This is a genomic window from Bizionia gelidisalsuginis, assembly GCF_008086185.1.
Taxonomy (GTDB): Bacteria; Bacteroidota; Bacteroidia; order Flavobacteriales; family Flavobacteriaceae; genus Bizionia; species Bizionia saleffrena.
Window position 1 is genome coordinate 288357 of the sequence record NZ_VSKN01000001.1, and the last position, 57671, is coordinate 346027.

Here is a 57671-nt window from a genome sequence, read left to right on the forward strand (position 1 = left end):
AGACTAGTAATCCAACTTTTAATGGTAATGGTTACGCTATAGCGCAAGGTAGTTTTAGTCCTAGCGACTTACCTTTAGGAGAGTCTAAACACCATGCGATTACTCGCAATTATACGCAAGGAGCTTTTAATACTGAATTATTAACAGTGAGTTTAGTAGATGGATTAGGAAAAGCTATTCAGCTTAAAAAAGCACTATACACCAATCCTAATAATGGAGCAGGTCAATTAAAATGGCTGATTAGTGGTAAGGAGCAAAAAGATGCTTTTGGTCGTACAACAGCAGCCTATTTGCCTACCGTACAATCATCATTATATCCTAACAACCCAGAAGATTACATTGATGACTTCTACAATTCTATTGGCCCAATCACTATGGATTACGATATTAAAGATCGTATTACAACCACAACTCAACCAGGAGGAATGACTTCCACAATGGATTATAGTATTACAGATGGAATGCTAATAACATTAAACACGAACTACAACGGCCAAAGTACCCAGACCTTTGAAAACCATACCGACGTGCTGGGCAGACAGCGTAAAACAGTGCAAAATGGAGATTTAACTACTAAGTTTTACTTTAATACGGTTGGAGAAAAGATAAAAGTTAAAAATCACCAAGGTTATGAAACGTTTTATAAATATGATTTAGCTGGACGACGTTTAGAAGAACGTCACCCAGATAGAGGGGTTACAACTTTTAAATATGATGTATTAAGTAATCTTGTAGAACGCTCAACCTCTAATATTTTAGCCAATGGGGGGCAGCAAGCTATATCCTATCAATACAATTTTAATAGGCTTACTGCTATAAACTACCCTTTTAACGAAGAAAACAATGTAACCTATACGTATGGAGCTTATGGAGATCAAGACGCACAGGCATTAAATACGGTAGGTAGGCTATATATGCAAAAGGACGCGTCTGGTGTACAAGGTTTTGGTTATGATAATTTAGGCAATCTAAATAACCACCTTAGAGGGGTTGCTGTAGCAGGAAGGCATACGTTTTGGTTTTATACACAATGGGTGTACGATAGCAATAACCGCATAAAACAAATTACTTATCCCGACAATGAGACTCTAAGGTATAACTATAACTCCGGCGGGAGTTTGCAAAATGTTGAACGATCTATTCCTGGTGTACCTAATGCGTCCTCCCATATTATATCAGAAATTAAGTACAACGACTTAGGCGAGCGTACCCAAATTACCTATGGTAATGGCACTAAGACTTTTTATGAATACGATAATAGGAGAAGATTAGAAGACCTTAAACATCAATTTAATGGGGTGGAACTAAACAACCAATATACTTACGATGGACTTAGTAATATTACTGGAATTTCTACTGAAAATAGCACGTTAAATCCAGGGCAATTGGGAGGTCCTGTTAGCCATACCTATAAGTACGATAAGTATAATAGACTTGTAACAGCAAGTGGTCGTTATACTGGGCCAAACGATTTATCACCTTCTTTTCTAGCCCAAGAGTACACTCTAGAAATGAAATACGATTTAGCTCATAATATTACACAAAAAAAGCAAACACATATTCAAGGAGTGGTAACAGGTTATGGTGAGCCTATTAATAATCCTGAAACTATGGTTAAAACCAATTATCATTTAGAATATGAAGAATATGCTACAGGTGTAAATATAACACCGACACAAGATGGCGAGTTTGGGTATGTACAACCGCATGCTCCACGAAGTATAATTGAAACCCCTTCGGAAAACGGAATCCCTGCCACAGACCCTAGCTATAAGAAAAAAATTATAGAATACGATGCAAACGGTAATCAGGAACTTATAAAACAGGTTGTTGTAGAAAACACGGGGCAAATCCCCGCTTATGAAGGTGTTGTGGAACAGATAGAAACCATATTAAGAAAAAATGTATGGGATGAAGAGAATAGACTACGCGCTGTAGATTTAAATCCAGAAGATAAGAGCGCCCATCCATTATCTGTTTATACTTACGATGCTAGCGGGCAAAGAGTAGTGCGCTATGTTCCTAGCCGCGCAGATGTGCGAAGCAATGCGAACAATGTTTCTAAAAACGAAATCGACGAGGTAATGTTGTATCCTAGTGCATTAGTAACAGCAAAAGCACTAAGTAAACCCGGGGTTGTTCCTAATCGAGGCGATTTGGTTAGTAATTACACAAAACACTATTATGTAGGTTCACAGCGAATAAGTAGTACATTAGGTACAATGAAAGATTTAGGCCTATACCCTATAATGCGTTCTTCTTGGTTTCAATCAATTAGAGATAGTGCTAATGCAAGTGTTTTAAGTGCATATTCAGGATTATACGATTCATATACTCAATTAGAACAAGGCGGTAATTTTAACACTCCAAATTCAGGAGGGCAAGAGGGGGATTTAGCGAAGCCTTATGTTCACATACCAGAAAAATACGATGCCTATTGGTACCATAGTGACCATTTAGGAAGTTCTTCGTATATTACAAACACAAACGGAGTAGTAAGCCAACACATAGAGTATATGCCATTTGGAGAAACCTTAGTAGACGAGCACCAAAATAGTTATAACAGCCCATTTAAATTTAACGGTAAAGAGTTAGATGAAGAAACAGGGAATTATTATTATGGTGCACGATATTACGATCCAAAATGGAGTGTGTGGTTGAGTGTGGATCCCTTGGCGGAGAGTATGCCAAGTTGGTCGCCTTACAATTATACTTTTAACAATCCTGTTCGTTTTACTGACCCAACTGGGATGGCACCTGAAATGCCATTGGATGATTATGGTATAGATAAAAACGGAAAAATTACTTTTTTAAGAGCTACAAATGATACTACTGATAAATTAATATCCTTAGATTCCAATGGAGCTGAAACTGATACATCAATTGAAGTTGACAAAGGGGTTTTAAATAAGAAATATTCACAAAATGGGAAAGATTCAGATGGGAATTGGTTTTCTTATGATATATTAAAAGTAAGAGGAGATTCCAAAGCAAGTAGCTTATTTGAGTTTGCAGCTGACAATACAGATGTAGAATGGAGTCAAACACAACTTGGAGAAGCTGGCAAAAAGGGTTTAAATTACTTAACTACTTCTCACGATAAGGCAACCGAAAAAGGGGTGGCACAGATGATTAATACGCAGTTTCATAATGGTTATACGATAAGAGGGCATATACATAATCATCCTGGAAATACACCATACCCATCAGGTTTAAATGATGGAACTGGTGATACTGGCTTTGCTACATCAGTAACAAACTGGTATAATAATAAATATCCAGGAAGAACAACGCCAAATTATAAAATTTACACATCTGGAAATGGTAGTTATATTAACTATAATAAGAATTCAACTATGACTGATTTTATAACAATCCAACTTCCAGAGGTAATTATTAAAAACTAAGTGATTATGAAATTAAAAAAATATTTAAGTATATACTTGTTTTTATTGTTTAGTCTTATAAATGTGACCGTTTTGTTGTCACAAACAATGATTGAAAAAGAAATGATAGAGCTTGAACCAAAACAAAATCTAGTTCTTGAGCTACAAGAATTAATCAATAAAGTAAATAATTGCGATTATTATAAAAGCTCTTTAATTTGGAATATTGGTATTACTCAGGCAGAAGATGGTTGTATTTTGAATATTACAATGCAAGATAATATTAACGTGGATTATGATTATGTTGGTTTTTTTTGTTTAAGTAAAACTCAAATAGTTGTTTCTGGAATTTTTGACGATAGCTTATTTACAATATTGAAAAGTGAGAAAGTCAAATTTAAAATAAAAGTCAAATCTAAAAATCAAATTTTACAGACACCTTCTGGTGACTATTCTAGCTGGATATATTTTTCAACAGAAAATAATTTAAAAAAAATGCAAGAATATTTAATACCTTGTAATTAGCACAAACCAATTTTTACATTATTGACTGCAATTTAGTTTGCTTCAAAAAAGCATCAAGGAGAGCGAAAACGTGTTGTTTTTCGTTCTCTTTTAGTTTTTGGATATCAAGAACACGATTAACAATACTTCTTTCTAAAAGTGTATCTGTAGAACCTACAAGATAATCCAAAGATACTTCCAGAGCTTCGGCTAACTGTGTAGTCATCTCAATAAATGGTTTTACCTCGTCTCTTTCATAACGACCAATTACAGCACCGTTAAAAACGCCTGACTACGATAGGTTATAATCTTGATTTAATATCAAATGAGCCGATTAAAACCCTTAATCGGCTCATTATTTTTATTATATTTGAGCCAATTAAAACCACTAATCGGCTCATGGAATATAATTGGCAACAGAAAGATTGGAGAAAATTCAGCTTTAAGCAAGAAGATGTAGAGGACTTATTGTTCCTTTTTACAGAAAACACAGGAGTCGTAAAAGGACTTTTAAAAACGCTATCGAATGAGAATCGTAATGAATCACTCGTAGATATTCTAGTGTCTGAAGCTATTAAAACTTCAGAAATAGAAGGCGAATTTTTAAGTCGAAAGGATGTAATGTCTTCAATAAAAAACAATTTAGGGTTAACTAAAAATTCCGAAATTGTAAAAGATATTCAGGCAAAAGGAATGGCATCTTTGGTATCTCAAATCCATACGACTTATAATGCCCCATTAACAGAAGCGATGCTGCTTGATTGGCATAAGGTGATTTTCCCTGGAGTAAATAAAATTGCGGTGGGTGAATGGAGATCTCATTTAGCGCCTATGCAAGTGGTATCTGGAAGTTATGGAAAGGAAAAAGTACATTTTGAAGCTCCAGCTTCAAAACAAGTTCCTAAAGAAATGATAGCTTTTGTAGAGTGGTTTAATAACACAGCTCCAAACGGATCTAAAGAAATTAAGCACGCTCCAATTCGTTCAGCTATTGCGCACTTGTATTTTGAAACCATACACCCATTTGAAGATGGTAATGGAAGGATAGGAAGAGCAATTGCTGAAAAAGCATTATTACAAACCTTAGATTTTCCATTATTAATAAGTCTTTCCTCTGCTATAGAAATTAATAGGAATCAATATTATGAAGCATTAAAAAGTGGTCAGCGGTCTAATGAAATAACACCGTGGCTAATCTATTTTATCGGAATCATTATTACTGCGCAACAGCAGTCTGAAGCACTAATTAATTTCACATTGCAAAAAACTAAGCTATTCGACACGTATAGAGATCAGTTAAATAGCCGACAAATAAAAGTAATAAAACGGATGCTTCAAGAAGGTGAAAAAGGTTTTGAGGGTGGTATGACTGCAAAAAAATATATGCGAATTACTCAAACATCAAAACCTACTGCCACACGAGATATGCAGAAATTAAAGGAGATAAACATCTTTGAATCTTTTGGCGAGGGAAGGAGTACGGCGTATAAATTAAACCTAAACTTTTAAGATATTTAGCTCCTAAACAAGAAAATCATTATTTTAGCTAAATAAAGGCACTTCTAATTTCTGTACTACTTTCCGAGACCAATTGTACCTCATTTCTGCTTAAGCCCTATATAATAAGGATTTCTAATTTCTGTATTGGAAAGTAATAACAAGTCGTATTTAATAATCAATTAAACAAGTCGTATAATTATTTCATAATAATATTAACTTATCTTGCGGTCTTTTATTTGTAGTCAATACAAATCATATAAAAAGTTATAATCATGGAGAATACTCGTAATAGCGAAGGTAAAGTCGCTGAAATAAATAAGGTAATAGAAAATTACTTTAATACGCATACTAATAAGAACTGGATTCCTGCAAAAGACATTATGCTCGATTTAATAGCAGCAGGCGTTTTTACAAAAGATCAAAAAAAAGGATTACCATTAAGAAAAGTCTTACGCGCTTTAGATAAAGAGAATGCTTTAGATACCATACCTTCTGTACATACCGAGCGTACAGAAACCGCTGTGTATTGGTATTTGGTTAGAAAAGGTGCTACGTTCTCACCAAATGAAGCTATAAACGCAGTCTCAAAAAAAGAAAAAACGAAAGCAAATAGAGAAAATAGCGATGAATTCTACATCTTAGATCTTTGCGACGAATTGCTAAAAGAAAAAGCATCACGTAAGCATACTTTTACTTTTTTGTTAGGTGATATGCATAAAAAAGGAAAAACAAGAACAAAATTACCTTTAGCAGGTTTTTATGAATCGGCTAATTTAGTAATTGAATTTGTAGAAAAGAAAAATAAAACAGAACAGCATTTGGACAAACTAGAGGTTATGACCGTTAGTGGTATTACTCGAAGTGAACAAATAGAAAAGTACAACAAAAGACGACGAGATGTGTTGCAAAAAAAGAATATCAATTTAATTGAAATCGATTATGCTTTATTTGAATGTGATGCTAAAAAGAACTTAAGTCGTAATAAGGATAAAGATATTACCCTCCTTAAAAAGATACTAAAACAGTATATAAAATAGCGTACCAACGGGTATAATAATAGCGGGTTTTATTAAGCATTAGCGCCGTTTGTTTACCATCATTTTAAAATCTTAAAAAAACAAAAGTAGTTGTGGCGTTACTCGGTATTGGGGGCGCTATAGACGATTTGTATGCGCTAATTTAAAAGGATTTACAGCGTCTCTTGGTCGCTATGTCCATACATTTGTTTCTTTAGCGTTGCTTTGCGTGGGGCTTTATCGTAAACAAAGGGTTGACCTATTTAAATAACTATATATTATAATAGACAGAAGTGGTAGGCGTCAGCTCACTATTTATTGGCATAAATGATTTAGATTCTTATACTGTTACTTACTAATAATGTCTTTCTGCGATGGATATTAGTTTTTTGCGATTGTAAAATTAAATGACGTACTGATGCCTTCTTCAGATTCAAAACTTATTTCTCCGTCTTGATTATTGATGAGTTTTTTTACTGCGGCTAAACCAATCCCTGATCCGATGTTGCCGTACCTGTCTTTTTCTCCAACGACTTCAAAAAGATCAAAAATTGTAGGAATAAATTTTGCAGGGATGCCGTTGCCATTGTCCTTAACGATAAAATGGTAATAATCCTTAGTGTCTTTACAAAATATTTCGATTTTCACTTCTGGTTTTTCGTTATACTTAATAGCATTGGTAACTAAATTCACTAAAACTTGAAGTAAAATTGATTTATTAGCAGTAATATATTCGGTTTCTGTGTCGTAATTATAGGTAATATTGTCCTTTTTATTATCAGATATTTTCTTGATAATATTAATTAAATCACTAAATAAAATAACTTCCTTTTTTCGATTCAGCAGTTCATCATTTTCGTAAAAGGTGTACAACCCATCTATATAATCTTTTAATGCGTAGCTAGAAGTTTTTAGGTAATCAATATATTCTAAGGACGATTTATTTAGTATTCCTCTGTTTTCTTCAGCTAATAAATCGGTTAAAGAAATAATATTTGCTAGCGGCGATTTTAAGTCGTGAGACACAATATCTGTATACTTTTTTAAATCAGTATTTCGTTTTTCTAATTTATCTTGCAATTGTAATAACTGCATATTTTGCAAATGTTTTTCAAAAAGAATAACAACTTGCTTTGCCAATGTTTTTAATGCCTTTATTTGCGCGTCATCGAGTTGCCTTGGTATGTGGTCGAACACACAGAGGGTTCCTAACTTATAGCCTTGAGGATTAACCAATGGTACGCCTGCATAAAAAACGGCATCGTGCTCTGTAACAAAGGGGTTGTCTGCAAATCGTTCGTCTTCTCTCGCGTCTTCAACAATTGTTATATCAGACTCTGAAAGTATAGCGTGTGCGCAAAAGGATATTTTTCTTGGCCATTCGTTTAATTCGGTTCCCTTATGAGATTTGAAAAAATTACGATCATAATCGAGTAACGTAATTAAACTAATAGGAGCATCTAAAATATACGACGTTATAGAAGTGATGTTGTCATAAGTTTCTTCAGGAAGCGTGTTTAGTAATTTATAGGTATCAACAGCCTTCTGACGGTGATCCTCATTGTCTGGAAATTTAGCGACTGTCATTTATTTTTGTTTTTCTATTCGCAGATAAATATATACTAAATAGGATTTAGTATGCTGAAATTCAATATTTTATTTTATTTTTTATGCGCTCATTTTATTTATAGAATGGGGTAGTAAACCAAATCCCATAAAGTGTTATATCTTTATGATGAAACTGTTTTAGAACACCATTGTGTTTTTTACGATATTGAAATTAATTTCATTAAAATGATTAATAACGCGGTCTGCTTGCGAATAATCTTGATTTTTAGAATTTAAACTATCGTAGCCCACGCAGTAAATTCCTGCCGATTTTGCTGCTTTTATACCGTTAGTAGAATCCTCAATAACAAAGCATTCATTTTTGTTTATCCCTGCAGTATCTGCCGCTTTTTCAAAAATTTCAGGATGTGGTTTAGACGCTTTTAAGTCGGCACCACTTAATTTCGCTTTAAAATAATAGTCTAATTCAAAACGTGTAAAGACATTATTAATAGTAAACATAGAGGCCGATGAAGCCAAAATTAAAGTTAAACCATTGTTGTGATAGTCTTTAATAAGGTCTAAAATACCTGGTAATAATTGTAAACTAGGATCGTTATGAAAAAGGGACGTAAAGCTTGCTCTTTTGTGTTGTACTAAATCTTCGGGGTTGCAGTCTAAACCAAACGTATCGCACAGTGCTTTACAGACATTTAAAGTCGATTGCCCAGTAAACGATTCGTATAATTTCCGCGACACCTCCATATTATAGTGTTCAAACATCATATAATATGCTTTAGTATGTAACGGTTCTGTGTCTACAATAACACCATCCATATCAAAAAGAACTGCTTTAATCATATTATAAAGAATTTTAAAAGCGCTAATATAACTACTATTTTACTGCTCTTGTTAATCTTATTATAAAGAATATTTATAACTTGAATATATTATTTAAATTTCAGTTTTAGCTCTATATTTTTATGATTTACATTATACTTTTTATTATTTTAGTTGGTTTTGGTATTTTTGCCTTTTCTAAATTGAAACGCAAAGATGTCGCTCCTTTTCCTAAACATTGGGGTCCTGTTTTAGAGGCTGAAGTCGCGTATTATAACACCTTGTCATCTTCCGAAAAACAGCGCTTTAGAAAACGAATGATGGCTTTTTTAAGCGAAGTTACTATTGAAGGTGTAAAGTTAGAACTAGAAGATTTAGATCGTATTCTAATAGCTGCAAGTGCCGTAATTCCGGTGTTTGGCTTTAAGGAATGGTATTATAATAATTTAAGTGGTATTATTTTGTATCCCGATACTTTTAATAGTGATTTGCAATTCGCAGACCAAAATAAAGACAGACGCATTTTAGGGATGGTCGGTAACGGGCGTTTCGAAAACCAAATGTTATTGTCGCGTCGTGCGTTACGTCAAGCTTTTAAAAACGACACCGATAAATTAAACACGCCAGTGCACGAGTTTGTGCATTTAATAGATAAAATGGATGGCATAACAGATGGTATTCCTGAGCAATTATTAGGACGCGATTATATAAAACCGTGGTTAGAATTAATGCATCATGAAATGCAAGCCATTAATAATGATACTTCAGATATAAGAAAATATGCTAGTTTTAATGAAGCTGAATTTTTCGCCGTCGTTTCAGAATATTTTTTCGAGAGACCACAACTTTTTAAAAAAAAGCATCCAGAGTTGTTTAAAATGTTAGTTTTATGCTTTCAACAGCAACCCGCTAAAAAACGTAAAAATTAATGTTAGACGATTTAAAACACCATTACGGCTATCTTTTTGAAGATGAGCTACTCAACGAAATTACAGCGGTAGGTGTGTTAAAAACGGTCCGTGCCGACGAGATTCTTATGGATATCGGCGAAACAGTAACGATGATTCCGTTGGTATTAGCTGGAGCAATAAAAATTTTTAGAGAAGATACTAACGGTGACGATTTACTGCTTTATTTTATAGAGCAGGGCGATACCTGTGCGATGACACTGACGTGTTGCTTAGGCGTTAAAAAGAGCGAAATTCGTGCTATTGCCGAAACAGATACCACTTTGTTAATGATTCCAGTGGCGTATATGAGTTTGTGGATGTCGCGCTATACTTCTTGGCAAAACTTTATTTTACAGAGCTATCACGAAAGATTAACGGAGCTTTTAGAGGCTTTGGATGCCGTTGCTTTTTTAAAACTCGACGAACGGTTATTAAAATATTTACGCGATAAGGCCATGATTAATCATAATGACACTATACACGTTACACACCAAATTATTGCTCAAGATATGCATACGTCGCGTGTGGTTATTTCTAGGTTATTAAAAACGTTAGAAAATGACAAAAAAATTGAGTTAAACAGAAATCAAATTAAAATCTTAGACTTGTAACATTTATCACTTAAAAATCTTATTATCTAAAGTATATTTGCACCAATACTCAAAACTATGGATTTCTTACACATTCTAGGCTATTTTGGAGCTTTAATTATTGGTTTGGTTATGGGGCTCATTGGTGGTGGTGGTTCTATTTTGAGCGTGCCTATTTTTGTGTACCTTTTTGCATTCAATCCTATAATTGCGACGTCTTATTCTTTATTTATGGTCGGTGTTTCTTCTAGTTTTGGTGCCTTTAAAAATTACAAAAAAAATAATATCAATTTTAAAATGGCTTTTCTATTCGCTATTCCAGCGTTTATAGTCATTTATTTAACACGTCGTTATTTTTTACCAGAAGTGCCAGATCAGTTGTTTTCAATTGGTACTTTCAACGTCACTAAAGGCTCAGCTATAATGCTATTATTTGCCGTTGTTATGTTGTATTCCGCTACAGTAATGCTGAAAAGGAGTACAGAGATTGTAGTAAACAATAATAGTGCGTCTTATAATATTCCTAAAATTGTGTTTCAAGCCGCCGTAATTGGTTTCTTTACGGGGTTAATTGGGGCGGGCGGAGGTTTTGTTATCGTACCTGCACTAATACTTTTAGGAAATCTAACAATGAAGCAAGCCGTAGGCACTTCATTATTTATCATTTCCATTAACTCTTTAATAGGGTTTACTGGCGATTTTGGACATTTAAATATTGATTGGCTGTTTTTACTTAGTTTTACAGCAATAGCGGTGGTTGGTATTTTAATAGGAACCTCACTGGCTAATAAGGTGGAAGGTGCTAAGTTAAAAAAAGGCTTTGGGTGGTTCGTTTTAGTAATGGCGATCTTTATTTTAGTTAAAGAACTCGTATTCTAGTGCAACATAAGTCCCCTTTTAAATTAATTGTAAATGCTATTTTTGTAATAGCTAAAAATAAAATAAAATGAAAATAGAACAAATTTATACAGGATGCCTATCACAAGGCGCATATTATATTGAAAGTAAAGGAGAAGTCGCTATTATAGATCCATTACGTGAGGTCGATAATTACATAGAGATTGCAAAGAAAAATAATGCCGCTATAAAATATATTTTTGAAACACATTTCCATGCCGATTTTGTTAGCGGGCATTTAACGCTTTCGGAAAAAACAGGCGCTCCAATTGTATATGGGCCAACGGCGGACCCAAAGTTTGAGGCTATAATAGCAACAGACGGACAAGTTTTTAAGTTGGGTAATATTACTATTACAGCGTTACATACTCCGGGTCATACTATGGAGAGTACAACGTATTTAGTAAAAGACGAAAACGGAAAAGACCACGCTATTTTTAGTGGGGATACCTTATTTTTGGGTGATGTTGGACGACCAGACTTAGCGCAAAAAGCGGCTAGTATGACAATGGAAGATTTAGCAGGATTATCTTTCGATAGTTTACGTGAAAAAATTATGCCCTTAGCCGATGATGTTACGGTATACCCCGGCCACGGTGCAGGTTCTGCTTGTGGTAAAAATATGATGAAGGAAACCGTCGATACTTTGGGTAACCAAAAGCAAATGAATTACGCGTTACGTGCCGATATGACCAGAGACGAATTTATTGCTGAAGTAATTGATGGCTTATTGCCTCCACCATCGTATTTCCCCTTAAACGTTAAGCTTAATAAAGAAGGCTACGAGCATATTGATAAAATTATAGAAAAAGGAACAAATGCACTTACCCCTGATGCTTTCGAAGAAGCAGCAAATACATCTGAAGCTTTAGTTTTAGACGTACGTCATCAGTCCGATTTTATAATAGGTCATATCCCGAGATCTATATTTATCGGCTTAAAAGGAGGTTTTGCGCCGTGGGTTGGAGCTCTAATTCAAGACGTAAAACAACCCTTATTATTGGTGGTTGATAACGGTCAAGAAAAGGAAGCCATTACGCGTTTATCTCGTGTAGGTTTCGATAATACTATTGGGTACTTAGACGGTGGAATAGCAGCGTGGAAAGCATCAGGTAAAGCCATGGATTCTATGGAATCTATTTCGGCCATCGAATTCAAATCACGTTTAGAATCTCAAGACATTCCTGTATTCGACGTTAGAAAAGAAGGCGAATTTGAAGCTGGACATATTGATATAGCGAAATCAACTCCTTTAGATTTTTTAAACGAGCATTTAAGCGAATTACCTGAAAAGGAACCGTTTTATGTGCATTGTGCAGGAGGATATCGCTCGGTGATTGCGTCTTCAATTTTAAAAAGTAGAGGTATACATAATCTAATAGAGGTTGCAGGCGGTATGGGTGCCATCAAAGAAGCCGGTATTCCTATAACAGATTTCGTTTGCCCCTCAACTTTAAAATAATTATACAATTTCTTAGATAAATGGAGTATTTATACAGCGCATGGCCTTGGTATGTATCAGGGCCTTTAATTGCAGGTGCTATGGTCTTACTTATTTTAATGGGTAAGAAATTTGGTATGTCTTCCAACTTAAGAACGTTATGTTCTATTGGCGGTGCAGGAAGGCTGGTCGAGTTTTTTAGATTCGATTGGAAAAAGGACCAATGGAATCTCTGGGTTGTGGTTGGTGTTATTGCCGGTGGTTTTGTAGCGCTTCAGTTAAGCCCAAATGCGCCGCAAATAAACGAAGATATTGTTATACAACTTCAAGAATTAGGTATTAACAGTACCAATAGCAGTTTTTTGCCTACCGAGTTATTTAGTTTAGACGCTTTATTAACGATTAAAGGCTTTTTAATTTTACTTATTGCAGGGTTTTTAGTGGGGTTTGGGGCCCGTTATGCTGGCGGATGTACTTCTGGCCACGCCATTTCAGGACTTAGCAATTTGCAAGTGCCCTCCTTAATAGCCGTAGTTGGTTTTTTTATTGGTGGTTTAGTAATGGTTCATTTACTATTTCCTTTAATTTTTTAATATGAAAAAAGTGTTATCATTTTTAGCAGTAGGGTTTTTGCTTGGCGTTCTTTTTATCAAATCTGAAGTTGCGTCTTGGTTTCGTATTTACGAAATGTTCCAATTTAAAAGTTTTCATATGTACGGCGTAATAGGCTCTGCAGTAGTCTTAGGAATTATCGCGGTACAGTATTTAAAATACAAAAAGGCCTTAGATTTTTCTGGCGAAACTATTACAATAGTACCCAAAGAGAGGAGTATAGCGCGTTATTTAATAGGTGGTATTATTTTCGGATTAGGATGGGCATTAGCCGGCGCTTGTCCCGGCCCTATGTTCGTGCTTATAGGAACAGGTTTTGTAAGTGTTTTAGTATTGATTTTTGGAGCGTTGTTAGGGACCTTTGCTTATGGTGCTATTCGTAATAAATTACCGCATTAATTAGATTTAGAATTGGTTAACGATTCTCTAGTTTTAATGAATTTAGAAGCGCAATATAATAATAGAGAACATTTTAGTGATAGACTATCAAGCGTGATTAAAATTTTAAGTGTTCCGTTATAAATTTAGTGTAAACTTACTGTCTTACTTTGTGTTTGTTCGCGAACGCACTATCTTTAGTTTGAGTTTAACCCGTTAAAAAAAAGTATTATGACATCATTTTCAGAAATTATAAATAAAGACACACCCGTATTAGTAGACTTTTTTGCAACGTGGTGTGGCCCGTGTCAAACGATGTCGCCCATTTTAAAAGCGGTTAAAGATACATTGGGTGATAACGTATCAATTTTAAAAATTGATGTGGATAAAAATAAAGCCTTAGCTTCAAAATTTCAGGTGCGCGGTGTACCCACTTTTATTCTTTTTAAGAACGGAAAACAGGTCTGGAAACAGTCCGGGCTAATTCAAAAAAAAGAGCTTATACAAATGATACAGTCAGCCTAATGGAATGGTCAAAAAGCTATTGGAACGACCGTTATAAAGCAGAAGAGATTGGTTGGGATTTGGGTCAAGTATCACCGCCTTTAAAGGCCTATTTCGATGGGTTGCCAGAAAGCGACAAAGCAATAACAATTTTAATTCCTGGTGGCGGTAACGCTTACGAAGCTGAATATCTACACCATCTCGGGTTTAAAAATGTGTTTGTTGTCGATGTTTCGGAACGTGCGCTGTTGAATTTTAAAACCCGCGTACCAAGTTTCCCGGAAGAACACCTTTTGTATCAAAATTTTTTTGAAGTAGAACTCACGTTTGATCTCATAATTGAGCAAACTTTTTTCTGTGCGTTAGATCCTAAATTACGACCAGATTATGCCCAAAAAATTCACGAATTACTCACAGTAAATGGTATGGTAACAGGGCTGCTATTTAATTTCCCCTTAGCGTCAACACAGCCGCCGTTTGGTGGAGAAACCTTAGAATACCTTACGTATTTCGAGCCGTATTTTAAAGTGACTGTAATGGAGCCGTGTTATAATTCTATTGAAAGTCGCGCAGGGAAAGAGTTGTTTTTTAGTTTAACAAAACAGAAGTAGGAGTCATAATAGGGTTGTAATGGTCTTTTAACGTCTTATCCATTAGTAAAACAAACACTCTTCATTTCCAGTGAAACTGTTTTCACAATTTTGTATCGAGAACAGTATTACGTGTATATTAAAGTCTAAACTTTATTTACAAAACTCCGCGACACCTTTTTATCCTATCGCGAAAACGACGCGAAGGGACGGAAAAAAGAAGCACTAAAACGGGGTTCGCCAATAGACTCAACATTTACCATTCTCTTTTTTACTATGCTGTATAGTGAACAACATAGAAACACTACAAAAAACAAAAAAAAACGCTAACTTTTTAAAGTGAGCGTTTTATGTGTACAGCTTTAGTGTAAAGTATAAACTGTTATCTTTAAGAGAGAACAATTAGCTATTAAGCATCACGGGCATAACAAGCATAGTTACGTGTTCGCCTTCGTCTAAACCATCAATGGGAGTTAAAATTCCCGCTCTATTAGGCATACTCATTTCTAATTGTACTTGGTCTGAGTTTAAGTTGTTTAACATTTCTGTTAAGAAACGAGAGTTAAACCCGATTTGCATATCATCACCTTGGTAGTCGCAAGTTAAACGCTCTTCGGCTTTATTACTATAATCAATATCTTCCGCAGAGATATTTAATTCGGCTCCAGCAATTTTTAAACGAATTTGGTGTGTTGTTTTATTCGAAAATATACTTACACGTTTTACCGAACTTAAAAATTGAGAACGGTCGATACTAAGTTTATTCGGGTTTTCTTTTGGTATTACCGCTTCGTAATTTGGATATTTTCCATCAATTAAACGACAAACTAATACCGTATTTTCAAAAGTGAATTTTGCATTAGATTCGTTGTACTCGATAGTTACATTTTCATCGCTAGCCGCTAAAATTCCTTTTAATAAAGTTAACGGTTTTTTCGGCATAATAAATTCTGCCTGTTGCGATGCGCTAACATCTTGACGTGTATATTTTACTAATTTATGGGCATCGGTGGCTACAAATGTTAAGTTATCTGTAGAAAACTGAAAGAATACACCACTCATTACTGGTCTTAAATCGTCGTTACCCGCAGCAAAAATAGTTTTGCTAATGGCAGTCGCTAAAATATCACCGGCAATGGTAGTTGAACTCGGCTCCTCTAAAGTAATAGCTTTCGGAAACTCCGCGCCATCGGCGTAAGCTAAAGCATATTTACCGTGATTAGAACTAATTTCAACGGTGTTGTTGTCTTCAATAACAAACGTTAAGGGTTGTTCTGGAAATGTTTTTAAAGTGTCTAAAAGTAAACGCGCAGGAATAGCAACGCTACCCTCACTGTCACTTTCTATATCTAAAACAGAAGACATTGTCGTTTCTAAATCACTAGACGACACCGTTAATTTTGAGTGGTCGATGTCAAATAAAAAGTTGTCTAATATAGGTAAGGTATTCGAACTGTTAATAACACCACCTAAAACTTGGAGTTGTTTTAGTAAATAGGTACTTGATACTATAAATTTCATGTGATTGCTTTATTTTTAAAGGGTAAATGTGCTGCTCTTTTTTTATAAGATACATTCCAGAAATATAATCTTTAGAGAACTACCATTCCATTTGTAAGTGGTCGTTTACTAAAGATAAATTACTATTACAAATATATTATTTAACATCCTAATACTGAAACAAACTTATTAACACTTACAAATGTTAAAAACGTATTATTAAGCACTAGTTTCTAAGCCGTTTTCGCATATTTGTTCCGTCTATAATAATAGAATAAAACACCGAAAACACCTAGGAATACTAATGGTAGAAGAATATTTATGACTTGCCATTTCGTTTTTTCGTCGGCAATTTTTTGCTGATCTAAAAAGGCAATTTTCACTTCTTTAGAACGAATGTTTATAAGTCCGTCGTCGTCTAATAGGTAATTTACGGCATTTAATAGAAATTCCTTATTACCATAGGTTTCCTTGGTCCATTTGTCGAAACCTAAACTCAACGGCCCACTTCTGTCAATGTCATTCTTAATCACATCGCCATCGGCAATAACAATCATTTTGGTGGGCACACTCGTGTTTTTCTCTTCGGAAAGCCTAAGGGGTTTTACACGGTTTTTATAGGCCGAAGTAAATTCGCCTTCTAGAAGCACCGCCAAATTTTGAGCTTTTTTATTGAAGAGTTTCGAATCGGGTTCTTGTAAAGCAAATGCTAAACTTATTTCCAATGGCGTACCTTCTAACCGTGCAGGAGCGTCAGACTTTAATAGAATCGTTTTAGAGATGTTATTTTTTAAGGTGTCTATTTGATTGGCGAAGTCGAACTTTACCAAATTTATATTATTAGAAATAGGATGATTGGTGTCGCTCATTCCCAAGGGGGAATACGGCCAATTGAATAATTGAATTTTTGAGCGTTCACTTTCACCACTTTCTAAAGCAATACGACCAATATTCTGGCTTTTTACACTGGTTAATAACGGATTGACACGTACACCATATTTAAAAAAGAAATCGGTTAAATTCAAGTCGCGAGGAATAGCCACATTTTTACCTTCAAGATTGAATAAACTATCCTTTTCCATAGTAATGGCATCAATTAGCCATAAACTTTTGCCGCCATGCATGGTGTATTGATCTAGTACAAATTTTTCGTGCTCGGTAAACGCTTCAGTAGGTTTTGCCGCAATAATTAAATCGTAATCATTTAAGGCTGATGCTGTTTTTTGCGGACTCACAGCGACGCTATCCAATGTAAAGGGTGCGATGAAATAATAGTCGCGTAAGGTGGTTACAAAGTCGGCAATGTATTGGTTTGGCATTTCTCCATTTCCTTTTAAAACCGCGATTTTACGTTTTTTAGGAGTGATTAGTTTCCCTAATCCATCGGCAATAGCATACTCTAAATGCTGTACAGAATTGGTTACCAGTTCTTGTTGGTCGGCGTTGACTTTATATTTTACCAATGCTATTTTTACGGTCTCACCATTATAGCTCGCTAGTGCCCAAGGGAAAATAATGGCCTGCGATTGCTTTCCATTTTCTTGTACATTTACTTGCATGGGCGTTAACCCACGCGCATTTAATTGTTCGATGTTACGCTCGCGTGTCGCCTCATCTTCAATCGGATTTAAAAAATTATATGAAATATTGTTATTGTAAGCCGAGAACTCTTCTAGCATCTGTCGTGTTTCTGACTGTAAGCGTCTAAATTCCGAAGGAAATCCTTCCCCTTCTAAAAACACATCGATAACAATAGGAGAATCAATTTCTTTTACACTATTTAAGGTCGCATCGCTAAGCGTGTAACGGTTATCTGAAGTTAAATCAAAACGACTATACACAGAACTACTTAAAAAGTTAAGAGCCACTAGCGCAACAGGTACTATAGCGATTATCGCCCATTGTATAGCTTTCGAAGCTTCACTATTCACCCGTTTTACGGTAAAGAATAAAAATAGCGCTGTCACACTTAAAAAGTAGATGATATCGCGGGTGTCTAAAACGCCACGGCTCATACTTTTATAATGCGAACTCATTCCCAACTGTTCTATAAAACGACTCGAAGTAACCTCGGCAATACCCTCAAAACCCACATAAAAAAAGAAGCATAAAAAAACAGCGCTAATAAAAGCGACGATCTGGTTATCGCTTAATGTCGAAGCAAAAACACCGATTGCGGTGTACGCCGCGATTAAAAATAACAACCCGAAATATGAGCCTAAAGTGCTTCCTATATCTAAATTTCCAATAGGGTTACCTAATTGATAAATGGTAACGACGTAGAGTAGTGTTGGTAGTAATGCTAATAGAATAAGTACGATTGCACCAAAGTATTTACCGAGTACAATGTGTAAATGACTAATGGGTTTGGTGAGTAAAAGCTCTAAAGTTCCTTGTTTTTTCTCATCGCTAAAACTGCGCATCGTTACAGCAGGAATTAGAAATACAAGAATCCAAGGTGCTAATAAAAAAAACGAATTCAGATCGGCAAAACCATATTTTAAAATATTAAACTCGCCTTTAAAAAGCCATAAAAACAGACCATTTAACAACAAGAAAATAGCAATGACTAAATACCCAATTGGCGATGCAAAAAAGGATTGTATTTCTTTTTTTAATATGGCAAACATAGTGAGTTTGTTTAAATTATTAACGCGTTGCTAATTATTGCAACGCCTACTTATGGACTTTAATGTTACTTTAAAGACGCTAATTTGTTTACGCTCCAAGCTTCTGGTTTGTCGCAAAACAAAGGCTTGGTTTCTGCCCAAACACTTTTAAAAAGTGCGGAGTGCCGGTAATTTTCTAAATCGGCTTCAGTAGACCAATAACTATACGTAAAAAAGATATTTGTATTGTTTTTATCGCGGTAAAGCTCTAAGAAATTACAGCCTTCAAAATTGCGAATGCGCTGTTTTACAAGTTCGAAATTAGATAAAAATAAAGGAATGTTTTCTTCGGCGAACGTTAATTTTACAATGCGTACTAAGTCGGTTGTTATCATTTGTTATTCAATAAAATTTACAGTTACGGTGTCTCTTAATTTTAAGCCCATTAAGGTACTTGCGCCACCTACGGTTACGGTGTTACTTTTATAAATGGCAATTTCTAAATAGCTGGACGAGTTAAAAACAACTAGTGCACGGCCTTCATCATTTCTTTCACTTTCTGGCGTATCAAAATTAATAATATCACTGTATTTAGAATGTATTGCTTTCAGTTTATGGTTTCTTGCCGAAATAATAAACGGGCGCCCTTTTTGTATCGCTTCAAAAAACGATTGTTTAATATTACTAATCACATTTCCGTAATTATCGATATAGATAATACTTCCAATAATTTGCGATTGCTCTTCGTTAACATGTGGCTTAATTTCGGTAATGGGTTTAATCTGTTCTATCCGTTTCCCTATCACGTCCAACGTGCCACCGCGAGCGATATGGCAGGCTACTTTTACAAAAACATCTAACACTGGAAAGCTCGATTCTATACGATCATGAATATTAATTTCTACAATTTGTTCGGGCGCTATTTCGGCACAAATCATACTCATAATTCCGTTATTAGCACAAATAAAATAATGGCCGTCTAGCTTGACGGCAATATGCTTATTTTCAATATTAAGCTCAGAATCAATACCAATAATATGTATGGTTCCTTTAGGAAAACTACTGTACGCACTTTGAATAATATAAGCGGCTTCCGGAATGCTAAATGGTGCCACAGAATGAGAGATATCAACAACCGTAACGTCACGTAATTCGCTATAAATAGCTCCCTTTACCGCGCCAGAAGAGTGATCTTTCTCTCCAAAGTCTGTTGTTAAAGTAATAATTGCCATGGATTAATTGTTGATATTTTTTTTATTATTAAACACAAAATTGTGTAAGTTTGTTAAGCTAGTTTTCGGAAACAAAACTAATAAAACTTAACAGATTAATTTAATTAAATCGTCTCGCTTTTGAATGAAATTATTATAGAACTTGAAGAAGTTACGCCAAGAGATTTTTTTGGAGATAGTAACGCCAATATAGAACTCTTAAAAAAGTACTTTCCTAAACTTAAGATAGTCGCTCGAGGTAATAAAATTAGGGCTTATGGCGACCAAGAGTTGTTAGAAGAATTCGATAAACGCATTACCATGCTTATTAAGCATTTCGGCAAATACAACAAACTAGACGAAAACGTTATAGAGCGAGTACTTACTAGCGAAACTAGCGACGATTATAAAACATCCGATAAAAGTGGCGAAGTGCTACTGCATGGCGTTGGCGGTAAACTTATAAAAGCACAAACGGCAAACCAGCGCAAACTGGTGGAGCTCGTGCGTAAAAACGATATGGTTTTTGCGATAGGTCCAGCCGGAACCGGAAAAACGTATACCGGTGTTGCTCTAGCCGTTCAAGCACTAAAAAATAAAGAAGTAAAACGAATTATTTTAACCCGTCCAGCCGTAGAAGCGGGCGAAAATCTTGGCTTTTTACCTGGCGATTTAAAAGAGAAACTAGATCCCTATATGCAACCCTTATACGATGCGCTGCGCGATATGATTCCTGCCGAAAAGCTAGAGAGTTATATAGAAAATGGTACCATACAAATCGCCCCATTAGCCTTTATGCGCGGTCGTACGCTAGATAATGCCTTCGTAATATTAGACGAAGGACAGAACACCACACACAACCAAATGAAAATGTTTTTAACCCGTATGGGTAAAAACGCGAAATTTTTGCTCACTGGCGATCCCGGACAAATCGATTTACCAAGACGTACCGTTTCCGGCCTTAAAGAGGCCCTTTTAATATTAAAAGATGTAGAAGGAATAGGAATGGTTTTCTTAGACGAAAAAGACGTCATTCGTCATAAATTGGTCAAGAGAATAATCGGTGCTTACAAGCAAATAGAAAATATAGATTAGTTTTTTAATTAGAAGCTATTTCCTGCTTTCGGCAGTCGCTTTTTTATATTTTTGAAAAATAAAAAAAGAGCTCCAACAAAGCCTCAATCAGGGCTAGGGGTAAAGTCCTTAGTATTAGAATAGGCCTTAGCGCTTTTATTACAACACAACAACAGCACAACAAAAACAATGTCAACTCAAACAATTACAGATTCCAATTTTAATTTCCCTGGTCAACACAGCGTTTACAAAGGAAAAGTAAGAGCCGTTTACAGCTTAGAAAACGATATTTTAGTAATGGTCGCTACCGATAGGTTAAGCGCTTTCGATGTCGTTATGCCAAAAGGTATTCCTTTTAAAGGGCAAATCCTTAATCAAATCGCTACTAAATTTATGGCACAAACCGAAGATTTAGTGCCAAATTGGTTAATTGCGACTCCCGATCCTAACGTAGCCGTTGGGCATTTATGCGACCCTTTTAAAGTCGAAATGGTTATTCGTGGGTATATGTCGGGTCACGCAGCTCGCGAATATAAAGCAGGAAAAAGAATACTTTGTGGTGTTGCTATGCCAGAAGGAATGAAAGAAAACGATAAGTTTCCTGAGCCTATTATTACACCAGCTACCAAAGCAGAAATGGGCGATCACGATGAGGATATCTCTCGCGAAGACATCATTAAAAAAGAAATTGTTAGCGAAGCGGATTATTTAGTCTTAGAAGATTATACCCGTAAATTATTTCAGCGTGGTACAGAAATCGCAGCCTCTCGGGGCTTGATTTTAGTCGATACGAAATACGAATTCGGTAAAACTAAAGGTGGTAAAATCGTTTTAATTGATGAAATCCATACGCCAGATTCTTCACGTTATTTTTATGCAGACGGGTATCAAGAGCGTCAGGATAAAGGAGAAACCCAAAAACAATTGTCTAAAGAGTTTGTACGCCAATGGTTAATCGCTAATGAGTTTCAAGGTCTAAAAGGACAATCTGTTCCAGAAATGAGTGACGCGTATATTACGACCGTTTCAGAACGATATATCGAGCTTTACGAAAACATAATGGGCGAACCGTTTGTAAAAGCAGATGTTTCTAATATTCAGGAACGTATTCAAAACAATGTAGAAGCGTTTTTAAAAACGTTATAAGGTAGTGAGTATTTATACCTCTTTAACACTTTCAACTAATAAAAAAAAAGACCTTGCCTTCGCAGGGTCTTTTTTTGTACTTTTTAAAAGAATCCTTTCGTTACTCATTTTCTTCTTCCAACTGCGATCGGATAAAAGGAATTCTTGGCGCTAGAAAATAGCCTGTTAAGCTGGCGAAAAGAATAGGGATAAAATAAGAAAATCCGGTTAGGGTTGCTAACAAAATCGTGGTGCTCATTGGCGTACGCGTCACACAAGCATTTATACCGGCCATACAGCTCACAATCGTTAAAGTTAGATTAGTGTTTGGAAACAGCTGATGAATAATCAGTCCTAAGGTCGTTCCTACAAAAAACAATGGGATAATAAATCCACCACGCCAGCCCGATGTAACGGTTACGGCAATCGCTATAATTTTAAAAACTAAAATAGCCACTAAGGTTGTTAGGGGTAAACTCTGACTAAGAAGCTCGTTAATTTCGTGGTGCCCAAAATAGCGTGTTAAAGGTAAATAGTAAGCAATTACTCCCAGAATAACACCACCAATAGTTGTTTTTACATAAATAGGAATCGTAAAGCGTTCAAACACTTTTTTAAAAAATTTGGTACAGTAAATAAATAGCCAGCCCATAAAGGTTCCGGCGAGAGCAAATAAAACGGCGTAAGCAAAATCGAAAACCCCGTCGTATTCGTAAGCAGATAACGTCCAAGTGGATCCCAAACCTATTTCGATAATAATGGCAAATACCACATAACTAAAACTACTGGCTACCAACGCTGGGATAATGGCTTTGTAATATTCAACAGCGTGTTTATGATGTAATATTTCTAATGAAAATAAACTCCCACCCAGTGGCGCACCAAATAGAGCGGTGAAGCCAGAAGCCATTCCAGCAATACTTAAGGAACGGAGTTCTTCACCTTTAAGTCGGAATAATTTCCCTAACCATGTTCCTGTAGATCCTGTCACTTGTATTAGAGGTGCTTCGGGGCCTAAACTGCCTCCAGAAGCAACACATAGTAAAGAAGATAATACCATAGACGGATTGTTTTTCGGGTCCAATTTACCGTTATTAAAACGGATGTTATTCACTATTAAATGAATCTCGCCCGGATCTCCAATCCAATGAATAATTAATCCTGCCAAAAGCCCACAAATAGTCATTGCAGGTATCACTTGCCATCCTTCAAAAAAAGCAATTGTATGCGTTAAATAGTCTAAAATTAGCCAATAAGAACTGGCAATCAATCCACCCATTACACCTAATAACGCCCATAATAAAAAGGTTCTATTAAATACAAACGGATTAAACCTAATGGGTTTATCTAATATATTTAGATAGGTAACGAGTTGTTTTTTGCGTTTTAGTTTCACTATAAATCCCTATTTTAAGACTACTAGTAACGTGTTAAAATTTAGTTTTCGTTATAAAAGTAAATCAGTTTTAATACATTTATGCAAACTTACTTTACTTAGACAATATATGCAATTAGTTAATGAGATTATAGAGCGCTTTGCGTCATTTGTTTGGGGTTTACCCTTATTAATTTTGTTGATTGGTGGCGGATTGTATCTGCTCATATTATCTCGGTTTTTACCATTCCGATATTTAGGACACGCCATTCAAGTAGTATTAGGGAAATATGATAATGCCAACGACCCGGGAGATATTACTCATTTTCAGGCCTTAACCACTGCGTTATCGTCTACCATTGGTATGGGGAATATCGCAGGGGTAGCCGTTGCCATTTCTATTGGTGGTCCCGGTGCTGTATTCTGGATGTGGATTAGTGCCGTTATCGGTATGTCGACAAAATTCTTTACTTCGAGTTTAGCAGTTATGTATCGCGGAAAAGATAGTAATGGCGATATTCAAGGTGGCCCGATGTATTTTATTACTGAAGGTTTAGGCAAACGGTGGAAACCTTTAGCTGTCTTTTTTAGTTTATGTGCGATGGTTGGTGCCTTACCCGTTTTTAATGTGAACCAATTAACCCAAGCCATTAATGGTATTTTATTGGTGCCTAATGGGGTGGAAGTATCGACTTACACTAATTTAATGATAGCGGGTGCTTTAGTCCTTATTACTAGCATCGTTATATTAGGTGGTATTAGTAGAATTAGTAAGGTCGCTTCGACGTTAGTTCCGGCTATGGTGATTTTGTATTTCGTGTTAATCCTTTATATTTTAGTGCTAAATAGTGAGGTGGTTCCTGGCTATTTCAAACTCATTTTCACAGATGCTTTTGCTGCCGATTATTTTAAAGGCGATCGGTTTTTAGGCGGATTAACGGGAGGATTAATCTTGTTAGGGGTTCGTCGTGGCGCTTTTAGTAATGAAGCTGGAATAGGTATGGCACCAATGGCACACGGCGCTGCAAAAACTTCCGAGCCTATTCGGGAAGGGTTAGTCGCAATGTTAGGACCAGCGATCGATACACTTATTGTCTGTACTTTAACGGCAATGGCAATTTTAGTTACGGGCGTTTGGCAAACCACCGATGCTAATGGGGTTTCTTTAACCGCTTCGGCTTTCGATTCTGCCATACCAACGTTTGGTAATTATTTATTACTACTTTGTATTGCGGTATTTAGCGTGTCGTCTTTATTTTCATATTCGTATTACGGTACAAAATGTATGTCTTTTCTATTTGGCGCCCATAATAAGAAGTATTATAATTATATTTATATTCTGAGTATTATAGTAGGAGCAACGACCTCGTTAGGATTAATTATAAACTTAATCGACGGTTTCTTTGCCCTAATGGCAATACCAACAATGTTGGCAACCCTAATTTTAGCACCAAAAGTACTCAAGGAAGCCAAACGTTATTTTAATAAGATGAAGTTAAATCACTAGTGTTTATTTACTACCTTCTATTTTTATGATTTTACGTTTATAATTTTAAAAGTTAAAAGTACTATTATGAGTAATTACCATATAAAACATTTAGAAGAATATTTTCAAGTATACCGTAAATCGGTACGCGAACCTGAGAAATTTTGGGAAGAAATAGCCGAAGAACATTTTCTCTGGCGTAAAAAGTGGGATTCGGTTTTAAAATGGGATTTCAAAACGCCAGAAGTAACGTGGTTTGAAGGGGCGAAATTAAACATTACCGAGAATTGTATCGATAGACATTTGGCGACTCGAGGCGATAAAACAGCCATTCTATTCGAACCGAATGATCCTAAAGATCCCGCAGAGCATATTACGTACAGACAATTATACGAACGTGTTAATCAGTTTGCTAATGTGTTAAAAGCGGAAGGCGTTAAAAAAGGAGATCGTGTGTGCATTTATGTACCAATGATTCCAGAGTTGGCCATTTCTATTCTGGCCTGTGCGCGTATTGGCGCTATTCACTCGGTGGTCTTCGCAGGGTTTTCTGCCACCGCTTTATCCACTAGAATTAACGATAGCGACTGTAAGTTAGTTATTACGTCTGATGGGTCTTACAGAGGTGCAAAAACGATAGATTTAAAAGGTATCGTTGATGAAGCTTTAGACTCTTGCCCGGGAGTGTTAACAGTATTAGTAGCAAAACGTATTCAATCGGATATTGTAATGAAAGACGGGCGTGATAAATGGTTACAACCTTTATTAGATGCCGCTTCAAAGGAAGGGGACGCTGAAATAATGGATGCTGAAGATCCGTTGTTTATTTTATATACATCGGGATCCACTGGGCAACCTAAAGGGATGGTGCATACTACGGCTGGCTATATGGTATATACGGCGTATACCTTTAAAAATGCGTTTCAATATCGCGAGAATGATGTGTATTGGTGTACCGCAGATATTGGTTGGATTACTGGGCATAGTTATATTGTTTATGGACCATTAGCCAATGGAGCAACTACCGTTTTATTTGAAGGCGTACCCAGTTATCCTGATTACGGTCGTTTTTGGGACGTCGTTCAAAAGCATAAAGTTTCACAATTTTACACTGCTCCAACAGCCATTAGAGCCCTGGCAAAACAAGGTGCGGAAATCATAGAGAATTACGATTTATCGTCATTAAAAGTATTAGGGACGGTGGGTGAACCGATTAATGAAGAAGCTTGGCATTGGTATAATGAAAATGTGGGCAAAGGTAAAAGTCCGATAATAGATACGTGGTGGCAAACGGAAAATGGTGGGATAATGATTACACCGATACCGTATGTAACGCCAACGAAACCCACCTATGCAACGTTGCCATTTATTGGAATACAACCTGCTTTAATGGGCGATAATGGTGAGGAATTAATAGGAAATCAAGTGGAAGGACGCTTGTGTATAAAATTTCCTTGGCCAAGTATTGCACGTACTATTTGGGGCGATCATAAACGGTATAAAGAAACATATTTTACGGCTTACGAGAATATGTATTTTACTGGTGATGGTGCTTTGCGTGATGAGGTTGGCTACTACCGAATAACAGGCCGTGTGGATGATGTGATTATTGTATCGGGACATAATTTAGGAACTGCACCTATTGAAGATGCTATTAACGAGCATCCTGCCGTTGCCGAGTCGGCTATAGTTGGATTCCCTCACGATATTAAGGGAAGTGCTTTATATGCATACGTCACGTTAAAAGATGTTGGCGAAAGTCGCGATCATTCCAATTTGAAAAAGGAAATAAATCAGTTGATTTCAGATCGTATTGGAGCGATTGCTAAGCTAGAGAAGATTCAGTTTACTTCGGGATTACCAAAAACAAGAAGCGGAAAAATTATGCGTCGTATTTTACGTAAAATAGCAGAGAAAGATACTTCTAATTTAGGGGACACAAGTACCTTATTAAATCCTGAATGTGTAGAAGAAATTATTAAGAATGCGTTGTAGAGTTTGGGCGTAAGATGAGTAGTTATACTCTTCTCATGGTTATCAACTACATATTTCGCTATAATTGTAATTGGTTAAATAGTAGATTTAAGAGGTTTTATAAGTATAGATTTATCTAGTATTAAACACGTTTTTGAGAATGGCGCAAAAAGGCTTGAATTGTCATGAAATAATGTGGATTTATCACATCTATTACTTTCTATTATCTCAAAGAAGAAAAGAACAATATTTGACTTAAACAAAAAAAAGAGCATACGAGAAGTATGCTCTTTTTACTTTATAATTAATTTTTATTGTAAGTGTTGAAAAATTAAAGACTCAATCTCATTAAAACCTCGTGAGTTCCATTGTCTATACTTCTAATTGAATTTTCCAATGGTGTTTCATAAGCATAACCTATTTGTAATGCATTAGAAGCTTTAAACATTAAAAGACCACTTATGCTTTCATCAATTCTGTAAGCGGCACCGAGATCAAAATATTTATTAAATTCTAATAAAGCAGTTAAGTCAATAGATAAAGGAGAAGCTTCAACATATCTAATTAAGACGCTAGGCTTTAAAATTATATTTTCTGTGATAATAAAATTATAGCCTCCAGATAAATAAACATGAACTTTATCGGTACCTACAGTGGCTATTCCATTTTCTTCTTCTAATCTGTCAGGGCTTAGAATTCTAGGAACCGAAAAGGATATAAAACAGTCATTATGTTTTAAATAAACACCAGCTCCAATGTTTGGATTGAGTTGGCCACTAAGATTCATAAGGTTGGGATCTTGTTCTATGCTATATGTTATTAAACCCCTCGTGTTTGCATCGTAAGAGTTTAATCCTGCTTTAATACCAAAATATAAATCATAATTATCATTTAGCTTTAAAAGATAAGAAAAATCTAAAGCAACAGATGTTTGATTTTCTATAAAGGTTTTATCGTTAATTATTGATAAACCAAGCCCTACATTTTTACCTAATGGGATTCCAAAAATAAAGCTTTGTGTTTCCGGCGCTCCTTTAACATTGGACCATTGGCTTCGGACGCTGGCACCAAAATCAATAGTTTCGTTGGCTCCGGCGTACGCGGGGTTTATTAAATTCATACTATAACGGTACATTGTATAGCTAGGGTCTTGTTGAGCACTTACTGTCGTGGCTATAAATAAGCCCAACATTAAAATAACTTTATATAAATATTTCATTTAATTGACGTTTTTTTATTAATAATTGATAAATATCCAACCTTGTAATATTGCTGAACCATTTCCTAGGTCAATTATATACAAGTAAGACCCGGGCGGAACTTTTTCGGAATTAGATTTATAAATTCCGTTCCAATCGTTTTTATAGCCTTTAGACGCATACACCTCATGACCCCACTTGTTATAAACTTTAACAATAGAATTGGTGTAGCTATCAATCCCTGGAATTAACCATAAATCATTTATATTATCACCATTTGGTGTGAATGCCTCAGCTGGAACTATTAATGGTTCACTAACAAAAGGAGAACTATCATTGTAGTCGAGAATACCGTCGTTATCGTCATCAAAATCGCAAGAGTCAGCTATTAAATCTCCGTCGAAATCACTACCAGTTACGGTTAGTATTACAATTTCTGTATACACATTTCCTGAAGAGTCGGTCGCTGTCAAGTTAATTGAGTAATCTCCTAAGTCAGCACAGTCAAAATTACTTTGGTCAATAATTAGGCTTGAGATGCTACAATTATCATAACTTTCAACTATAAACTCTTCTGCGATAACACTTCCTAAACCGTTTTCATCTAGCTCTATGGTTAAGTCTTGAGTAAAAAGTACTGGTAATATATTGTCTTCTACTGTAATTATTGTTTCTGCTATCGAGCTATTGCCACTAGAATCTATTACGGTTAAAGTAACCGTATTATCTCCTAAGTTATCACATGTAAAAGTATCTAAGTCGATAGTCATTGATGCTATTGAACAATTATCAGTTGAACCATTATCTATAGTATCAGCATTAATGAAAATAGCAGTTCCTTCTTCATCCAATTGAATAGTGAAAGGCGTAATTGCTAACGCAATAGGAGCAATATTATCTTCAACTTGGACTGTCGCTGTAGCTTGTGATTCATTACCATTGATGTCGGTTATTGTTAAAGTCACTGTATTTGAACCAAGGTTTACACACGAAAAGTCGTAGATATCTAAAAGATAGGTAGCAATACCACAATTATCTGTTGATACATTATCTATTTGTGAAGGAGTAATACTTGCTACTCCGTTTTCATCTAATTCTACAACAATATCTTGAGTTATAATCGATGGGGCCACAGTATCCTCTACAGTCACAATTGCTGTAGCAGTATCACTATTACCATTAAAATCTGTTACCGTTAAAGTCACTGTATTTCCTCCAATGTTTTCACAAGAAAACGACGTGATATCTAAACTGAAACTTTCAATTCCACAAGCATCCGTTGAAACATTATTAATTTGTTGAGGTGTTATGGTTGTCGTTCCAGCTGCATTTAGTTGTACTGTAATGTTTTGTGTTACAGCTGTTGGAGCTGTTACGTCTGCCAATGTTACATCGAAAGTTGTGGTGTTCGTGTTTCCGTTGCCTTCATCTGCCGTAAGGGTAATGGTTTGCACGGTATTGTGCCCACTAATTACAGTGCCCACAGTTGGTGATTGACTTAGAGTTGCGGTTCCACAATTATCGGTAGCTGTTGTTAATCCTGAATACTCTGGAATAGAGAATTCGCAACTTGCGTCTACATTTTCGGTAATGTTATCTACCGCAGTTAATGTTGGTATTATGGAATCTGCCAATGTTACATCGAAAGTTGTAGTGTTTGTGTTTCCGTTGCCGTCATCTGCCGTAAGGGTAATGGTTTGCACCGTATTGTACCCACTAATTACAGTGCCCACAGTTGGTGATTGGCTTAGAGTTGCGGTTCCACAATTATCGGTAGCTGTTGTTAATCCTGAATACTCTGGAATAGAGAATTCGCAACTTGCGTCTACATTTTCGGTAATGTTATCTACCGCAGTTAATGTTGGTATTATGGAATCTGCCAATGTTACATTGAAAGTTGTGGATGTCATTGCACCTTCTTCATCTGTTACTTTAACAGTAATTGTCGATGTGCCTGACTCATTTGAATTAGGTGTTAAGGTAATGACTCTATTTTCATCTGATCCTCCTAGGGAGATATTAGCATTAGGAATTAAACTAATATTTGAGGAAGTTGCAGAAACTATTAAATCAGAAGAATTAGATTCTATATCTCCAATAGTAAAATTTAAAGGACCCACTATAGCTGTTTCAGGACAATCAGTTATATTCGAAATATTCGAAATGGTAGGGCTTGCATTTGCTGACCCAAAGTTAGCATTAATGCTCTTGGACTCATCCATTGTAACCGTTAATGGATTAGTTAAACCTATTGCATCACCTGACCATCCTATAAAGTTATCACTTCCATTAGGTGTAGCTGTTAATGTAATCAATGAATTTAAAGTATAATTTGCTGAGTCCAATCCTAAAGCGGTATCAATGCCTACCGGTGAACTAACGACAACTCCTGAACCTCCAGTATTCACTGTGGTTACGGTTAAAGTCTCAGATGTGGTTCCTCCTGAAATATTTGCTTTGAAATCTAATGTGTTGCCATAAGAGTAATTACCGCATAAAACTGGCGTTGAATCATATACCATCATAACTCTTAAATAAACATCGCCGTTAAAAGCTGATGTAGGGACTGTAAAAGTACCTGTAAAGGTGTATGATCCATTAACTGTACTGGACTGATCAAAAATTAACTCGTTAGCATCACTTAAAACACCATTTCCATTAAAATCAAACTAAATTTTTATATATTCTTGATAACTAGAATCTGTATTTACGACAATGCTTACAGGATAAGTATTACCTGCTATTAAATTAGTTAAAATTTCATTTGTATAGTCATAATAACCCGGTCCTGTATAATCTGTGTTTCCGGCTCGTGTGACACCATTAATTGTTACGAACTCAACATATTCACAACAAAAATTAATTGCTGTTGATTCACACAAAGGAGATTGAGCAAAGCCTTCATTCATAAAAGTAACTAAGAACAAAAACAAAAAAGTAAGTTTTTTCATAATATTATTTTAATATTTGATAGTTAGATTCTTTCCAAATGGAATTATTTTTTGTAAACTCAATGGACATTGGAATTGTTTTTTTAACATTATCTTTTGCATAAGTAAAAATATATCTAACCCAAGCTTTATTTTTCTCAATCTTTATGTAAAGGAACTTATAATAGGATTTAGTTGAACTGATTTTATCATCAGAGATCGTAATTATTGGCATACCTTCTAATTTTAAATGAGAAGATAATTCAATAGTTAAAGCTTTATTTAAAATGAAATAAGTTTTCATATTGTCTTTCACATCGGCAGGTATTTTATTTAATAAAGGTTGGAATCTTAAACATTGCTCAATAATCTGCTGTTGATCATTTTCTTGATTCAATCTAAAAGATTCTACATCTTGTGTAGAATTTACGGTAAGATTAGTTTTAAAAGTCGAGACTTGCGCTCCTCTTGTATCACCATTCTGAGCACATAGAATAGTTGTTGCACCTATGTATATGGGAAGTACTAAGGCGTACTTAAGTTGGGTGATTTGGAATTTCATTAATTGATTTTTATAAGATTTAATTATTAGTAATACGTTAAGATATTTGGTTTTGTCGCCTATGTGATTAGGTCTCAATAAGTATAAGTTTTTGTGGTCATTTTCGTGCAAATTTAGTTTTTCATCTATTTTATCACAATACGTAGTTCTACGTATTTTATTTTTGGACAAAGTAAATTGTCGTTAAGTAATTATAGGTGAAGGGGTTTCTATTTTCATAAATACTTAGATAAGACTTTTTTTAGCTTGTTTTAAGAGTGAAGTACAGGGTTGTTCTCAGTTAACCATTCTTAGCGCAGAGAATGATTGTTGCGCCTACGAAATAGGTAAGTACTAAGGCCTACTTAAAATGGTAAATTTGTAATGTCATTAATTCATTTTTATGGGATTTGGTTATAACTAACAGGAGTTAATTTCTTGAATTTCGCTTTTTTGTTCGAATGAAATCGCACAACTTGCATTTCAGCGTCAATATTAGTCTTTTCTCGGTTGCTAAAACTGATATATGTTCGTTTTAATTTAGAATGCCGTTGAACAGTTAATTATTAAACATTTTGTAACTGTATTTCGATATATTGAAATTTTTGACTTGTAAAAGTTTTTACTCTTAATAACGATTTGAAGAGAAATATAAAATATTTTAGAACCTTTCGGTAGGTGTTATCTTTTATTTTAAGATTAGGCAGAATGTGCAATTTTGGTTTATTGAGCCCAGTAGCACATAGAGTTCTTAACTTTACAGTATTGGTTAAAATTATTTTATTAATTGTGTGTGATAACGTGTGAGATTTGACCTGAGATACTGGCGGACTTTTTATCTAATTTATGTTTACATAATTTATCGCATTTAGAGTTTAAACATAATGTTTCAGCTCTAAATACAATTGAATACAGATAATTTTTTGTCCGATTTAAGTCGTGTCGACATCTTTATAAATTTGGCGCTTCCATTCTTTTTGAAGGCACATTATTTAATGGAAGATTCTTATTGGAGTAATAGCTACTCATAATTTATTACAAAAGACCTTTTTAGGGTAAAAGAACAGTCTACTTAAACGCACTCATAAAACCAACTCTACTAAAATAGGAAAATGATCTGATCCCATTTTTGATAAGCGTTCCAATCTTTTTAATTTAAATTCTTTCGTCACAAAAATATGATCCAAAGGCCATCTCATAAAAGGGTTTTCTGCGTTATAACTATTATAAAAACCTCGACCCACTCTAACATCATAAAGTACATTCTTTGTTCCTGTTAATTCATCAACATAAGACCAAACGACCTCGTTTAAATCTCCTGCGACTATAACTGGTAATTTTTGCTCACTAATTTTTTTGCCCAAATTTTTTAACGCATTTTCTTCCTGACCGGCATTGTCGGGCAAATCTTTAAAATGAGTGGGAGGGACCGGATGCACTGAATAAAATTTGATTTGCTTACCAGACTCGAGGGTTATAGTGCTTTCAAAAGAAGGAACATTTTTGTTGTTCAAGTAATGAACTACGAGATTGTTTAAGGGTAATTTACTGTACACAACCATACCATAAGTAACCGCATTAGTAGTATGCTGCGAATAGGGATAGTCATTCTTTAAAACTTTAAGGTTAGTATCCCACCACTTATCTACCTCCATAGCCAAAATTAAATCGGGTTGTTTCAGTGCAATCAATTTATGTAAGTCTTGAGCATTTCGATTTGTCATTTTTACATTAGTAATTAAAAGACTCACTTTGGTATCTGTGGCTACTACTTTTTCTGCGAATGGCACCTCTACAGAGACTAAACGCGTATAATGGATTAAATAAGAGCCATTAATAATTAAACCAAGTAACATTAAACTACTTAGCATATAGTCATACCATTTCCACCGTTTCAACGCAACTACAAAGAGTAGCAAGCAGATAAATAATGCGATGAATAATTGAATGCGTGGAAAATCAAGCATTTTCAAGTATCGGCTTTCTGTATTCCTCAAAATGGAAAATATAGAACATAAAGCCAAAGACAATGCTATGACACTAAAAACAATATATAGAACTTTTATTTTCCGTTTCATCTTTTTAAAGTTAAATAAAAATCCAATAATAGACTATAAATTTCAACTTTTAGTATGTTATATATATTAAATAGCTCTTCCGACTATAGCTTTAATCCTTTTAAAATTTCGTTAACTTCGAGATATATATATATATATATACCTAATTCTCACCTTTTAAACTAATCGTAGTGCTTCTTTTATCGACCATTTTTATTAAAGACTAGCATAAAGAATGGGGTAGACTGCAGATTACGGTTCTCGAGTTTTAAGTGTTTGTTAGCTTGTGATGGCTATTTTTTTAAAGGATTTCATTTTAATAAAAACACTAAGAGAAAGCACTCCAAAAATAGTAAAGCCTACAAATAGCGGTAGTGCTGTACTATTTACATAATAACCAATGACTGTAGCAATAGGAACGGCTAAAAGTGTTGCTGCAAAACCAGTAATAGCGGCGCCAATACCCGCAATATGACCGATGGGTTCCATAGCTATTGCTCTAATATTTCCGAAAATAAAACCTATAGTAGAGAACTGAATTCCCATAAAGAGTAATAAAATGGGTAAGCTTGGGTTGGCAGTAGACCAAAACAACAGTATATAAACGAACGCATTTAGTGTAAAAACGATAAGGGCCAAAAAGGATAAGCGACGCATTCCCAAGCGCATCACTAGCGTTCCGTTTAATAAAGTCGATACACCAATCCCTGTAGCAAGTCCTGCAAAAATGAAAGGGAACTCTTCTACTAATCCGTATTGATTTTCGAAAATGTGTTGTGATGCACTTAAATACACCATAAAGGCACCCGTTATAAATCCTGAGATTAGTGTAAATCCCATTGTTTCTTTGTGCTTTAAAAGCTCTTTTAATCCGCTACCGAACACGCGCCTTGTAAACTTGGTTTTAAATTCTGGTTTTAGTGTTTCTGGTTGGCGTCTCCAAAACCATATACAAACGATAATTGCCATTACCAATTGCACGTAGAAAATACCTTTCCAATTGTAATGATCCAATACAAACTTGCCTAATGCAGGTGCAATAACAGGAACTAAAATAAATACAGAAGTTACAAAAGACATTATTTTCGCCATATAATCGCCTTTATACGTATCGCGAATTATAGAAATACTAATGGTTCGCGGTGCCGATAAACCGATACCTTGTAAAATACGCCCAAACACCATCCACTCTAGCGATGGCGATAGCACACAAATAATACTGGCCACCACAAAAACAGAAAATCCAATATAGACGGTAGGTTTTCGTCCGAAACTATCTGAAAAAGGACCGAATACCAACTGACCAACACCTAAACCTAGAAATATCATTGTAATTAATAATTGATGCGACGCGGAGTCGTAAGTATTAATAGCAATTCCTATTTTTGAGATGGCCGGTAAAATGGCGTCAATGGTTAACGCGACAATAGACATTAATGCCGCCATTAAACCCACAAATTCTAAGTTTAGAGGTTTGTTTTTCTGCATTCCGCAAAAATAGCTTTTAAATGAAGGCAATTCATTTTTTTTAACTGCAATATTATGTTAAAATAAGACCCTGTTATAATATCTTTGTCAATGACGATGAAAGCTATGGAGCACGCAAAACCTTTATTGAATTATATTCGGAAACACGTTACGCTTTCTGAGGAGGAAGAAGTCTTTTTATGTTCTAAAATAGACTACAGGAAATACTTAAAGGGGCAGTATATTTTGCAACAAGGCGACATAAGCACGACGCAGTGTTTTATACTTTCCGGCTGCACTAAAATGTTTTTTGTAGATAATGATGGTCAGGAGCACATTGTAATGTTTTCGATTGAAGATTGGTGGACGTCCGATTTAGGGAGTTTTGTTTCGCAAACCCCTTCCGATTTTAATGTGCAGTGTCTTGAAGCCTCAGAAGTTATTCAGTTTCCCTATGAGACTATAGAATCACTTTTTGAGGGCATCCCAAAGTTGGAGCGCTTCTTCAGAAAAATTATAGAACAAGCGTTTGTCGCTTCCCAAAAACGCATCATTCAAAATTTTAGTCTTTCAGCAAAAGAACGTTACCAATTATTTCATTCAAAATATCCGCAAATTGAACAACGCATTCCGCAGTATATGTTGGCATCGTATTTAGGGTTTACCAAAGAATTCTTAAGTAAGGTTAAAAAAGAACTCCTCAAGCCGTAAAATATTAAACTAGATTACTATTTTTTTATAAACTAGCTTATTTTCTAAGACGTCTAAAGGGCATATCTTTGTGGTATACATTAAAACAAACTTAAATTTTAAAACGATGAAACATTTTATTAAAACAGGAGTAGTAGCTGTATTAGTAGCTTTTTTAAGCTTTTCTTTTACTTCAAATACCGAAAAAAAGGTTATTAAAACAGAGGAAAGCCAAGTAGTTTGGAAAGGATATAAAGTAACGGGGTCTCACGAAGGGACTATCGCGATACAATCTGGTGAATTACATTTTGAAAATGCGGTTTTAACTGGTGGCGCTTTTGTGATGGATATGACTACAATAAGCAGTACGGATTTAGAAGGGGAGTACAAAGGTAAACTAGATGGCCATTTAAAATCTGATGATTTCTTTGGGGTGGCCAAACACCCAACTGCTCAATTAGTATTTACAGCGGTTACTGCTAGTGGTAAAAACGCATACACTGTAACTGCCGATTTAACGATTAAAGGCCAAACAGCACCAGTGGATGTTAACTTTTCGGTTTATGGTAATAAAGCGACGGCAACGTTAAAAGTAGACCGTACAAAATATGGTGTACGTTATGGATCGGCTAGTTTTTTCGATGGCTTAAAAGATAAAACTATTTACGATGAATTTGATTTAGTAGTCGATTTAGTATTTTAAATCACGACTCACTTATCTTTGAGATTAAAAAGACGTTTTTAAAGGAAACGTCTTTTTTTTATGTAAAAACACCACTTTTAAGTTTAAATTAGGCCTTATTTTTTCATTTAAAAAGAATAAATAGCGTTCTTTGTTAAAGAAATCAAGTTATGCTTAATATTAGAGAATACATAGAAGAAACGGTGTCGATAAGTGAAGAAGATTGGCAGTTTTTTTCCTCGAAACTAACTCTCCGTTCTTTTAAAAAGAAAGCGCACATTCTTGATATGGGCGAGACCGAAAATTATATTTCATTTATAGATAAAGGCATCGCACGATTTGTTATTCCTAAGGAAGATATCGAAAAGGATATTACCTTTGGCTTTTGTTTTCAAAATGAATTTATTAGTGCCTACGATTCTTTTCTGCTACGCAAACCGTCGTTGTATCAAATTGAAGCGTTAACCGCAATTTCAATGTGGAGTATTTCGTATGCCGATTTACAGGAGGTATATAAAAACTCGGTTATTGGCAATTTAATTGGACGTTTATCTTCTGAGCGTTTGTTTTTAATTAAATCTAAACGCGAACAATCGTTATTAAACGAAACAGCAACCGAGCGCTATTTAAAACTATTTACTGATCGCCCGAAGCTAATAAAAGAGATTCCGTTAAAATATATTGCCTCCTATATTGGGGTTACCCCACAAGCATTAAGCCGTATTCGCAAGCAAATTTCTTAACCTTGGTTCATTTGAAAAACTGAAAAACCTCCCGAACTTTGTAAAAAAAAATCGAATATGGAGATTTTAATATTAATGTTAGTTCTGTGGTACGTTGGTTTATTCTTTCAAACCTTCTTTTTACACCGTTATGCAGCACACCAAACCTTTAAAATGTCTAAGTTTGGAGAACGCGCTTGTTTTTTCTTAACTTGGTTATTTCAAGGTTCAAATTATTTAAGCGCTTACGGTTACGGTGTTATGCACAGAATGCATCACGCGTATGCCGATACTGAGAAAGATCCGCATTCACCAAAATACGATGCTAATGTGTTTACTATGATGTGGCGCACCAAAAATATTTATCAAGATATTAATAAAAAGCGTATACCAGTAGCAGAGAAGTTTACTAAAAACGTACCACAGTGGGAACGGTTTGATAAGTTTGCGAGCTCTCGTATTTCGCGATTGGTTTGGGGTGCTTTATACACGACGTTTTTCATTATTTTTGCAAGTGTTTGGTGGCATTGGTTATTTTTACCCGTAGCCTTTTTAATGGCGCCAATACACGGTGTTATTATTAACTGGTTTGCTCATATTTATGGGTATGTTAATTTTAAGGTGAGTGACACTTCTAAAAACTTATTGCCATTTGATTTCTTGATGATGGGTGAAGGATACCACAACAATCACCATAAACATAGCGGACGTGCTAATTTTGGAGTGCGTTGGTTTGAGGTTGATATTACCTATTGCATTATGTTAGTTTTAAACAAAATCGGAATGATACGCTTAAATAAAGCTTAACCGAATAAGTAATAAATAGTTAAAAAAGCAGTATGTAATGTACTGCTTTTTTTTGTTTCAAATTCTTATAAAATACTCTTATTTCTTATAGTTAACCGGTAAAAAGTAAGCTTTACTTTTATATAACATATCTTTTTTTTGTTCACAATCTAGTAAACTACAGGTAAGCTTACAGTAATCTTCTCGTTGTTAATTTGACAAACTAATAATTAACACAATACTATGAAAAGATTACACACATTAAGTCTTCTGTCTTTGTCCTTTTTATCATTAGCATCCTGCAAGAGTGATGATGACAATTTTGGCGTTGAAGAGGTTAATGACACGACAAATTCTGTAGCACTGAAAGCACATTCTGTAACGAGCAATTATTTAAAGTTAGACCCTGCTTTTTCCAATGTCAAAATTTATCCTTTATTATCTTCTGAAGATCAATTGCCGGACTCACCAGATTTTGTTTATGGTTCTTTAGCCGATGGGGCAGGATTACTTAAAAATCAGGATGAGACGTTTACTTTAATCAATAATATTGAAGGTGATTATTCTATCGCTAGAATAACTTTAGATAACACTTTTAAACCGGTTCACGGGGAATACATTTTAAACGCAGAAGCAACCGCTTATACTGCGCAATGCTCAGGAAGTTTAATCACACCAGAAGAGCACGGATTTGGACCTATATATCTTTCAGGAGGAGAGTGGGGCGGTTCATCAAAAGGTGTATTTGCTACTAATCCTTATAAAGACGCCTCTTCAGCTTCCTATGCTAATATGTTAAGCGCGTTTGGACAATGGTCTACAGAGAATGCAGTTGTTATAGGTAAAGAGGCTTACCCTAATAAAACAGTAGCTTTTATTGGTGATGATCATGCTGATAACGAAACCCCTTCAGGACAATTAGGTATGTACGTGGGTGACCGCGGTGATTTATATGGTGGTCAATTATTTGGTTTACGGGTTTTAGATGCTACGGTTAATTTTGAAATGGATATGGCCGAAGGAGAATCGTATCCTATGGATTTTGTTCAGTTAGAAGAAACCGAAATTAATATGTTAGATGCTGAAGCTAAAACAAAAGGTGTTATGGGCTTCTCTAGATTAGAAGATCTTGATTGGAGAAGAGGTAGTGCTTCAGATAATAGAGAACTTTACTTCTGTGTTACTGGTCGTAAAAAAGATGCGCTAATAGATAAAGGTACCTTTTACGGTCGCGTTTATAAGGTGACTCTAAATGAAAATGATCCAACTGGAACAGGTACTATTACTTGCGTGTTAGATGGTGATAAACTAAACGGAAAAGCGAAAACATTTCATAGTCCAGATAACATTGTTGTAACAGAAAACTACGCGTATATCCAAGAAGACTTAAACGGCTATTTTGATACGGCTGATAAAACACACTTTGCACGTTTATACCAATACAACTTAAATACTGGGGCATTAAAAACAGTACTAGAGTGCGACCAAGAAACGGCACAATTAAATGGTGTTGGAACCGTTAATTCGCCTTGGGAACTTACCGGAATGATAGATGTTTCTGATACTGTTGGCGTAGAAGGCACCTTCTTATTAATAACGCAAAACCACGGTTGGAATGATCCTGCCTTTAACGATCCAAAAGCAAATGGGTTACCAACAGCAAGTACGGAAGGAAGTGTTATTCACATTGTTCAAGGTTTAGAAAGATAATATGATTACACCTATTTTTAAATTAAAAAAGACACATACTCTTGGTATGTGTCTTTTGCTTATAATATTAAGCAGTTGTAAGCAAACAAGTACTACTTACGAACAACAAGACCCTTTAGTGCAATTGGAAACCCAATATAAATCTAATTTAAATACGTGCTATTTGTATTTAGATAGTGTAAATATAGCCACTACCAAAGTCGGAAAGTTAGCCTATTTTATACAGTCTAGAAATTATTTTAAACGTGTAGAACCCATTCTGTCTTTTATAGATAAGAACAATTATAAGTCTTTAAATCAACCTAATATTTTACGAGTACAGGAAGAAGATGCGACCGATATTAAAGAGAATGCTCCATTTGGTTTTCAGGTGTTAGAAGAACAGCTTCATGATGATACTATTTCAAATCAAACCATTACTAATACTATTAATTTTACTAGAAACCGGTTAGGATTAATTGCACAAAATACTACAGTACAATTACGCGATTATCACTTATTATGGTTACTACGCGATGCTGTAATTCGTGTGGCAGTAACAGGTACCACCGGTTTTGATTCCCCGATATTAGAGCGTTCGTTAGAAGAATCGATCATTGTTTACAAAGAATTAAAAACAATTGTAGAGTTGTACAAAGACAGTTTTAGTAATCTACAATTGTATAACCAATGGTTACGTGAAATAGAGTCTACGCTGAAGGGGTTGGCTACAGACTTTACTAGTTTTAACCGGTATGGGTTTATAAAAAACCATACACACAAGCAGTTAGAATTGTTGGTAGCGACCCAAGAGGATTGGGGGGCGGAGTATCCATTTCAACTGGCGATAAGTAACGATGCAACGTCGTTATTTTCTAGTAGCACGTTTAATATGGAATACTTTTCAGATTATAAACAAACTACCGTGTATAAAGCAGAGAAAATAGCATTAGGAAAGCAGCTTTTTAACGACAAGCGCTTGTCTACCAAACAAAATCTAAACTGTGCATCGTGTCACCATAAAGACAAGGCGTTTACCGATGGATTACCCATTTCTGCGAACCAAAGCCGAAATTCGCCAACCTTAACCTATGCCGCTTTACAACAAAGTTTCTTTTATGATGGTCGGGCTGGCAGTTTAGAAGGGCAAGTGGCAGCCGTTGTAAAAAACGAAAAAGAGTTTCATAGTGATTTAGAAACGATGAGAAAAGCGGTCGAAAACGATACGACTTATGTTGCTATATTTAAAAAAATATACGATAATAAAATAGATGGCAATACCATTCGCAATGCTATCGCTAGCTATATAAGAAGTCTAAATGCTTTTAATTCTAAATTCGATAATAATATTAATGGAGTAGAACATACCATTACAGAAAGTGAAATAAGAGGCTTTAATCTGTTTATGGGAAAAGCGAAATGTGCCACTTGTCATTTTGCACCTGTTTTTAATGGTACGGTACCCCCTAACTTTACAGAAACAGAATTTGAAGCTTTAGGCGTTCCAGAAACCACTGGAGCAATGGCAGAAATTTCTCCGGATTTAGGCCGCTATTATTTGTTTAATACCGATTCTAGAAAACACTTTTTTAAAACGTCTACAGTACGAAATGTATCGCTTACCGCACCGTATATGCATAACGGCGTATATAAAACTTTAGATGAGGTAATGACCTTTTATAATAATGGCGGCGGAAGTGCTTTAGGGATTCAATTAGAGCATCAAACGTTACCTTCGGATGCGTTAAACCTTTCCGATGATGAAATTAAAGCTATTATTGATTTTATGAACAGCCTTGAGGATTTAAAAGTCTAAGATATTATTTTTAAGGATTAAAATACAGTAGCAATTTCTGAGGTTTTTTTTGGAGGTTGCTACTCTTATTTTGAATGTTTATGTATGATTTTAGTTTACTTCGTTATTGTGGTTTACTAGTACTTATCTCAATTTCTTTACCACAACCTTAAAGGGCGGAGATGGATTTACCTACGTAATGAAAGTCTCTTTTAGGGGGGGGGTAGGGAGTTAAATAAACGCATTTCAATTTCTTTACCCCATCTCTAAAGGGTGTAAATTGATTTACCTACGTAATGAAAGTTTTTTTTAAGGGGTTTAGGGGTGAAAGAAACATATCTCAATTTTTTTACCCCAACTCTAAAGTGCGGAGATGGATTTACCTACGTAATGAAAGTCTCTTTTAGGGGATTTAGGGAGTTAAATAAATGCATTTTAATTTCTTTACCCCAACCTTAAAGGGCGGAGATAGATTTACCTACGTAATGAAGGACCCTTTTAGGGGATTTAGGGAGTTAAAGAAACGCATCTCAATTTCTTTACCCCAACCCTAAAGGGGGTGGGATTGATTTATCTTAAGAAAATAAGTAATACTGATTTAATACCTAGTTTTTAAGCGTACTAAAATCAGATTAGATTTTTTTGGTTTGTTTTAGATTAATAGTGTTTCGATTAAGTGTTTTATTTATTACTCTTTTTCTTTTTTGCATTGCCCAAAAAAGAAACAAAAAAGTCTAGGCTTACGACTTTCTATCTACATTTATCATTGTGCTCCTAAATTTTAGGAACTTGCTGGAGAGATCAGTTGTCAATTCATTCGTTTTGTTAGCTTAAACAGCTTAAAATTTTACGGTGCCTTCATTTCAAATTTTAGGATAGATTCTCGATAGTTCGGGGTCGGCATTTCAAGATAATTAGATAGTTTTATTATGTTTGAGACTTGTTTTTTTTAACGTGCATTGTGAATAGTCTGTGATTTTATTTAGGTGCAAAGAGTGAGTGCTGCAGCTTTTAGATGGATAGTGTTTCGGTTTAGTGTTTTTATTTTATGACTACCTTTCTTTTTTACTTCATCTTAAAAACAAATCAATACTGATAGTGGGTTTTGGTGGTCTATTTTGTAGGTGTGTAATTGTATAAATCATTGTAAGTGTCTTTTGGGTTAAAAAGAGTATTAACCTTTATAACAAGACTATCTCATTGATAATAAACTTATATTTGCACTCCTAATTTTATACTATGAAATCTTTTAAAGAGACCGCACATACTTCCGACAAGAAAAAATCTAAGGTTACTATGTTAACCGCATTTAAAACTATTATTTGGCCACGTAGAAACTTAGTTCTTATAGGGTTGCTACTTATTGTTTTAAGTCGTTTATCGGCGTTGGTATTACCTTGGAAAACCAAAGCGTTACTAGACGATATTATTCCTAATAAAGATTTCGACCAGTTATACGCTTTACTTTTAATTGTAGGTATTGCCATATTAGTATCGGCTGCTACTTCTTTTTTACTGACTAAAATACTAAGTGTACAAGCACAGTTTTTAATTAGTGAACTACGTGCACAGGTACAGAAAAAAGTCTTGTCTTTACCTATAAGTTTTTTCGATAACACAAAATCGGGTGCTTTGGTATCTCGAATTATGAGTGATGTCGAGGGGGTTAGAAATTTAATCGGTACTGGATTGGTTCAAATGGTTGGTGGTACTATTACTGCCATTATTTCATTAGTGCTTTTAGTAAATATAAGTTGGTCTATGACGCTTTTTGTTCTTGTTCCTGTGGCTGTTTTTGGTGTGATAGCTTTAAAAGCCTTTGGTTACATACGTCCTATTTTTAAGAAACGAGGGGTTATTAATGCAGAGGTAACGGGGCGTTTAACTGAAACACTTGCTGGTGTTCGGGTTATAAAAGCATTTAATGCTGAAGAGCAAGAAAATATAGTCTTCGAAAAAGGGGTAAACCGCTTATTTATTAACGTTAAAAAGAGTTTAACGGCTACTGCTATTATGACGAGTTCTTCTACTTTTTTATTAGGTATTGCTTCGACCGGAATTATGGGTATTGGGGGATACAAAATAATGATTGGCGAACTAACCACAGGAGATTTTTTATCGTTTACCTTACTGTTAGGATTTATGATTGCGCCTATTGTACAAATGAGTAATATTGGAAGTCAGTTAACCGAGGCGCTGGCGGGTTTAGATAGAACTGAAGAGTTAATGAATATGACTGCGGAAGAGGATGATGTTAATAGAGTCGTTGCTTTAGATACCGTAAAAGGTGATTTAGTATTTAATGATGTTTCTTTTGCCTATGGTGAAGGCAAAGAGGTAATACACAATATAAGTTTTGAAGCCCCTTCTGGCTCTGTTACTGCTTTGGTGGGGAGTTCAGGATCTGGGAAATCGACCATTGCTGGGTTATCGGCTACATTTTTAAATCCGAAATCGGGAATGGTTACTATAGATGGAAACGATTTATCGACTGTACAATTAAGTAGTTTTAGAAAGCATTTAGGTGTGGTGTTGCAAGACGAATTTCTTTTTGAAGGCAGCATTAAAGAGAATATTTTATTTCCGAGACCTAATGCGACTGATGCACAGTTGCAAGCTGCTGTAAATGCAGCTTATGTTAATGAGTTTACCGATCGTTTTGACGATGGCTTAGAAACCTTAATCGGGGAGCGTGGTGTAAAACTCTCTGGAGGACAACGCCAACGTATCGCCATTGCTAGAGCAATTCTAGCAGATCCTAAAATTATTATTTTAGATGAAGCTACTTCTAATTTAGATACCGAAAGTGAAGCTTTAATACAAAAGAGTTTAAATAAGTTAACTGAAAACAGAACCACTATTGTTATTGCGCACCGTTTAAGTACCATTAGACGCGCCGACCAGATTCTTGTTATTGAAAACGGACGTATTGCAGAACGTGGAAATCACGAGGAACTTATAGCAGCTCAAGGGCGTTATTACGACTTATATACGTATCAGGCTAAGATATAACCGTGAGGGCCTTTTAAGGTCTAAAACAATGACTGTTGTGTTTTTAGAACTTATAAGAAATTCTTAACAGTTATTTTATTTTGAATGGTGAACGGTTTTAGATTTCCTGTCTGTTATGGATTGCGTATTTATTATCGTTTCGTTTTTCTTTAATTTCTGTTAGTACGGTTAACGAGGTGCTGTACAAGGTGTTTAAACTCGCGATAGATAGGTTTACTAACGAGGGGTTGTATTCTGTTACTTGCTCGATTAGCTTTTGTAAATCGCAACATTTTTTGCGTGTCCTGTTTCGTATTGCTTATTCATAGTGTTGTGGTTTAGTGGGTTAAGACTATTAATACACATGATAATTTTAAATTTTTATATCATTACTATATTTTATTGTTTGGGTGTTTGGTTATTTTTAGTGTGGTGATATAGGTTTACGCTGAGTGGTAAAAGGCGCACTGGCAATTGTTTCATTGCCAGATGGTACCTCGATTAGGTGTCTGGCTTTTCTTGCCGCAAACTTGCTAGCGTTGGCGTGAAAGCTCTTTTAAATTTACTCATCTAGTTTTTATTTTATCATTAGGTGTTCGTGATTCGTTTCATTTAATTGTGAGGCACGAGCAAACTTTAAATGTGCTTGAACTTGCGTTGGCTTTATGCTGTTTTATATAAATATTGTTGAAATTCAATAAATAAATTTCTAATTTTTAAAGGATCTCCGCCTAATTCTTCTATTCCGTCTGCTTGAGATTGAAACATACTTGAAAGTAAAGTAGGCAGCTTGGTTTGGTCTAATTCACCTACACCAATTTCAATGTACTTACTCAACACAAATTCAATAAATTCTTTTTGTTTATGATTCATTAACGTAAAAATAGCCCCTTCTGCTGCTGCAACGCGTTCCGTTCTTGAGATTGGTTTTATTTCGCTATTAAAAACATACTCTAACACATCAAATAAGTCGCTATTTTCAGCATCTACTAATTTTCTTAAAGCGTTTAGTTTTTCTATACCGTAACCTGCGGTATCTAATTTCTTAAATAATATTTATTATCTTATTATAAAGTTTTTATTATACTCTTCTTTTTGTTTAACATAATCATTGGCAAATTTATTTTGAGCTGAATATTTGCTACTATCGTTTGGTACAGATTTCATATAATCGTAAGAAATATGTTGATCTTTCATTTCTGAATTTCTTTGAAATTCATTACTAGGGAATTTTTTAAGTGCATTTTTTTCAATCAAAGATGAAATAGAATCGTTGTTTTTTTTGGAGTCTTTTAGCAAAGAAGGAATATTATTATTTTCTAAATATTTATCTATATTATTTTTAGGCTTCTTGTCACCACAGGATAAAAAACTGAGAGTAATGCTTACTATAATAAATAATGTTTGTTTTTTCATTTTTGGATAATATATAATATTAGTTAAAACTAAACACCTAATTTGTTTAGCAAGAAATATAAAAGTTGGTTATTATTATTATTATTTAATAGAGACCACAATATAAATACAATTTTATAAAATATGTTGAGGGAAACCGTAAAAGTAAGTGGTTTCTTTAAATAATTGAGAATGATGGTTTATAGGGTGGTAAGGTAATTAGTGTTCTTGCAATTAATAGATTGATTGTTGTCTATTGGATTAAAAAAACGGCTTTTACTTTAAATCTTCTATAGCGTCCATAAAATCAAATTCGTGTACTAAACAAATTTTATGACCTTCTTTTCTCATTTCTAAAGCTTTTTCCACTTTACGCCCGTAACAGGCAAAAGCCCATGCTGCATTCCCATTATCTCCAACAATTAAATAGTCAGTCTTTTTGGTAACCGATTTTATTGGTATTCCTCCCAAATTGTAAATTAGATGTTCTAATTCTGTACGATTGCCACTTTTTAAAACTCCAGTTACACAAAACGTTTTTCCGTTAAAGTCTATATTTGGCTCACTAGTACAATGACCTGAAATATTTATATCTGCCGTTTCATTTTCAATTTGTTGCGCAATTTCATTATTTTCAATATTTACAAATTGATTTAAATATGCTTTTAAAATTAAGATTTCTTCTTCCTCAATAATTCCGTCGGAAACAATCGATAACATTAAACTTCTAATTTCATCGTAAGGATAGTAAGTATTTAAATGTAAATTTTGTTCAAGCCATTCTTCAAGGTCCCAAACTTCTTTCTCGTTGATGATTCCGTCTGCCAAAATTCCGTGACATATTCCTTGTAAAGTTTGTAAATCAGCAGATACAGTATTATAATAATAATTGTGATTTTCGTATTTTTGACATAACCAGAATAAATCTTCTATTGTTTCTGTTGCGGGAATGTTATTAGAAACAGTTTCGTTAATAATTGTCATAAATTCTTTGAAAGGATTTTGGTTTATTAAACTCCTATGACTTTTTGCCCATTTTTTAAGTTCGTCAATTTCTTTTTTGTTTACTTGATTATCTAAATTGATTCCAAGTAATATTCCTTTTAATGAGTTGATTGCTTTATCAGCTCTTGCTTTTGAAGTATAAACTTCTAATTCTTTTTGATTTAATTCGCGCATTAATACTGTTTATAAAATTATTGGCAATGTTTATGTATGAGTAAGATTGTGTGGTTGGATATGAGGATTATGGTTAAGAGGCCTTGCGAGTTTGTGTGCGAGGATTTTTTGAAGGACAATTAGATATAGCAAACGTGCAATTAACTTTTGATTAAGCTATAAATAGGAATAGTTTATATACGGTATTGTCAGAACGTTATTTTGTCATATTTCTATATTCATTTTCAATTTTAGATATTAATTCTTGTAATGATTTTTGAGCATTTTCAAATTCAGGAAGTTGTTTGATTTTATTAATTCTTTTTAAAATTTGCTCTGTCTCATCAAATTCATCATTATACATATATCTAAAATCTCCTCTAAAGTAATCTTCAAATTCACGAATCTCTCTGTTATTTTTTATTATCTGTTGAGTGAAATCTCTAAAATAAACGATGCTTTTATCAATCTTTACACAAATTTCTTTAGTAAACAAAATTCTGTTTTTTGAATAAAAAATAATTGTTTTGTTGTTAGTGTTTAACCAATTTTCTATTTTTAGTTTAAACTCATTATGTTGGTTCTTGTTTTCTTGCTGAATTAATATAGAAGTTAAATCAAATTTGAAATCATACAATAATTCGTAAAATTTTTTATAAGTTTCAACTTGATTTGTATGATGCTTTGTAAATTTTATTTCTGCTTTTTTTAAAGAACTATTAAACTTTGATAATTTTGTTTTTATCCAATAATTCTGTATAAAAAATTGAATTAATAGGAATATAATTCCAAATGAAATTAATGTATAAATCTGATTTTCAGTAAACTTATTAAGTTCATCTTGAATTAAGTCTAATATTACTTTCTCCATATTCCAATGTTATTCATCTGGTTTTTTTAATGTTTGCCAACTCTGTTATATCAGTTACTCTTAAACATCTTAATAGCGCCTACAGCGGTATAAGCGTTGGTTGTTAATTTTATTACTTAATAGCGTTTGCAATATAGACACTACTTTTTATGTTATGTTGCGGGAAACCGTAAAAGTGAATGTTTTCTTTAAATATAACTGATGGGTTTGTGGTTTAGAGGGCTTATAGAGAGTAAAGTGTACTGGCAATTATTGGGTTGTTAGGTAGGCGATGGTTCGCCTAATGTAGGTTCGCCTAATTTTGTATTAGGGCAGACACGCAGGTCTGCCCCTACGTTTTGGATGATGCAATGAAAATGGTTGGGCATAATTACCATATCGTTACATTTAATATCTGTAAATTTATTTTCCAATTCATAATACCATTTGTAAATCATTTTGCCTGCGGTATTCAATTTCATTTCACCATTAATTATTTCGCCATAAAAATGTGTTCTATTTTGGCAACAGATGGTTACAAAATAAAGTCCCGCTTGCGAATAGTCGTATCCTTTTAATCGGATAGATTTGCGCTTGTGTATTTTTGGATTGTAATTGTTCATACTTATAGTAATTGCCCACTAAACGCCTTTTGCAACACACTCTTTTTCATTTCTTCTAAATCGGCTATTTTTTGAGTGTAAATGGCTTCTAGTTTTTTTGTTTCTGCTGATAGAATATCAAGTTTATTTACTATTTGTTTTTGTTTTTCAATTTTTGGGAAAGCCAATTTATATTCTTTCATCATTGGTACCGTTAATTGTGGAATAGCTGAGCCACTTCTTAAAATATCCAAATTATCAATTGAGTGTTTTAAAAATTGCAAATCCATAATTTCTGAATTAGGGATAACTACAATAAGCCTTACAATAGGATAGTATTTCATTTTCCGTAATTCGGTATGTCCAGTTCCACTTCCTCTTGCTGATATTGTTACAGAAGGCTTTAAAACTCTTGCTTTATTTGTATATCCATATAGACCTCTTTTTTTAACCGCATTTGCAAAAATAGGAACATTATATTCTGTAGTTACTTCCTTAGAGAAAGCATCTTTTGGTTTATCACCTCCTGCAAAAATACTTTCAGATATTTGTTCCAAAGTCTTCTCCTCCCAATCATCTCCTTTATTTTCAAACACATTCTGTAAATAACTCTCAAAAAGTTCTTTTGCGTTTTGTAGGTTTTGTTGTGCATTGGCTTTTGCGGTAGCTATGGCAGTAAAAGCTTTGTCTAATAGGGCTACTATTTGTTTTTGTTGGGTTAGTGATTTTGGAAATGAAATTAAAACATTATCAAAACTGTAGTTGTTTATTTGAGGAATATTCGCTCCATTACTTAATTCTGCCAAATCTATTTTTTGAAACCAATGAAACAGATAATCCTTATTAATAATCTTTGAAGGAACTAAAGCCATTGTATTCAAGTCTACAATTGTTGGCTTAACAATTCTGCGTTTTTTATTAGTTGCAATAGCACCACCTCTTTTAGGGAAAATAATTGAACCAATAGGAATGATTTGATTAGCCTTAATATCTATTTCATCTACAAAACGATTGGAAACCTGAATATAGTTTTCGTTTCCTTTAAGATTCATATCACCAACCTTGATATAAAGAATTTCGCCTTCACTTCTTTCGATACTTTTTGAAATGGTTTTACCGCTTTTTAAATCACAAACCTCTCCTAAAGTTTTCATCTCCCATCCATCAGGCAAACTTGCCTTTTCCATTGTCAATTCTTTAATCATTTCCAATCAACAATTTTAAATCATTCATTACATCAGCACTTTCAGCATCCAAAGTAGCCATTGCTTCCAAAATTTCATTGGGTTGGCGTAAAGGCGCTTCTTCTGGTGTATTTGGGTTTTTTGCAGAAAGGTCAAAAGTTGTTTGGTCAATGTCACTTAAACGTATGCTCCAAGAGTTTTCACCTTCGGCTTTTGTTTTTTGTAGGGTTACAAAATCGGCTAAATCTTTTTCGTTTAGTGGGTTTTGTTTTCCCAAATTACGGTCAAGGTTTAATTGGTAAAACCATACTTTTTTAGTGGGTTCACCTTTGTCAAAAAACAAGACCACAGTTTTCACACCCGCACCTGTAAAGGTTCCGCCTGGTAAATCTAAGACCGTATGTAGGTTACAGTTTTCTAGTAGTTCTTTACGTATGGCAACAGAAGCATTATCGGTATTACTTAAAAACGTGTTTTTAATTACAATACCAGCTTTACCACCCGCTTTTAATATTTTAATAAAATGCTGTAAAAACAAAGAAGCAGTTTCACCTGTTTTAATTGGGAAATTTTCTTGTACTTCTGCACGTTCTTTTCCTCCAAATGGTGGGTTTGCTAACACCACATTGTAACGGTCTTTTTCTTGTATGTCGGCACTATTTTCTGCAAGCGTATTGGTGTGTATAATATTGGGGGCTTCTACCCCGTGCAATATCATATTCATAATACCAATTATATATGCCAATGATTTTTTCTCTTTACCGTAAAAGGTTTTCTTTTGTAGTGTCTCTATGTCTTGCGTAGATAGTTTTTTGGTGTTACGTAAGTAATTAAAAGCTTCTACCAAGAATCCTGCACTTCCTACAGCACCATCATAAACGGTTTCACCAATTTTAGGGTTAACTACTTTTATAATGGTTTTAATTAATGGACGTGGTGTGTAATACTCGCCACCATTACGCCCTGCATTACCCATATTTTTAATTTTACCTTCATAGAGGTGGCTCATCTCTAATTGGTCTGCGTGCGTACGAAAACGTAGTTGGTCTATTAAGCCAACGACTTCTCTTAAATTATATCCAGATTGAATTCGGTTTTTTAATTCCCCAAAGATTTCACCAATTTTATATTCTATAGTATCTGCACTTGTAGCATTTACTTTAAACTTTTTGAGGTAAGGAAACAATTCGTTATTAACAAAGTCTAATAAATCGTCTCCTGTTTGTGTGTTATGGTCAATTTTACCATCTTCTAATTTAGGAGCTGCCCAATTTGTCCATTGGTAGGGAGGTTCTATGAGTCTAGTATATGCTTCTCCAGAAAGTAAAGCTGCATTTTCTTTGTCTTTTTCTAAATCGTCTAAATATTTTAAAAACAGTACCCAAGAGGTTTGCTCTACATAATCTAATTCGCTTCCGCATCCTGCATCTTTATGTAGTATGTCGTCTATATTTTTAAAACTTTGTTCAAACATTTATTTAGTGTCTATTTTATTCGAGATAATTAATTCTTTTAGGTGTATGTTGCGTATTTTAACAATAGGTATTCCTATTTCTAGTCTTGGTTGCTGTCTGTTCTGTACATACCCATTTATCATATTGTAGCTTTTTTTCAATTTCTTGGTAAGCTAAATTTGTTTAATGCCTTTTTTTTTCAAGACTTCCTTAATTCTATTTATTTTAATTCGGATTTGTCTATTTTTTTAAATGGACTCATTAAATCGTTTTGCTTATTTAAGACGTTGTTTATGCCGGAACTAATGTAAGTTGTTTTTTTATTTTATAAAGCTATGTGTTTTATTCTTGTTTTTCTATGTGTGTGGCGGGGGGGGAAGGGCAAGTTTTTTTTATTTTGTGAGGCACGAGCAAAATGAAATGTTTTTGACCGTGCGGTGGGTTTCTATTAGTTTGTGTGTAACTCTGTTATATTAGTTACTATTAAAAATCTACATAGCGGTATAAGCGTTGGTTACTATTTAATAGCGGGAACACTATAGATATTACTTATCCTTTATTATTGTAAAAAATTGTAAATGTGAATGTTTATTAAAAACAGGGTTTAGGTTTTAGTTATGCGGTGTTTTGGTAATTATTGGATGGTGCGGTGTGAGCCGGATTGTGGGGAGTATTTAGTTTGCAATGTTAAAGTCACTTTTTAATATTGCTTATCTAGATTCATATTTATATTATAACTGTATTCTTCGTTTTCTAAGAGTGTCTTTCCAGTATAATCCATTGGTTGAAGAATGAAAGTTTTACACTACGTTACAGCCACGAATTAAGAACATATTGAGGTAATTAGTAATCAATGAAAAATGTAGTCTAACGGATCTATTTAAAGCATAAAAAAGCGCAATTAGTAAACTAACTACGCTTTTTTATAAGTATAACTTTAAATGATTTAAAAAGTGTAACCCACAGACAATCCTGCACGCGCTACCCAATTATCGAACATTTGGTTATCTATATCGCCTTCTCCTTTTCTTTCAATTATCCAAGAGGTACCCACGTGTAAATTAACCGCTACACTCTTAGCTATTAAAAATTTATAGCCTATTTCGGGTGCAAAAAATGAAAGATACTTATACTTACCGCTAAAATTATCTTGTACACCAAAAATGTTTTCTTTGTATACATTATCTTCTTCAAACTTTATAGTTCCTGTGGTAAAGTTAGATCCTGCATAAAACCCTTTATATGCTTCTTTATTAAAATAAGTTCTAAAACCTATTTCTAGACCAATACCAGAACCGTTTACATCTTTTACCGATTGGTTATCGCTTTCTAATTTAGTGCTAACGTAATAAGCTCTTATAACCGTAGATATTTTATATTGGTCATTATTTTCTTGTGCTTTTGCGTGTTCTATAGCTATACCTATATTATTACCAACATCTCCAGATATTTCCAGAGATACTACATTTAAGTCTTTAGCGTTATTTGTCTGGTTGTTTTGTGCGCTTGCAAATGTTGCTGATAGAACAAAGATTGAAAGTAAAATTTTCTTCATAGTTTAAAATAATTTAGTTATTTATTGATTATATGTAATTTGTTTAATTTTTTTTAAGTGATACTTTATGATGTAATTTAGATAGTAACGTAGCAGCAAAGAAGCTTTTGGCAGCATTATAATAGTACATCATTAAGATATCCAATTTACGCTTTGCTTTAACATGATAGTCTATAACACGTGTTTCGCCAATAGGGATATATAAAAATTCTTCTTTATTATTTTTATTTTAATTAGAGTTACCAATTGGGCTTGTATAGTATTGCTTTCTCTTTTTATAAAAGCTTTAAATTTAAAAGTAATTTCATCAAAATTAATATCTACAACCGGCTTTAATGTGTAACTCTCTTTAAGGTCTAAGCCTTTTTATAAGGCTTCTGGATACTCTTCTGTTGCGTACTAGTTTAGCCCAACGTTTTTCAATTTTGTGAACTTTATCATAATCCGTTTTGTTATTTGATATTAAAGCTATTATTATACCGGCCATAATGGGGTGTTATTTATGTTAGCGTATTACTTAATAGCGTTCGCAATATAGATACTACTTATTCTTTATTATTGTAAAAAATCGTAAAAGTGAATGTTTATTAAAAAAGGGTTTAGGTTTTAGTTGTGCGGTGGGTTGGTAATTACTGTATGGTACGGGGAGTGAGCTCTGTACGTATTTTTGTGTGCGGGGTGCATTGGCAATTATTGGGTTGTTAGGTGGGTACTTGATTGTGGGCTTTCTTTTATTTGAAGAATTAGTGTCGCAGAACTGTCATATAACTGTCATAGCAGCGTCTCGTTGCTTTTAAGAGTAAAAAAAAGGTAATACTTATCTTTGTTAAATAATTAATATTAAACACATAGAAAAATTATGAATCCTGATACAATTAATTTAAGAGATACTAAAAAAATGAGATTGGAGCGTCATTGGTCACAAGATCAATTGGCAGAAATGAGTGGCTTAAGTATAAGAACTATTCAGAGAATTGAAAATGGAGAGAATGCGGGTTTAGAATCTTTAAAATCTTTAGCAGCAGTTTTTGAAATTAATATTACTGATTCTGATAAGGCACAGGAAAAGGAACAGATTAGAAAAGAAGAGAAGTACCTTCAAAATGTTAAGGGGCTTTATAAGCTTCTTGCAATTGCAATTTTAAGCTTAGTAGCTCCATTTATTATTGCAGTTAATGACTCATCCAATTGGAGTATTTTTTTATGGATACTTCTTTCTTGGGGCGTAATATTGGGAATTTATTTTCTTAATGTTTTTGACTTCTTTGGAGAAGAATGGAAAAGAAAAATGATTGATAAGAAATTTAAAAAGAAGTAAGAATTTTTTAATTAGGCATACCGTGTGTTCGGCCATTATAGGCCTTTTTAACTTACAGCAAAGTAAGTAAATAAGCTAGAGGGGTGCAATTTTTTCTTTTTCTTATAAAACTTATGAGTTTCTTCATTCTTCATTTTTAGAGAAGCAATACTTATAGGTTTTACTTTTTCATTTATTTATCTATTTTCATTTTTTTTGTAAACTTTTGCTGGAAGAGATTTACTTAAATATATTGTGTTAGTTTTTTTATTAATGAAATAATCAAAATCTGTTATTTACTTTGCCACAATAATTTTTATTGAATTGTAGTTTCGATTTTGCTTGCATTACAGGTAACGTTGTTATATTAGTTACTATTAAACATCTTAATAGCGCCTACAGCGGTATAAGCGTTGGTTGTTATTTTACTATTTAATAGCGGGTACACTATAGGTGCTATTTATTATTGTAAAAAACCATAAATGTGAATGTTTATTAAAACAGGGTTTAGGTGTTAGTTGTGTGGTGGGTTGGTAATTACTGGATGGTGCGGGGTGTGCCGGATTGGCATCAGTTATTTTTTTTAAGAATCGTTTTTAAACACCATTAACTTTACTGTTTTATTGGAAGCTTCTAAAATTAGAATTTTATAATTCTTCCATTGTATTGTTAGTTCTTTTTCTACAGTGGTGTTTAGTGACGTAAACGACACGGTTTTGTGTTCTTCTTCTTCTTCTGATAACGCAATATTATAGGTATTAAAGGCATCTGTATGATTTCCGTTTATATCCTCTGACCATTCTCCAATACACTCTAGAAAGAGAATTTTAAGGGTGCCAATAATGGCTATTTGGCCTAAATTGATAAACATTGGTTTTTTAAAGTCTAATTTTTTAACAACTAATGCAACGTCTTCTTTATTAATTTTTAAATCAAAAGAATAGTTTTTATAAGCTTTTGGATAGTTTGCTTTTTCGCTATTATTAGACGCCTTATAGCACCAAAGAAAAGTAGTGTATTTACTATTGTTTTCTACTACGTTTAATTCTAGTTGTATCTGTGGTGAGTTCTTGTTTATTGGTTTTGATTGTATATATAAATTAACAGGTTCTATGATTATGTTATTAAATGGCGTGCTAGGATTTTTACCTATTTTTAGGGGTATTATAATAGCACTATCTCCCTTATTATTTTCTGATTGTGCATATCCTGTACATTGCATACCTACCAATAGTATAAGCAATAGTTTGGTTTTAAAAAGCGTCATTTTTAGGTGTGATTTACTGTTAAAAAAGTCTGTTAAATTTAAATGTTAACATATAAATAAGCATTCCTGTTGTCACTAATAAATGAATACCGAAGCCAATAAAATTTATGACTTTTACAGCGGTTTTATTATGAAAGCCTATAATGGAGACAAAAGCGAATATTAAAATACAAGCTTCTATAAATAGTGCTAATAGTTCTATAAATTGAAAATTATGTTGTTTTATATTCAGGCTAGTGATGGCCCAAAAAACAAAGGCCCCTATAGTAATACCCATATTTAAATACGACATTATTAACGTTTGTTTGTGCATTTGATACCCGATAATAATGGCTGCTAAATGGCAAATTAAGAGACTAATTAATGCTGTGCTTACGTATATGTCATTCATAACTATGCAATGGTGTTTTTATTTTGTTGCGATTGTAGGTTCCGTTTATATATAAGAGCTGTGGCTTATTAAGGCATACTAACTACTGGATTGTAATATACTTAATTAAAAGCAATAGCAGTTTGCGTTAGTATCTAAACTGCTATTGCTTTTGTATATAGTGTGCCTAGTACGAGCGTTTTTTACTTACTGCACAGTAAATAATTAATCTAGAGGGTTACGTCTCTTATGCGCTGGGGTAACGTCTAGAAGCAGTAGTTAGTTGTAAGGCTGGTAACTGTTAAGTACTATTTTGAGAAAGCGAGATTACAAGATTGGGTATTGACGCCTTTGACTCCGCACAGGATAGACCCCGCAGAAACTGTATAAGCGGCGTGTTTATTAGGGTAAATAATACCATTGCAACGCCCAAAGCGTAGCAAAAGGGTAAGAGTTAGATACGGCAGGGATTGCGTGAGTGAAGGTGTTATTGCCTAGGGAGATTTGTTAAGTTACGAGTTGGTGTAATGAGTAATTATTGAGATGACTGATGAACCGTTATACGAGATTGGTTTTTTTGGTGGTGTGAGAGGCGCACCGGCAATTATAGGGTTGTTTGTTGGGTACTGAATTGGCAAATCGTATTTTATTTGTTATATTTTTATTATAGTTCCTAAATTTATATTTCCACCCTTGTTTTTAATTGAGTAAATTTCATCTTTGTCAACATTATTCATTCCAGATAGAAACTGATAGTCTAATAAAATTCCAATTGTATTATTTATCTTAATTCTATAACCAAGACCTAAATTTATTGCTGTTTGTGTATTTTTTATTGTTGCTCCTAATATATTTTGAGCCATGGAATTATTAGTTCTAAAGCTTTGTATAATTCCAAAATTCAAATTCCATTTTTTTGTTTTTCCAAAATGCCAATTCATATTAAAAGGTATATTTACATAATCTATTTTGAACTCGCTATTATATGTCGTTCCTCCCATTTTCTGATATAACAATCCTGTTTGGATGCTCCAAGTTTTATTCAAATAATAATCTCCATTAATACCGAAGTTTATAGAGTTTAAAGAACTAGATGGATGTCCAGATACATAATATCGAAAGCTAGATTTTCCAATTTTACCAGTTAATTCAATTGTCTGTTTTTCTCTTATTTGAGAGTAAAGATTAGTGGAAATAAATAAAGCTATAAAAAGATAAATGATTTTCATTTGTTGTTCGTTTTGGGATATTACTGCCAACTGAGTTAAATTATTTACTATTAACTGTTATTTGGCTTAGTAAGCGGTATCAACGTTGGTGGTTAATTTTATTACTTATTAGCGTTTGCAATATAGACACTACTTATTCTTTATTATTGTAAAAAATCGTAAATGCGATTGTGGTCTTAAAAAAAAGAACAACTGTGCACTTATCTTTATAACCCGTTTGTTAAGATGTAATAACAGCGTTTTTTTAACAGACTTGTCTAAAAGGCCGGGTAGCTCTTAAAATTATTTTCCCTGGCTAGATACTGCCTCAATACACTTCTCTCAATGATTTTATTATTCTGTAACGTAATTTTCTACGGTGTTTAATAATTGTTTTTCGTAGTTATAGATATCATCGATGCTTTCAATAGGCTCTTTAATTTCTTTTTTATTATCGTCGAAAATACTAATGTATTTATTACCTCCGTTTAGGTGTAGGCGGCAAATCGGTTTTCTATTATTATCGTCCAGCAGAATACCAAAATACGATTGTGTGTCTCGGTGAATAACTCTGTCTTTTGTTAATTTACGTCTAAGAATTGCCACGACAATTTGGTAGGCTTCAATTTCTTCTTCGGTAGTTTCGATTTTGCTTTTTGGTTCGTCTACGAC

Annotated in this window: 50 protein-coding genes and 1 pseudogene (2 of these 51 cut by a window edge); 24 read left to right on the forward strand and 27 right to left on the reverse strand. The window is 34.3% G+C overall.

Features of this window, described 5'->3' with window-relative positions:
• Together ES677_RS01300 and ES677_RS01305 are read left to right on the forward strand one after the other, a co-directional pair.
• Positions 1-3407: the final stretch of a SpvB/TcaC N-terminal domain-containing protein gene (locus ES677_RS01300; RefSeq protein ID WP_148380194.1), read on the forward strand. It extends 7024 nt beyond the left edge of the window; 3407 of the gene's 10431 nt are visible here — the last part of the coding sequence; the start codon falls outside the window, past its left edge; it ends in the stop codon at positions 3405-3407.
• Between the two features lie 6 nt (positions 3408-3413).
• Entirely contained in the window at positions 3414-3911 is a 498-nt protein-coding gene (locus ES677_RS01305) for a hypothetical protein (protein WP_148380195.1), read from the forward strand.
• A 13-nt stretch (positions 3912-3924) separates the two neighbouring features.
• Here the strand turns inward: ES677_RS01305 and ES677_RS01310 are convergent, their stop codons facing one another.
• Entirely contained in the window at positions 3925-4116 is a 192-nt protein-coding gene (locus ES677_RS01310; protein WP_246124308.1) for a hypothetical protein, read from the reverse strand.
• Between the two features lie 173 nt (positions 4117-4289).
• Between ES677_RS01310 and ES677_RS01315 the strand changes: the two genes are divergently transcribed.
• Together ES677_RS01315 and ES677_RS01320 are read left to right on the forward strand one after the other, a co-directional pair.
• Entirely contained in the window at positions 4290-5399 is a 1110-nt protein-coding gene (locus tag ES677_RS01315) for a Fic family protein (RefSeq protein WP_148380197.1), read from the forward strand.
• 263 nt (positions 5400-5662) lie between these two features.
• Complete coding sequence (locus ES677_RS01320) at positions 5663-6427, forward strand: hypothetical protein (protein WP_148368575.1); 765 nt, start codon at positions 5663-5665, stop codon at positions 6425-6427.
• Between the two features lie 360 nt (positions 6428-6787).
• Here ES677_RS01320 and ES677_RS01325 read toward each other — a convergent pair whose 3' ends face one another.
• Positions 6788-7993, reverse strand: coding sequence for a sensor histidine kinase (locus ES677_RS01325; RefSeq protein WP_148380198.1), 1206 nt, complete (start codon positions 7991-7993; stop codon positions 6788-6790).
• Positions 7994-8152: 159 nt separating this feature from the next.
• Positions 8153-8815, reverse strand: coding sequence for an HAD family hydrolase (locus tag ES677_RS01330; protein ID WP_148380199.1), 663 nt, complete (start codon positions 8813-8815; stop codon positions 8153-8155).
• Between the two features lie 122 nt (positions 8816-8937).
• On the opposite strand from ES677_RS01330, the gene ES677_RS01335 reads away from it, so the two are divergent.
• From ES677_RS01335 to ES677_RS01370, 8 genes are all read left to right on the forward strand, one after another.
• Entirely contained in the window at positions 8938-9723 is a 786-nt protein-coding gene (locus ES677_RS01335) for a M90 family metallopeptidase (protein WP_148380200.1), read from the forward strand.
• Complete coding sequence (locus tag ES677_RS01340) at positions 9723-10355, forward strand: Crp/Fnr family transcriptional regulator (RefSeq protein WP_148368571.1); 633 nt, start codon at positions 9723-9725, stop codon at positions 10353-10355. The genes ES677_RS01335 and ES677_RS01340 overlap by 1 nt, the downstream gene beginning before the upstream one ends.
• Positions 10356-10412: 57 nt before the next feature.
• Positions 10413-11213 (forward strand): sulfite exporter TauE/SafE family protein, encoded by an 801-nt coding sequence (locus ES677_RS01345; protein WP_148380201.1) that lies wholly within the window; start codon positions 10413-10415, stop codon positions 11211-11213.
• Between the two features lie 67 nt (positions 11214-11280).
• Entirely contained in the window at positions 11281-12693 is a 1413-nt protein-coding gene (locus ES677_RS01350; RefSeq protein ID WP_148380202.1) for an MBL fold metallo-hydrolase, read from the forward strand.
• 20 nt (positions 12694-12713) lie between these two features.
• Positions 12714-13265, forward strand: coding sequence for a YeeE/YedE family protein (locus ES677_RS01355; protein ID WP_148368568.1), 552 nt, complete (start codon positions 12714-12716; stop codon positions 13263-13265).
• 1 nt (position 13266) lies between these two features.
• The gene (locus ES677_RS01360; RefSeq protein ID WP_148368567.1) at positions 13267-13683 is read left to right on the forward strand and encodes a DUF6691 family protein; all 417 of its coding nucleotides are present in this window, start codon (positions 13267-13269) and stop codon (positions 13681-13683) included.
• Positions 13684-13893: 210 nt separating this feature from the next.
• Complete coding sequence (trxA, locus tag ES677_RS01365; RefSeq protein ID WP_148368566.1) at positions 13894-14187, forward strand: thioredoxin; 294 nt, start codon at positions 13894-13896, stop codon at positions 14185-14187.
• A complete protein-coding gene (locus ES677_RS01370) occupies positions 14187-14777 on the forward strand; it encodes a class I SAM-dependent methyltransferase (protein WP_148380203.1) in 591 nt (196 codons plus the stop codon). The genes trxA and ES677_RS01370 overlap by 1 nt, the downstream gene beginning before the upstream one ends.
• 381 nt (positions 14778-15158) lie before the next feature.
• Here ES677_RS01370 and dnaN read toward each other — a convergent pair whose 3' ends face one another.
• The 4 genes from dnaN to ES677_RS01390 form a co-directional block, all read right to left on the reverse strand.
• The gene (dnaN, locus tag ES677_RS01375; protein ID WP_148368564.1) at positions 15159-16277 is read right to left on the reverse strand and encodes a DNA polymerase III subunit beta; all 1119 of its coding nucleotides are present in this window, start codon (positions 16275-16277) and stop codon (positions 15159-15161) included.
• Between the two features lie 212 nt (positions 16278-16489).
• Positions 16490-18886, reverse strand: coding sequence for a gliding motility-associated ABC transporter substrate-binding protein GldG (gene gldG, locus ES677_RS01380; RefSeq protein ID WP_148380204.1), 2397 nt, complete (start codon positions 18884-18886; stop codon positions 16490-16492).
• 65 nt (positions 18887-18951) lie between these two features.
• A complete protein-coding gene (locus ES677_RS01385; RefSeq protein ID WP_148368562.1) occupies positions 18952-19260 on the reverse strand; it encodes a putative quinol monooxygenase in 309 nt (102 codons plus the stop codon).
• Positions 19261-19263: 3 nt separating this feature from the next.
• Positions 19264-20097, reverse strand: coding sequence for an SAM hydrolase/SAM-dependent halogenase family protein (locus ES677_RS01390; protein ID WP_148368561.1), 834 nt, complete (start codon positions 20095-20097; stop codon positions 19264-19266).
• 120 nt (positions 20098-20217) lie between these two features.
• On the opposite strand from ES677_RS01390, the gene ES677_RS01395 reads away from it, so the two are divergent.
• Both ES677_RS01395 and ES677_RS01400 read left to right on the forward strand, forming a co-directional pair.
• Positions 20218-21171 (forward strand): PhoH family protein, encoded by a 954-nt coding sequence (locus ES677_RS01395; protein ID WP_148368560.1) that lies wholly within the window; start codon positions 20218-20220, stop codon positions 21169-21171.
• Positions 21172-21339: 168 nt separating this feature from the next.
• Positions 21340-22296 (forward strand): phosphoribosylaminoimidazolesuccinocarboxamide synthase, encoded by a 957-nt coding sequence (locus ES677_RS01400; RefSeq protein WP_148368559.1) that lies wholly within the window; start codon positions 21340-21342, stop codon positions 22294-22296.
• Between the two features lie 100 nt (positions 22297-22396).
• Here the strand turns inward: ES677_RS01400 and ES677_RS01405 are convergent, their stop codons facing one another.
• Positions 22397-23671, reverse strand: coding sequence for a chloride channel protein (locus ES677_RS01405; RefSeq protein WP_148368558.1), 1275 nt, complete (start codon positions 23669-23671; stop codon positions 22397-22399).
• A gap of 109 nt (positions 23672-23780) precedes the next feature.
• Here ES677_RS01405 and ES677_RS01410 point away from each other — a divergent pair, with 109 nt between their 5' ends.
• Together ES677_RS01410 and acs are read left to right on the forward strand one after the other, a co-directional pair.
• The gene (locus ES677_RS01410; protein ID WP_148380205.1) at positions 23781-25157 is read left to right on the forward strand and encodes an alanine/glycine:cation symporter family protein; all 1377 of its coding nucleotides are present in this window, start codon (positions 23781-23783) and stop codon (positions 25155-25157) included.
• A 42-nt stretch (positions 25158-25199) separates the two neighbouring features.
• Complete coding sequence (gene acs, locus ES677_RS01415) at positions 25200-27131, forward strand: acetate--CoA ligase (RefSeq protein ID WP_262712709.1); 1932 nt, start codon at positions 25200-25202, stop codon at positions 27129-27131.
• Between the two features lie 310 nt (positions 27132-27441).
• On the opposite strand, the gene ES677_RS01420 is transcribed toward acs, so the two are convergent.
• The 7 genes and pseudogenes from ES677_RS01420 to ES677_RS01445 form a co-directional block, all read right to left on the reverse strand.
• Positions 27442-28329 (reverse strand): PorP/SprF family type IX secretion system membrane protein, encoded by an 888-nt coding sequence (locus ES677_RS01420; RefSeq protein ID WP_148380206.1) that lies wholly within the window; start codon positions 28327-28329, stop codon positions 27442-27444.
• 18 nt (positions 28330-28347) lie between these two features.
• Positions 28348-30531: a T9SS type B sorting domain-containing protein gene (locus tag ES677_RS15840; protein ID WP_317130600.1), complete on the reverse strand. Its 2184-nt coding sequence runs from the start codon at positions 30529-30531 to the stop codon at positions 28348-28350.
• Positions 30508-30966: pseudogene (locus ES677_RS15785) on the reverse strand (GEVED domain-containing protein); the annotation flags it as partial. The pseudogene ES677_RS15785 and the gene ES677_RS15840, both read right to left, overlap by 24 nt.
• A gap of 12 nt (positions 30967-30978) precedes the next feature.
• Positions 30979-31260, reverse strand: coding sequence for a hypothetical protein (locus ES677_RS01430; protein WP_148380208.1), 282 nt, complete (start codon positions 31258-31260; stop codon positions 30979-30981).
• Between the two features lie 4 nt (positions 31261-31264).
• Complete coding sequence (locus ES677_RS01435) at positions 31265-31801, reverse strand: hypothetical protein (RefSeq protein ID WP_148380209.1); 537 nt, start codon at positions 31799-31801, stop codon at positions 31265-31267.
• Positions 31802-32862: 1061 nt separating this feature from the next.
• Positions 32863-33747 (reverse strand): endonuclease/exonuclease/phosphatase family protein, encoded by an 885-nt coding sequence (locus tag ES677_RS01440; protein ID WP_246124310.1) that lies wholly within the window; start codon positions 33745-33747, stop codon positions 32863-32865.
• 369 nt (positions 33748-34116) lie between these two features.
• Positions 34117-35325 (reverse strand): multidrug effflux MFS transporter, encoded by a 1209-nt coding sequence (locus ES677_RS01445; RefSeq protein ID WP_148380210.1) that lies wholly within the window; start codon positions 35323-35325, stop codon positions 34117-34119.
• 105 nt (positions 35326-35430) lie between these two features.
• Here ES677_RS01445 and ES677_RS01450 point away from each other — a divergent pair, with 105 nt between their 5' ends.
• The 7 genes from ES677_RS01450 to ES677_RS01480 all read left to right on the forward strand — a co-directional run bounded on the left by ES677_RS01450 (position 35431) and on the right by ES677_RS01480 (position 44680).
• Positions 35431-36015, forward strand: coding sequence for a Crp/Fnr family transcriptional regulator (locus tag ES677_RS01450; RefSeq protein WP_148370381.1), 585 nt, complete (start codon positions 35431-35433; stop codon positions 36013-36015).
• 106 nt (positions 36016-36121) lie between these two features.
• On the forward strand, positions 36122-36697 hold the full coding sequence (locus tag ES677_RS01455; protein ID WP_148380211.1) for a YceI family protein: 576 nt from the start codon (positions 36122-36124) through the stop codon (positions 36695-36697).
• A 149-nt stretch (positions 36698-36846) separates the two neighbouring features.
• A complete protein-coding gene (locus ES677_RS01460) occupies positions 36847-37419 on the forward strand; it encodes a Crp/Fnr family transcriptional regulator (protein WP_148380212.1) in 573 nt (190 codons plus the stop codon).
• Between the two features lie 57 nt (positions 37420-37476).
• Positions 37477-38205, forward strand: a complete 729-nt coding sequence (locus tag ES677_RS01465; RefSeq protein ID WP_148370371.1) for an acyl-CoA desaturase — start codon at positions 37477-37479, stop codon at positions 38203-38205.
• A gap of 222 nt (positions 38206-38427) precedes the next feature.
• On the forward strand, positions 38428-39894 hold the full coding sequence (locus ES677_RS01470; protein WP_148380213.1) for an alkaline phosphatase PhoX: 1467 nt from the start codon (positions 38428-38430) through the stop codon (positions 39892-39894).
• A 1-nt stretch (position 39895) separates the two neighbouring features.
• Entirely contained in the window at positions 39896-41689 is a 1794-nt protein-coding gene (locus ES677_RS01475) for a cytochrome-c peroxidase (RefSeq protein ID WP_148380214.1), read from the forward strand.
• Positions 41690-42907: 1218 nt separating this feature from the next.
• Positions 42908-44680, forward strand: coding sequence for an ABC transporter ATP-binding protein (locus ES677_RS01480; protein ID WP_148380215.1), 1773 nt, complete (start codon positions 42908-42910; stop codon positions 44678-44680).
• A 642-nt stretch (positions 44681-45322) separates the two neighbouring features.
• On the opposite strand, the gene ES677_RS01485 is transcribed toward ES677_RS01480, so the two are convergent.
• From ES677_RS01485 to ES677_RS01525, 8 genes are all read right to left on the reverse strand, one after another.
• On the reverse strand, positions 45323-45715 hold the full coding sequence (locus ES677_RS01485; RefSeq protein WP_148380216.1) for a type I restriction-modification enzyme R subunit C-terminal domain-containing protein: 393 nt from the start codon (positions 45713-45715) through the stop codon (positions 45323-45325).
• 3 nt (positions 45716-45718) lie between these two features.
• On the reverse strand, positions 45719-46075 hold the full coding sequence (locus tag ES677_RS01490) for a hypothetical protein (RefSeq protein ID WP_148380217.1): 357 nt from the start codon (positions 46073-46075) through the stop codon (positions 45719-45721).
• Positions 46076-46330: 255 nt separating this feature from the next.
• Complete coding sequence (locus tag ES677_RS01495; RefSeq protein WP_148380218.1) at positions 46331-47233, reverse strand: BRCT domain-containing protein; 903 nt, start codon at positions 47231-47233, stop codon at positions 46331-46333.
• Between the two features lie 196 nt (positions 47234-47429).
• Positions 47430-48083: a hypothetical protein gene (locus tag ES677_RS01500; protein ID WP_148380219.1), complete on the reverse strand. Its 654-nt coding sequence runs from the start codon at positions 48081-48083 to the stop codon at positions 47430-47432.
• 260 nt (positions 48084-48343) lie between these two features.
• Positions 48344-48685 carry a transposase gene (locus ES677_RS01505; protein WP_148380220.1) on the reverse strand — a complete coding sequence of 114 codons (342 nt, stop codon included), beginning with the start codon at positions 48683-48685 and terminating at the stop codon, positions 48344-48346.
• A 2-nt stretch (positions 48686-48687) separates the two neighbouring features.
• Positions 48688-49869, reverse strand: coding sequence for a restriction endonuclease subunit S (locus ES677_RS01510; protein WP_148380221.1), 1182 nt, complete (start codon positions 49867-49869; stop codon positions 48688-48690).
• A complete protein-coding gene (locus tag ES677_RS01515) occupies positions 49862-51322 on the reverse strand; it encodes a class I SAM-dependent DNA methyltransferase (protein ID WP_148380222.1) in 1461 nt (486 codons plus the stop codon). The genes ES677_RS01510 and ES677_RS01515 overlap by 8 nt, the downstream gene beginning before the upstream one ends.
• Before the next feature lie 926 nt (positions 51323-52248).
• The gene (locus ES677_RS01525) at positions 52249-52857 is read right to left on the reverse strand and encodes a hypothetical protein (RefSeq protein ID WP_148380223.1); all 609 of its coding nucleotides are present in this window, start codon (positions 52855-52857) and stop codon (positions 52249-52251) included.
• Positions 52858-53716: 859 nt separating this feature from the next.
• Between ES677_RS01525 and ES677_RS01530 the strand changes: the two genes are divergently transcribed.
• Positions 53717-54175 (forward strand): helix-turn-helix domain-containing protein, encoded by a 459-nt coding sequence (locus ES677_RS01530; RefSeq protein ID WP_148380224.1) that lies wholly within the window; start codon positions 53717-53719, stop codon positions 54173-54175.
• A gap of 562 nt (positions 54176-54737) precedes the next feature.
• On the opposite strand, the gene ES677_RS01535 is transcribed toward ES677_RS01530, so the two are convergent.
• From ES677_RS01535 to ES677_RS01550, 4 genes are all read right to left on the reverse strand, one after another.
• Positions 54738-55421: a hypothetical protein gene (locus ES677_RS01535; RefSeq protein WP_148380225.1), complete on the reverse strand. Its 684-nt coding sequence runs from the start codon at positions 55419-55421 to the stop codon at positions 54738-54740.
• A 19-nt stretch (positions 55422-55440) separates the two neighbouring features.
• Positions 55441-55812, reverse strand: a complete 372-nt coding sequence (locus ES677_RS01540; protein WP_148380226.1) for a hypothetical protein — start codon at positions 55810-55812, stop codon at positions 55441-55443.
• A gap of 632 nt (positions 55813-56444) precedes the next feature.
• Positions 56445-57020: an outer membrane beta-barrel protein gene (locus ES677_RS01545; RefSeq protein ID WP_148380227.1), complete on the reverse strand. Its 576-nt coding sequence runs from the start codon at positions 57018-57020 to the stop codon at positions 56445-56447.
• Positions 57021-57353: 333 nt separating this feature from the next.
• On the reverse strand, positions 57354-57671 hold the end of the coding sequence (locus tag ES677_RS01550; protein ID WP_148370357.1) for a type I restriction endonuclease. It continues 738 nt past the right edge of the window; 318 of the gene's 1056 nt are visible here — the last part of the coding sequence; its start codon lies off the right edge, out of view; the stop codon is at positions 57354-57356.

Excerpts from the sequence above, each read along its gene's own strand:
- ES677_RS01340 (WP_148368571.1), top strand. The coding sequence starts at position 9,723 with ATGTTAGACGATTTAAAACACCATTACGGCTATCTTTTTGAAGATGAG.
- ES677_RS01310 (WP_246124308.1), bottom strand. The coding sequence starts at position 4,116 with ATGACTACACAGTTAGCCGAAGCTCTGGAAGTATCTTTGGATTATCTT.
- ES677_RS01410 (WP_148380205.1), top strand. The coding sequence starts at position 23,781 with ATGCAATTAGTTAATGAGATTATAGAGCGCTTTGCGTCATTTGTTTGG.
- ES677_RS01475 (WP_148380214.1), top strand. The coding sequence starts at position 39,896 with ATGATTACACCTATTTTTAAATTAAAAAAGACACATACTCTTGGTATG.
- ES677_RS01330 (WP_148380199.1), bottom strand. The coding sequence starts at position 8,815 with ATGATTAAAGCAGTTCTTTTTGATATGGATGGTGTTATTGTAGACACA.
- ES677_RS01455 (WP_148380211.1), top strand. The coding sequence starts at position 36,122 with ATGAAACATTTTATTAAAACAGGAGTAGTAGCTGTATTAGTAGCTTTT.
- ES677_RS01465 (WP_148370371.1), top strand. The coding sequence starts at position 37,477 with ATGGAGATTTTAATATTAATGTTAGTTCTGTGGTACGTTGGTTTATTC.
- ES677_RS01495 (WP_148380218.1), bottom strand. The coding sequence starts at position 47,233 with ATGCGCGAATTAAATCAAAAAGAATTAGAAGTTTATACTTCAAAAGCA.
- ES677_RS01480 (WP_148380215.1), top strand. The coding sequence starts at position 42,908 with ATGAAATCTTTTAAAGAGACCGCACATACTTCCGACAAGAAAAAATCT.
- ES677_RS01510 (WP_148380221.1), bottom strand. The coding sequence starts at position 49,869 with ATGATTAAAGAATTGACAATGGAAAAGGCAAGTTTGCCTGATGGATGG.
- ES677_RS01525 (WP_148380223.1), bottom strand. The coding sequence starts at position 52,857 with ATGAAGAAAATTTTACTTTCAATCTTTGTTCTATCAGCAACATTTGCA.
- ES677_RS01360 (WP_148368567.1), top strand. The coding sequence starts at position 13,267 with ATGAAAAAAGTGTTATCATTTTTAGCAGTAGGGTTTTTGCTTGGCGTT.
- ES677_RS15840 (WP_317130600.1), bottom strand. The coding sequence starts at position 30,531 with ATGGATGAGTCCAAGAGCATTAATGCTAACTTTGGGTCAGCAAATGCA.
- ES677_RS01490 (WP_148380217.1), bottom strand. The coding sequence starts at position 46,075 with ATGAAAAAACAAACATTATTTATTATAGTAAGCATTACTCTCAGTTTT.
- ES677_RS01505 (WP_148380220.1), bottom strand. The coding sequence starts at position 48,685 with ATGAACAATTACAATCCAAAAATACACAAGCGCAAATCTATCCGATTA.
- ES677_RS01545 (WP_148380227.1), bottom strand. The coding sequence starts at position 57,020 with ATGAAAATCATTTATCTTTTTATAGCTTTATTTATTTCCACTAATCTT.
- ES677_RS01500 (WP_148380219.1), bottom strand. The coding sequence starts at position 48,083 with ATGGAGAAAGTAATATTAGACTTAATTCAAGATGAACTTAATAAGTTT.
- ES677_RS01430 (WP_148380208.1), bottom strand. The coding sequence starts at position 31,260 with ATGAAAAAACTTACTTTTTTGTTTTTGTTCTTAGTTACTTTTATGAAT.
- ES677_RS01335 (WP_148380200.1), top strand. The coding sequence starts at position 8,938 with ATGATTTACATTATACTTTTTATTATTTTAGTTGGTTTTGGTATTTTT.
- ES677_RS01515 (WP_148380222.1), bottom strand. The coding sequence starts at position 51,322 with ATGTTTGAACAAAGTTTTAAAAATATAGACGACATACTACATAAAGAT.
- ES677_RS01400 (WP_148368559.1), top strand. The coding sequence starts at position 21,340 with ATGTCAACTCAAACAATTACAGATTCCAATTTTAATTTCCCTGGTCAA.
- ES677_RS01420 (WP_148380206.1), bottom strand. The coding sequence starts at position 28,329 with ATGAAATATTTATATAAAGTTATTTTAATGTTGGGCTTATTTATAGCC.
- ES677_RS01325 (WP_148380198.1), bottom strand. The coding sequence starts at position 7,993 with ATGACAGTCGCTAAATTTCCAGACAATGAGGATCACCGTCAGAAGGCT.
- gldG (WP_148380204.1), bottom strand. The coding sequence starts at position 18,886 with ATGTTTGCCATATTAAAAAAAGAAATACAATCCTTTTTTGCATCGCCA.
- ES677_RS01355 (WP_148368568.1), top strand. The coding sequence starts at position 12,714 with ATGGAGTATTTATACAGCGCATGGCCTTGGTATGTATCAGGGCCTTTA.
- ES677_RS01535 (WP_148380225.1), bottom strand. The coding sequence starts at position 55,421 with ATGACGCTTTTTAAAACCAAACTATTGCTTATACTATTGGTAGGTATG.
- ES677_RS01460 (WP_148380212.1), top strand. The coding sequence starts at position 36,847 with ATGCTTAATATTAGAGAATACATAGAAGAAACGGTGTCGATAAGTGAA.
- ES677_RS01530 (WP_148380224.1), top strand. The coding sequence starts at position 53,717 with ATGAATCCTGATACAATTAATTTAAGAGATACTAAAAAAATGAGATTG.
- ES677_RS01390 (WP_148368561.1), bottom strand. The coding sequence starts at position 20,097 with ATGGCAATTATTACTTTAACAACAGACTTTGGAGAGAAAGATCACTCT.
- ES677_RS01320 (WP_148368575.1), top strand. The coding sequence starts at position 5,663 with ATGGAGAATACTCGTAATAGCGAAGGTAAAGTCGCTGAAATAAATAAG.
- ES677_RS01445 (WP_148380210.1), bottom strand. The coding sequence starts at position 35,325 with ATGCAGAAAAACAAACCTCTAAACTTAGAATTTGTGGGTTTAATGGCG.
- trxA (WP_148368566.1), top strand. The coding sequence starts at position 13,894 with ATGACATCATTTTCAGAAATTATAAATAAAGACACACCCGTATTAGTA.
- ES677_RS01435 (WP_148380209.1), bottom strand. The coding sequence starts at position 31,801 with ATGAAATTCCAAATCACCCAACTTAAGTACGCCTTAGTACTTCCCATA.
- ES677_RS01345 (WP_148380201.1), top strand. The coding sequence starts at position 10,413 with ATGGATTTCTTACACATTCTAGGCTATTTTGGAGCTTTAATTATTGGT.
- ES677_RS01385 (WP_148368562.1), bottom strand. The coding sequence starts at position 19,260 with ATGATAACAACCGACTTAGTACGCATTGTAAAATTAACGTTCGCCGAA.
- ES677_RS01315 (WP_148380197.1), top strand. The coding sequence starts at position 4,290 with ATGGAATATAATTGGCAACAGAAAGATTGGAGAAAATTCAGCTTTAAG.
- ES677_RS01540 (WP_148380226.1), bottom strand. The coding sequence starts at position 55,812 with ATGAATGACATATACGTAAGCACAGCATTAATTAGTCTCTTAATTTGC.
- ES677_RS01440 (WP_246124310.1), bottom strand. The coding sequence starts at position 33,747 with ATGCTTGATTTTCCACGCATTCAATTATTCATCGCATTATTTATCTGC.
- ES677_RS01470 (WP_148380213.1), top strand. The coding sequence starts at position 38,428 with ATGAAAAGATTACACACATTAAGTCTTCTGTCTTTGTCCTTTTTATCA.
- ES677_RS01305 (WP_148380195.1), top strand. The coding sequence starts at position 3,414 with ATGAAATTAAAAAAATATTTAAGTATATACTTGTTTTTATTGTTTAGT.
- ES677_RS01450 (WP_148370381.1), top strand. The coding sequence starts at position 35,431 with ATGGAGCACGCAAAACCTTTATTGAATTATATTCGGAAACACGTTACG.
- ES677_RS01350 (WP_148380202.1), top strand. The coding sequence starts at position 11,281 with ATGAAAATAGAACAAATTTATACAGGATGCCTATCACAAGGCGCATAT.
- ES677_RS01370 (WP_148380203.1), top strand. The coding sequence starts at position 14,187 with ATGGAATGGTCAAAAAGCTATTGGAACGACCGTTATAAAGCAGAAGAG.
- dnaN (WP_148368564.1), bottom strand. The coding sequence starts at position 16,277 with ATGAAATTTATAGTATCAAGTACCTATTTACTAAAACAACTCCAAGTT.